Here is a 57256-nt window from a genome sequence, read left to right as displayed (position 1 = left end):
GATCGGTCCCGGTCGGAATTTCTCCCGTGTGTCCCCGGGCTTTCGGCAATTGCCAAAAGTAAGCTGCGAGGCCGTCCCGTGGACCCGTCCCCTGCGCGAGGAGAGTCGTTCTGGAGCACAGCGCGGCGGTTGCCGATACGTGTCCCGCGCCGGGCGCGCGGGTGCGTCGACGCGCCGTACTCGGTGCGGCGCTCGCGCTGCCACTGCTCTCGGCGGGGTGCGCGGGCGACGACGACGCGCTGACCTTCTTCTTCCAAGCCCGCCCCGAGGAGGCCCGGGTCCGCCGGACGATCATCGAGGAGTTCCGGAAACGGCGCCCGGAGATCAGGATTCGCACGATCGTGTCCGGGCCGGACCCGTTGCAGCAGATGCTCACCTACTGCGCGGGCGGGCGCTGTCCCGATGTGCTGATGGCCTGGGAGTTGCTGTACGCGGGCTTGGCCGAACGCGGCGTGCTGCTGGATCTGCGCACCCTGCTCGACCGCGATCCGGGCCATGCCGAGGCCCTGCGTGGCGACGGATTCCCGGTCCTGTACGACACCTTCACCTATCAGGGCGGCCAGTACGCGCTGCCCGAGCAGTGGTCGGGGGTGTTCCTCTACTACAACCGGGAACTGTGCGCGCGAGCCGGCGTGCGCCCGCCCGGCCGGTGGGACGCCCCGTGGACATTCGACGAATTCCTCGACGCGACAGAGGCGCTCACCCACCGTGACGAGCGGTGGGGTTTCGTGGACGCCTGGGTTCCGTACTTCTCGGCGGCCTGTTTCGGCATGAACAACGGCGCGCCCTGGTTCGTCCCGCCGGTGAGCCCCACCCGCGCCAACCTCGCCGACCCGCGCTTCGCGGCGGGCTTCCAGTTCTACGCCGACCTGGCGGTGCGCCACCGCGTCGCCCCGCGCCCCGTCGATCAGCAGTCGATGTCGGCCCCCGACCTGTTCCGCAACGGCCGGGCCGCGATGGCGCTGGGCGGGCACTGGCTCTACTCCGAATTCGCCGGCGACGATCGCGACATCGACCTGACGGTGCTGCCCGTGGGACCGCACGGCGGCCCCGGCGCGATCACCGATGTCGGTTGCACCGGCTTGGCCATCGCGGCCGACAGCCCCCGTATCGAACAGGCGTGGGAATTCGTGAAATTCGCCACCGGACCGGAAGGGCAGGCGATCGTGGCGCGCTCGGGGCTGTTCGTGCCGGTCCTGCGTTCGGCGATGGCCTCGCCGGGTTTCGCCGAAGCGCACCGCGACGTCGAGAACCTGTCTGTCCTGACCGAGGGGCCGAATCATTCACGGCCGCTGCCGATCACGCCCGCCTGGGGCAAGGTGTCGGCGCTGCTGGAACGCGGCGGCAACCGGGTGCTGCGCGGCGCGGCGCGGGCGTCCTCGCTCGATCCGGCTGAAATCGACGAGATCCTGGGACAACAGTGACCTCGCGCCGAGCGGCCCCGCCCCGCGAAACAAGTCACATCACGGCGGATTCCGCTGTCGGTCCGCCGCGCGACCGAGCGACGAACGTGGAACCCGACTCGCCCGCAGACCGCCGCGACCAGGCGCTCCGACCGCCCACGGCACGCTCCGAGGAATCCGGCAGGCATCGCGCCGCCCGCAACGCGCTGGCCCGCCGCCGCGCCCGCGACGGGTGGCTGTTCGTCACGCCGAACCTGCTCGCCGTCGCGGTGTTCCTGCTGTTCCCCCTGGTCGCCTCGCTGTATCTGAGCTTCCAGTCCTGGGACCTGTTCAGCCCCCCGCGTTTCGTCGGCCTCGACAACTATCGTCGCCTGTTCGGCGCGGACCCGCTGTTCCTCATCGCATTACGGAACACCGCCGTGTTCACCCTGCTCACCTTGGTACCGACCGTGGTGATCGGGCTCGCGGCGGCGGCCTCGCTGACCAGTCGCGTCCGCGGGATCGGACTCTTCCGCACCGCCGCGTTCCTGCCGTTGGTGGCCTCCACGGTGGCGATGGCGGTGGTGTGGCGCTTCATGTTCACCACCGAGGACGGCCTGCTCGATCTGGCGCTGGCCCGGATCGGCCTCGGCCCGACGCCGTGGCTCACCGAACCGAGTTGGGCGCTGGTCTCGTTGAGCATCGTCACGGTATGGAAGAGCGTCCCGTTCGCGACCGTCGTGCTGCTCGCCGCCCTGCAAGGGGTTCCGGAAACCCTTTACGAGGCCGCCCGCATCGACGGCGCCGGAGCGCTGCGCCGCTTCTTCTCGATCACGCTGCCGCTGATCCGGGGCCCGCTGTCGTTCGTCTTCGTGATCACGGTGATCGGCTCGGTCCAAGCCTTCGACCAGGCATACGCGCTCACCGGCTCCGACGGCGGACCCGAGACCGGCACCTACCTGCTCGGCATCATGCTGTTCCAGCACGCGTTCGGCTTCTACGAGGTCGGCTACGCGTGCGCGCTGGCTTGGGTGATCTTCGCGATCCTGTTCGCGCTGACCCTGCTGCAACTGCGCTACGCCCGCCGCGAGGAGACGCCGCTGTGAACCGGGCCGACCGGGGCACGGTGCGTCGCCTGACCCGCGGCGCGGCCCTCTACGCGGTGCTCACCGTCATCGCCTGGTGCGCGCTGGCCCCGATCCTGTGGGCGGTGTCGGGTTCGCTGAAACGCGACGGCGAGATCAGCGAACCGACGCTGCTGCCGCGGAGCCCGCGCTGGTCCAACTACGGGCGCGTCTTCGAGGTGCTGCCCCTGGAACGGATGCTGCTCAACACCGTCGTCTACGCGGTCTGCGTCACCGCCGGGCAGGTGTTCTTCTGCTCACTGGCCGGCTACGCCTTCGCCCGCCTGCGCTTTCGCGGCCGCGACCTGCTGTTCCTGGCCTACCTGGGCACGCTGATGGTGCCGCTGACCGTCACCGTCATCCCGCAGTTCTTGATCATGCGGGCCTTCGGATGGGTGGACACGCCGTGGTCGATGATCGTGCCCGGCCTGTTCGGCAGCGCCTTCGGCACCTATCTGATGCGCCAGTTCTTCCGCACCCTGCCCGCCGAACTCGAGGAGGCCGCCATCCTCGACGGCTGCACCACCTGGCAGATCTACTGGCGCGTGCTGCTCCCGCACACCCGTCCGGCGCTGACGGTGCTGGCCGTGCTCACCTGGATCTCGGTGTGGAACGACTTCCTGTGGCCGCTGATCATGCTGCAACGCGACGAATACGCCACGGCCACACTGGGTCTGGTCCGGCTGCAAGGCCAGTACCACACCCAGTGGCCGCTGCTCATGGCGACGTCGGTGGTGATCCTGCTGCCGCTGCTCGCGCTCTACGCGGTGGCGCAGCGGGCCTTCGTGCGCGGGATCGCGCTGACCGGGGGCCGGTGAGGCTCACTCGCCCGCGTAGGTTCCGAAACTCCACAGGTTGCCCTCCGGATCGCGCACGGTGAACCCGCGCGACCCGTAGTCCTCCTCGCGCATCTCGCGCACGACCTCCGCCCCGGCGGCGCGGGCGCGCTCGAACAGCGCGTCGGGATCCGCGCACACCACATACAGCAGTTCGCCGCCGGGTTCGCGCCGCCCGAACGGACCGTCGTCCTTGCCCGCGCTGCCGAACATGACGCCGCCGCCCAGTGGCCAGCGCAGTTCGCCGTGTTCGACGATCGCCGGGTCGTCGTCGCGGGCGTAGAGCGCGGTCAGCCGGAAGCCGAAGGCGTCCACCAGGAATTGCGCCGTCGCGCGGGCGTCGCGTAGTGCCAGGCACGGCCATACGGCCGCCGCGTGGGTGGTCCCGAGGGTGTCGGTTTCGTTCGTCATGCCTTCAGCCTCCGCGTTCGACCCCGTCCGGGTCTTGGACGGATGTAACCTCCTGCGCCAGCCACAGCGTCGGACTGCACCCGGCCAATTCGGCGAAATCCCGGTTCAGATGCGCCTGGTCGTAGTACCCGCAGGTCGCCGCGACCTGGGCCAGCGTGACGTGCGGTGGCGTCCGCTCGATCATCCGCCGAGCCCGCTCGAACCGCGTGATCCGCCCCGCCAACTTCGGCCCGACCCCGAACTCCGCGCCGAACCGACGCGCCAGATGCTGACGGCTCCACCCGACCCGTTCGGCGAGTCGACCGACCGGCGCGACGCCCCCGCTGTCCACCAGCGCCCGCCACGCCCAAGCCAATTCGGGTGCCACCACCCGATTCGGGTCGGCGAGTCCGCCCAGCACCTCGTCGCAGATCGCGAACCGCCGCGACCACGGCGCGGGCCCCTGCAACCGCTCCCACAGTTCGTCGCCCGCGGGACCGGCGACCTGCGCGCACTCCAGTGAGATATTCCACAACTCCCCGGCGGGCAGTCCGAACAGGGTGCGGCACCCCATCGGCGTCAACGCGATCGCGACGCCCTCTTGGTCGCCGGTGTGCGCGATCGAGGCCGAACTGGCCTGCAACCCGCTCAGCACGCACCGGTAGTCCTGCGGCGACTGCCGCGGATCGGTCTGCTCGACCACGTCGATGACCGGGCCGATGGCGACGATGAACGTCAGATGCCGCGACGGCAGCCCCCGGTGCAGACCGGGCGCGTACCCCATCATCCGGTAGCCGAGATAGTGATCGATGAATCCGGCGAGCGCGGGGGCGGGCCGCGCCGTCACCACCTCCGTGGCGGGCTCCATACCCGTCACGCTACGCCCCGCGACAGCGGTGAGAAACCGCACAACCGAGCGGATCGATGGGTGAGATCGCACCGTCCTGCGGTTACGGTTACGCCTCCCAGCTATCAATGGAGGTGTCATGCGTCGGGTCGGGTACGCGTACGGCGGCGGATTCGAACAGCTCGAGATGACATCGAGCGAGGTCCCGACGCCGGGGCAGGGCCAACTGCTCGTCCGCGTCGACGCGATCGGCGTGACCCGCGCGGCCGTGTTCGGGACGCTCACCGCCGACATCGCGGGCGAGGTCGTCGCCGTCGGCGAATGCCTGGACGACTGGATGCCCGGCTACCGGGTCGTCGGCCGGTCCGCCGAACCCGGCTACGCCGAATACGCCCTGCTCGACGCCGACTCGGCGTCCACCATCCCCGACGGCGCCTCCGCCGTCGACGCCGTCGCCCTCGTGCGCTCGGGAATCGTCGCTCTCGGCGCGATCGACGCCGCCCGGCCGCGGTCGGGTGAATCGGCGCTGATCACCGCCGCCGCGGGCGGAGTCGGCCACCTCGCGGTGCAAGCGGCGCGGGTGCGCGGCGCGAAACGCGTCGTCGCCGCGGTGTCGGACCGATCCAAAACCGCCTTCCTCGACGGATTCGGCGTGGACGAGGTCCGCACCTACGACGAACTGTCCACCGTGGAACCGGTCGACATCGTCCTCGACGCCCTCGGCGGTGACCTGCTCGCGCCGCTGCTCACCACCCTCGCCCCGGGCGGTCGCCTGGTCGCCTACGGGTCCGACACCGGCGCGATCGCCCTCGCCGACCTGCTCGACGGCCCCCGCGCGGTGCTCGGCTTCGACGCCGCCCACCTCGCCCGCGACACCCCCGACGTGCACGAACACCTCCGCCAGGAACTGTGGCAGTACTTCGCCTCCGGCCAGGTCGTCCCCACCGTGCACGCCGAATACCCCCTCGCCGACGCCGCCCGCGCCCACGAAGTCCTCGCGGCCCGCGCCAACTTCGGCAAGATCGTGCTCATCCCCTGACCCGGTGCCGGTGGGCGCGGACAGACCCCGCGCCCGCGACGCGTAGACTCCCTACCTCGTGAGTCTCACCCTCGGAATCGTCGGCCTGCCCAACGTCGGAAAGTCGACGCTGTTCAACGCGCTGACCAAGAACGACGTGCTGGCCGCGAACTACCCGTTCGCGACCATCGAGCCGAACGTCGGGGTGGTGCCGCTGCCCGATCCGCGCCTGGACAAGCTGGCCGAGATCTTCGGATCCGAACGCATCGTCCCCGCCGTCGTGTCCTTCGTCGACATCGCGGGCATCGTCAAAGGCGCTTCCGAAGGCGCCGGACTCGGCAACAAATTCCTCGCCAACATCCGCGAAGCCGACGCGATCTGCCAGGTCGTGCGCGTCTTCGCCGACGACGACGTCATCCACGTCGACGGCAAGGTCGACCCGGCCTCCGACATCGAGGTCATCGAAACCGAACTGATCCTCGCCGACCTGCAAACCCTCGAAAAAGCGGTCCCGCGCTTCGAGAAGGAAGCCAAGATCAAGAAGGACCGCAAACCGATCGCCGACGCCGCGAAAGCCGCCCAGGAGATCCTCAACGCGGGCACCACCCTGTTCGCCGCCGGGAACAAGGTCGACACCGAACTGCTCCGGGAACTGTCGCTGCTGACCACCAAACCGTTCCTCTACGTGTTCAACGCCGACGAATCCGTCCTCACCGACGAAGCCAAACTCGCCGAACTGCGCGCCACCGTCGCCCCCGCCGACGCCGTCTTCCTCGACGCCAAAGTCGAAGCCGAACTCCTCGAACTCGACGACGAATCCGCCCTCGAACTCCTCGAATCCATCGGCCAGACCGAACCCGGCCTGCACGCCCTCGCCCGCGCCGGCTTCCACACCCTCGGTCTCCAGACCTACCTCACCGCGGGCCCCAAAGAAGCCCGCGCCTGGACCATCCACCAAGGCGACACCGCCCCCAAAGCCGCGGGCGTCATCCACACCGACTTCGAACGCGGCTTCATCAAAGCCGAAATCGTCGCCTACACCGACCTCCTCGAAGCCGGCTCCATGTCCGCCGCCAAAGCCGCCGGCAAGGTCCGCATGGAAGGCAAGGACTACATCATGTCCGACGGCGACGTAGTCGAATTCCGCTTCAACGTCTGAGCGCGGCGAAGTGCGGTTCTCCGCATCGGCCGAGACGGGAGGTTTGAGCCGCTGCGGATGTCCACCGGCGGGGATGGTTCCATGATGGCGCTTGTTATATAATTGCTCATATAACGAGAGGGGTTCATCATGGCAGTCACCAGCGTCGACCTGGATCCGCAGTTGATCGAGCGCGCCAGGGCGCTCACGGGCGAGCGGTCGAACCGGGCCGTTCTCGATCTCGCGTTGCGTCGTCTCATCGCCTCGAAGCAGAAGGGGGCGATGATCGACGGTATCGCCGGGCTGACCGATCTCGAGAACGAGCTCGGTGCGCCGGTGGTCTCTCCGGGAGAGTTTCCTTCTGCATGACCGACTACCTGGTCGACAACTCGGTGTGGGCCAGGCTGGCCACGGGGGATCCGGCTATCACCGCGCGCCTCCGGCGCATCGAGCGGGCACCGTCCGACTTGTTCGTCACCTGTCCGCCGCAGGTTCTCGAGTTCTGCGACAGCGCGCGGACACCCGAGGAGTACGCGCATTACCGAGAACAGATCTCGCTCGGGTTCCCACTCGAGAACGCACCCGATGAATCGCTCGTGCTCGACATCCAGGAGGCGCTGTGGAGCGTGGGGCTTGTCCGTGCGGCCGGCTCGCTCGATATCCTCATCGCCGGCTACGCCATCGTGAACGACGCCACCGTGCTCGCTACGGACCGCGACTACGAGCACATCGCCAAGGTTTCCGACCTGCGGTGTGAGTACGTCGCGCCTTCGTCGTGACATTGCCTCGTACCGCGAACGCGGTCGAATTCCGCTTGAATGTCTGAGAATTCGTTCGTCGGCGCTCTCGGTTGCTCAGTCGGTGGTGCCGTGGCGGGCTACGTCTTCGCAGAGGATGCGGGGCCAGCGGGCGAGGTCGGCGGGGGTGGCGGCGATTTCGAGGGTGGCGTGGGGGAGGAGGGAGACGAGGGTTTCGGCGGTGGAGACGGGGTGGGCGGGGTCGTCGATCCAGGCCAGGACGGTGGTCGGGACCTGGAGGGCGGTGATCGCCTCGGGGGCGGGGAGGTCGCTGAGGGCGGCTCCGCGGAAGAGGGAGGGGAGGAGGTGTTCGGTGACGTCGGGCACGGTTTCCGGGGTGCCCGCGGTGGCGGGTGGTCGGGGTGCGGTGAGGTCGGCGGCGAGGAAGGCCGCGAGTCCCTGTTCTTCGATCAGGCGGGCGTTCTTGCGGTAGAGCTCGGCTTTGGCGGCGCGGGTGTGCCAGGCGGTCGCCGGCACTAGGAGGGTGAGGCCGGCGAAGCGGTCGGGGTCGCGGACGGCGGCGTGCAGCAGGGTGCCGGTGCCCATGGACGGGCCGACGCCGTGCACTTTCTCACCGGGGAACCAGTGGTCGAGCAACAGCAGTAGATCCTCGGCCAGAACCGACCACCGGTAGTCTTCGGGGACGGCGCGGCCGGTGGAGTGGCCGTGACCTCGGGCGTCGTAGCGCAGCAGCCGTGTGCCGCTGAGTCCTCGGCCGAGGTCGAGGTCCATCAGCCGGTCGCGGTGGCGGCTGGAGGTGAGGCCGTGGAGTTGGACGACGGGGTGTCCGCCCTCGTCGCTCAATTCCACGTCGAGGTCGGCGCCGGGAACGTGGAAGGTCGGCACGTGTGGCTCCAGGGTGCTGAGAAGTCGCTCGGGAAGGAGCCTAGGATACCGTCATGCGGCTGACCAACGTCGCGCACTTGCGCCTCCCGTTCGGCCGACTTCTCGGCTTCGACGTCACCGTCGGTCGGGTGGGCCGTTCGCTTCCCGTGTCCTTCGATCAGCGTCGCCATGTCGGTGCGGGTGATCGGGCCGGATCCTGGATGGCGTTGTCCTTCAGGCTTTCCGAGCCCGTGTCGCCCGAGGATCTGGCGGCCGCGTGGCTCGCGGTGATCCGGCGGCACGGCACGCTGCGGTCGGTCTTCGTGCCGGGCGAGGACGGTGAGCCGCTGCTGCACGAGGTCGAGATCGAGCCCGGCGGGTGGGTCGAGCATGTGATCGCGCCGGGGCAGGCGGTCAACGACGCGCTGCGCGATGTCCTGGACAGCGCGTGCACGCCGTATGGGCGTCCGTCGCATCGGTTGTGCGTGCTGGAGACGGCGGTGGGGCCGACGGTGGTCGTCGCCGCTGACCATTCGCACGTCGACATGTGGTCGATGCTGGTGATCGTGCGCGATCTGCTCGCCGCGCTGGCCGCGGTGCAGAAGGGCGGGTCGCCGTCGCTGCCGTCCGCGCCCGCGTTCGCCGAGCACACCCGCGCGCTGCGGGAGCGTCCGCCCGCGCCCGCCGAGGTGCGTCGCCGCTGGGCGGAGGTCCTGGCGAACAGCGGGGACGTGATGCCGCGGTTCCCGCTGTCACTCGGTGAGGCGACGTTGCAGAAGGAGCGCGTGGAGGTGCGCGACGTCCTCGATGTCGACGACAGCGCCGCGTTCTCCGCGCAGGCCCGCGACGACGGCGTCTCCACGTTGGCGCTGGTCGTCGGCGCGATGACCGAGGTGACCCGCGAATTGGCGGGCACCGCGCTGCGCGCCGTGTTCCCGGTGCACAGCCGATACGAGACCACTTGGCACGATTCGGTCGGCTGGTTCATCACCAATTCGGTGCTCGAGTCGAGCGACGCCGATCCCCGCGCCAGCGCGGAGGCCGTGAAGGAGGCCGTCCGGATGGGGTCGTGGCCGCTCGAGGACATCCTGCGCCCCTGGGGCGGAATGCCAGAAGCCCCGGGCATGTTCGCGATTTCGTGGCTGGATCTGCGTCGGCTGCCGGTGCGGGTCGACGCGACCGGGTTGGAGGCCCAGTACGTCGGCGCGACGATCAGGACCGACGGGGTGATGCTCTGGTTCGTCCTCGACGAGGCCGGCCTGCACCTGCGCTGCCGATATCCCGACACTCCGGAAGCGCGAAAGCATGTCGGCTCCTGGCTGGACACGTTGATCGCCCGGTTGCAGGCCCGGGCGCGGGCGTCGGTCGGCGGTCGACTCCGGCTGGGTGAGCGCACCTATCGCGTGCAGCGCGCGGCGCGCACCGATGTGCCCGCGCTGGTCGCGCTGCTCTCCGACGACGAGATCAGCCGCGCGCGTGAGGTTTCCGAGATCGCCCGCTACGAGGAAGCGTTCGACGCCGTCAGTCGGGATGCCGCCCACTACCTCGCCGTGGTGCGGGACGAGGATGATCGGATCGTCGGCACCATGCAGCTCACCATCATCCCGGGACTGTCCCGGGGCGGCACGACTCGCCTCCAGATCGAGGGGGTTCGGGTCGCCGCCTCGGAACGTTCCCGCGGCATCGGCACCGCGATGCTCGAGTGGGCACACGAGCACGGCAGGCATCGTGGTGCGACATTGGCGCAGGTCACCACCGATCGGGTGCGCGAGCGCGCGCATGCCTTCTACGCGCGGCTCGGATATGACAACGGTCACGTCGGGTTGAAGCGGGCGCTCTGAGGATTCCCGGCCCTCAACGTCCGGCCAGTTCGGCGACGACGGGCGCGAACCGTTCGGCGAAATCCGCGCTCAGGACGAAATAGGAGAAGCCGATCTCCTCGCGCAACCGCTGGATCTCCTGCGCGGCGGCCGCCGGGTCGTCCGGGAGGACGGTCACCGCGTCCGCCGCACGCAGGGCGGCCGGATCGGTGTCCGGCGGCGCCATGTACGGCGCGACGGCGTCGCCGATGACCGGGACGGCGAGTGCGAGTTCGACGTTTCCGTCGGCGCGGAAGTCGCGGGTCAGTCGCTCGACCTCGCCGCGAGGTTGCGCACCCAACGCGAGAGTGACCGTGTCCGCGACCTCGGCCGCCAGCGCCCGCGCCTTGGGACCGGACACCGCCATCGCGACCGGCGTGTGACGGTCGGGGCCGTCGAGATCACGCAAACGGGCGATGGTCTCGCGGATCTCGGCCAACCGTCGATGCGGCGGCGGCACGTTCGACTGTCCCTTCTCCCGGAGTTCGTCCTCGATACCGGGCCTGCCGGTGCCGATACCCATCTCGAAGCGACCGTCCGTCACCAGCGACAGCGAATGCGCCTCCCACGCCGTCAGCCAGGCCGGGCGCAGCGGAGACGCGTACACCCACGTGCCCACCCGCAGATCGGTGCGGGCCGCCACGGTCGCCAACATCGGGGCCGGCGCCGGTTGCGTCAACGGGAAGTCGGGGACCAGCAACGTCGAATAGCCGGTGTCCGCGATACGACGCGCGCGGTCCAGCCAAGTCGGCACATCACTGTCGAGCGGGGCCACGACCCCGAAGCGGAACGGTCTCGTCATATCCGGACTCCTGTCGTTGGAAGCGTTCAGCGGTACCGACGCCGTGATCCGTAGGAACTCATCGTGGCAGCCGGAGTCGCCCGACGAACGTCCGAGACCGCTCATTTCCGGCAATCAGCGGGGCGAACGAACCGACAACACATCCGCTCACCCGTTTCCGGCGAATACGCCTCCTGTTCAGGCGAAGACCGCGACCGGGACGGGACACCGGAAATCGAGGGGCCGACCGGCGTAACATCCGCGAATCACGAGCGATCTTCCAGACAACATCGATCGGAGGTTCGACATGCTTTCCACGAAGCGACTCGTCGCCGGCGCCGCCGTCGCCACCGCAACCGCCGCCACCGGACTGCTCGGCACCGGCGTAGCCCACGCCGACGTCCCCGTCTGGCAGGCCAACTGCCACGTCTACAACATCTTCAACACCGGCGGAATGGCCAACTGCGAACTGCCCACCTGGCATCAGGTGAAACTCACCTGCGTCGCCTGGCCCGTCCCCTTCACCTACTGGAAATACGGCCCGGTCCAATACGGCCAGAACCAATCCTGGGCCGGCTGCGACTCTTTCAACGCCCTGGTGAACGTCGAGGTCGTCCAGGCGTAGTGTTTGCCCGATCAGCTGTTCTGTCCTTCATCTAGGGTGCAATCTGTCGAAACGGCTCTGCGCCCGAGTGGTCGAGTGCCGAGGATCCCATCGATCTCACTGCGGATCGGTGGGACCCGAAGTCGGGAGTGTCGGGGCAGCGAACGCTGGCTCTTACGTTGCGCTGTATGCGCTTTCGGGGCAGTACCAGCAGGCCGATCTACGCGACAACCGCTGGTAGGGACGCCGTGAACCCGAGTGGGCAGCCGGGTCCGAAGTCGTGACGGGGGCGAAGTTCTAGGCTGCCGCACACGGAAGTCATTCGGCTTCGCTCGGTCGAGCCAGAAAATCTGTCAGGGCGGTGATTGCTCTGTGTGCGGCTATCGGGTCAGGGCGTGCTCGCGAGCGTTCCCGGGCGAAGTACTCGGCCAAGATTCCGCGATCCGTGTGAGCCCAAGCCCTCGCGAGTTCGGCTGTTCGGTCCTTGCCGAGGACGTTCGAAATGGCCTGCCCCAGAAGGAACAGCGTGGCGGTGTCGACATCCATGCCCGCGCGAATCAGCAGGTCGGTACGGTCGGGTTCGCTCTCGAAGAGCGAGGCCCGAATATCGGTATCCCGCTGATACCAGTCACACAGGGTGGCTATATCGGCTGCGTCCTTGTATTCGCCGTTCACGGACCGGTCGCACCATGCTTTCAGTTTGAGCGCGGCATACCCAGCGGGTGATGGCAGGCGTATGGGGGAGCCACTCGGCAGTGTGAGCGGGATCGATCGGTCGAAGACCTCCCGGAAACCGAAGACATCGATGGTCTCCGTTCGGTCGGGCAGCGAGGTGGTACCCGCGGGATCTTCGATCTCTCCGAACGGAATCAGGTCGACGGTGATCTCCGCGACGGTGTAGCGGATTCCCGTCGAGCCGGATCGCGGTAGGGCCGAGGTGATGCGTCGGTAGTCCGTGTGGCCGTGGACGGCGAGGGCTAGATCGACGTCGCTGGTGGAGCGGAGATGGTCGTTTCTACCGAATGCGAGGTGCAAGAGGTCGCGGCAGTGCGCTCCGATGAGCATTATCGAGGTGACGTCGACGTCGTCGTTGGTGACGAGGGCGGTGATCACGCGGTCGATCAGATCGACCTGCGCTCCGTCGATACGTCCGGGGTCAAACAAGTCGATCCTTTCGCAAGAGGGTCGCGATCTCGATCTGTCTGGGTTCGTTGGAGAGTTTGAGGTCCGCGTAGATCAGGGGTGGGGGGACTGTCGGTTGTCCGAAGGGGGCCTGTTGGCGGGAGTATTCGCCCGTCGGTTCTCGCCAGAATTTCTGACGGACTTCGATATTCGGTTCCTCGGAGGTCTGCCAGCCGCTCCGGACGGCTTGCCGCAGGTCGAAGTCCTCGGTGTAGATCGTGAGGGTGCGGGGATGGCGGATGGTGTCGACGGCGGATTCGCCGCTGAGGAGGTAACCCGGCGGTGGCGACCAGTCCGCGAATTCGCCACTGAATGTGTGGCGACGGATTTTGGGGAGGAGTGAACCCCGGAAGGCGGCCACCCAGAGATCGAGGAGTTCGTTGCGTCGGTGCAGGGACCTTCCAAGGAGATAGTCGGCTTCTTTGAGGATGTCGAGAGTCGACTGGACGATTCCGACCGAGCTTCGGGCCGCGGTCGCGATGGATCGGACGGGTTCGCGGGTGAGGTCCGGCCAGGCGAGCAGGACGAAGATGACCTGCATTCGTTTGGCGCTGAACAGATTGGCGTCCGAGGGGCGGCGAACAGGTTCGGTCGGCGGCGTGCGTCCTTGAATGTCGATCAGGACCGGGCCGAAACTCAGATGTGCGTTGCCCGCGTCATCGATGTAGTCGATTCCGGCCTCGCGGAAGGCTCTCGCGGTGCGACTGGTGATCCGAGGGCCGGAAACGAGCAGTCGTTCGGCCTCGTTGTGGGAGACCGATCGGGTGAGGGCGGACAGTGTCGGGTGGGGCGACCAAACCAGGCGGTAGGGGGTGTGATGTCCGTGGCGACCCACACTGACCTGCGCGTTGTCGTCGTTCAACCAGTGTCGAACCTCGAAGTCGACGCCAAGATCCGACAGCGCTCGGGACACCGAGCGTTCGATCGCCTCTTGTCGCGTTCGGTCATACACTCTGTTCAATATAATTGAACGGAGTGAAATATTGAACACGCATCGACCTGCTCGGGTCGAACGGATGGGGTGCTGGGGGGTGGGAGGTGAAGATGGGCGGTATGTCTGAGTATTCGGAGGCGGCCGAGTTCGTGGTGGGGCTGCATTGGGAGTTGGCGGAGTGGATCGGGACGGATGCGCCGCCGAAGGTGTTCGATCGGTTCTCCGAGGTGTTCCACGAGGAGTTCTCGGCGGTGACGACGGCAGGGATGGTGGTGGATCGGGATACGTTGTTGGGTGGGGTGTTCGCGGCGCGGAATCTGTTGCCGGGGTTGGAGATCGAGGTGTCGGAGTTCGTGGAGTTGGTGGGGGTGGGGGAGTTGGTGGTGGTGCGGTACGCGGCGGAGAACCGGGTGGGCGAGGTGCGCACGCCGCGGGTGGCGACGGCGTCGCTGGTGGTCTCGGAGCGCGGCTACCGGTTGCGGAGTCTGCACGAGACGGCGGTGGGCGAGGGGGAGCGGCCGACGATCGCGCGGGTGCGGGAGGGGGTGGGGTTGTCGCCGGGCGTCGCGGAGTGAGGTGAATGGTGGTGGTCGGCAGGAAATTTCGCGCCGCACTCTAGTGAAACGGGGATTGTTCGGACCGGCTGGTCGTTACCCTCGGGGCATGGTGGTACCTCCGTACATGCAGCCGTTCGTCCTGACTGTGAACGAAGTCGCCAGGGAGCGCGACGGGGTCCTCGACCTCTATTGTCCGGACGCCGCGGAAGGGCCCTTGCCCGCCGTCCTGTTCGTGCACGGCGGGCCGTTGCCGGCCGGGTTGGTCGCCACACCGCGGGACTGGCCGATCTTCCAGGGGTATGGGGCCTTGGCCGCGATGAGCGGACTGGTGGGGGCGGTGGTGGATCACGGACTCGATTCGCCCGCGGCGTACGGGAAGGCCGAGGCGGATGTGCGGGCGGCGGTGGAGCGGTTGCGGGCATTGCCGTCGGTGGATTCCGAGCGGGTCGCGCTGTGGTTCTTCTCCGGGGGCGGGCTGCTGTCCGCGCCGTGGCTACGCGAACCGCCCGCGTGGTTGCGGTGCGTCGCGCTCACCTATCCCGTATTGCGACCGCCGGTCGGGTGGGGTGTCGAGGCCGGATTCGACCCGGTGGACGCGCTGTCGGCGGCGGTCGATCGTCCTCCGGTGCTGCTCACCCGGGTCGGGCGGGAGAGCATCGCGGTGGCCGCGTCGGTCGCGGAGTTCACCGAAGTCGCCGAGCGGCACGAGGTCGGGGTGGATGTGATCGACGTGCCCGACGGTGTGCACGGTTTCGACACCGCCGATCACAACGAGGATTCCCGCGCTGCCGTCCGTCAGGCGATGACATGGGTGGCCGCGGCCCTGCGGCGGTGACACCCGGCGGCAGGCGTCTATGACGCCCGACTGGAGCGTGACCGCCCGGCGCTGCGGCGGTCCCATGTGCGGGCCCGTGTTGCTGACGTAGGGCTCAGGCGTTGCCGCCCGGCTTTGCGGCTGCGCCATGCGGCGGCCCCCGTTTCGGTGATCCAGGACTGGATTCGGTGACGCGGGACTGGATGTGGTGTCACCGTCGTGGCTTGGTTGTGGCACGGGGCAGGTAGGTCAAAGGCGCGGGCCGAAATCTCACTGATACGAATGGTGCGAGAAATCTCATCCCGAATCAGCCCCGGTGATCGCCCGGGCGGCTGTGTCCGCGACTTGTTCGTCGCTCAGCGCGCTCCCGGGCAGCAGCACGTGGGACAGCACGATCCGCACCACGACCTCGGCGGCTTGGCGCGCGGGCAGCGCCAGACCCGCGTCGCCCCGGGCCGCGACGACAGGTTCGGCGAAGGAGGCGACGGTCTCCACGAGGTTCAATCGGGACTCCCCTTCCGCGACGACAAGCGCGAGCAGGTGGCCGGGTTCGTGGGCGCGGACGTAGCCGAAGGCGGGGTGGTTCCGCAGGTAATCCAGGGCGAACAGGGTTGCGGTGCGGGCCAATTGGGGTATCGGGGCGAACAGGTCGACGGTGGTGTAGGCGGCGGCGACCATGCGGGCGACCTCGGTGCGCCCGACGGCGGAGATCAGTCCTTCCTTGTCGCCGAATTCGCGATAGGCGGTGGCGCGGGAGACGCCCGCGCGGGTGGCCACGGCGCTGAGGGTGAGGGCGTCCAGGCCGTTCTCGGCGATCGACGCGAGGGCCGCGTCGAGCAGCGCGTCGGCGGAGCGGGTGGTGGACGTCATGGGTGGTGCGCTCCCGGTGGGTGGTTGCCCTCGAACGTTTACTGAGACTAATCTAGCGGAAAATCTCAGCGTGGCGGTGCGTTCCGCGCGCGGAGATCCCGTGACGACGTGGTCGCGGGAGGATCGGAGGATTTCCATGACCGGAACCGTCCGCCGCGGACACGCGGTGGTGCTCGGGGCGAGTATGGCCGGATTGCTCACCGCGCGCGTGCTGAGCGAGCAGTTCGAGCTGGTGACGGTGGTCGAACGCGACGATCTGTCGGTGCCGGGCGACCGGCGCGGCGTCCCGCAGGGGCGGCACGTGCACGCGTTGCTCGCGCGGGGCAAGCAGATCTTCGAGGAACTGTTCCCCGGGATCACCGATCGACTGCTGGCCGACGGCGCGGTGGAGTGCCGGTCGCTGACCGAGATGCGGATGACCATCGCGGGCCACACCCTGGCGCGCTCCGACGGCGGGTATTCCCTGCTCCAGGCCAGTCGCCCGTTCCTGGAGGCGCGGGTGCGCGAGCGGGTGCGGGCGCTGGCGAATGTCACGATGCTCGATCGCTGCGCGGTCGCGGGGTTGTGCGCGGACCCGCGCGGAAACCGGGTCACCGGCGTGCGGTTGCATCCCGCCGACGGGCCCGCGCGGCGTCTGGACGCCGATCTGGTGGTGAGTTGTCTGGGCCGGCACGGCCCGGTGGAGGACTGGCTCGCCGAACTGGGCTACGAGCGTCCCGCCGAGGAGGGCGTGCGCATCGACATGATGTACGCGAGTCGCTACGTGCGATTACCGGCGGGGTCGGTCGGCGGGGACAAGGAGATCGTGGTCGCGAATCAGGACCCGGCGCGCGGACTGGCGCTGTTCGCGATCGAGGACGGCATGCACATCCTCACCCTCATCGGCTACGGCAAGGACCATCCGCCGACGGATTCGGACGGGTTCTGGCGTTTCGCCGCCTCGGTCGCGCCGCCGGATGTGCGCGAGGCGTTGGTGGACGCCGAACCGTTGAGCGAGGTCGGCACTTTCCGCTACCTGGCCAACAAGCGGCGTCGCTACGAACGGTTGCTGCGGTTCCCGCGCGGCCTGCTGGTCCTCGGTGACGCGGTGTGCAGTTTCAGTCCGGCCTTCGGGCAGGGGATGACGGTGTCGGCGTTGCAGGCGCTGTGCCTGCGCGCGGCCCTCGCCGAGGGTGATCGCGACTTGGCCCCGCGGTTCTTCCGGGCCACCGCGCGCGCGATCGACGACGCCTGGCGGATCACCAGACTGTTCGATCTGGCTATGCCGCACGTGGATTCGTCGGGGCAGCCGGGGTTGCGGGCGCTCGGGGCGCTGACCACGCTCGGGATGGCGGTGGGGGCGCGGGACGCGGTGGTCGGCGGTCGGATCGCCCGGATTGCCGGACTGCTCGACCGTCCCACGGCTGTGCTGCGGCCGATGCTGTTCGGTCGCGCCGCGGTGAATTTCGGGCTCGCGTGCCTCGATTACGCGCGCTCGCGCGGGTTTTCGGCCGAAGACGAGAGCGTGACCGATTTCGATCCGACGCCGCACGGCCCCGCCCGCGGCTTCCATCGACTACCGGTGCACCGCGTCGACCGCGACACAAGGGACAGCGTGATCGTGGAATTCGCTGTCCCGCAGCACCTCCGGGACGCCTTCCGCTATTCGGCCGGGCAGCACGTCGTCGTGCGCGGCACCCATCTGGGGAAACCGTTGCGGCGCAGCTATTCCCTGTGCGACCCGAGTTCGGCGGACCGCCTGCGCATCGCGGTCAAACGGCAGGACGGCGGGATCTTCTCCGCGTACGCGACGGGCACGCTCACCGCGGGCACCGTGCTCCACGTGGGCGAGCCCACCGGAACGTTCACCACGCCGGTCGGCCCGCACCACTACGCGGCGGTGGCGGCAGGCAGCGGAGTCACGCCGATCGCGGCCCTGGTCGGGGCCGTCCTGGGCGGTGATCCCGGCAGCACGGTCACCCTGCACCTCGGCAACCGCGACGCCGACCGGATCATGCTCGCCGCCCGGTTGGCCGAGTTCACCACGCGGTTCCCCGGCCGACTCCGTGTCGTGCACCACCTGTCCGGCGCGACGGCGACGCTGCCCGCCGACGGGCCCGGCGCCGAGTACCGCCGAGGCCGTATCGATCCCCGTGAGGTCGCGGGCGAACAGGCCGACCGGTGGCTGCTGTGCGGGCCGAAGGACCTGGTGGTCGACACCGTCGCCGCGCTGCGCGCGAACGGCGTCGACCGATCACGGATCGCGGTCGAACTGTTCGACACCCGGCGCACCGAGCCCGGGACCTCGCCCGGCGATCCGCGAGACGACACGCACCGCGCCCCCTCGACGGACGTCGAACGCTCGCAGGTCACGCTCACCGGCCACGGGCCTGACCTGCGCGTCGACGTGCCGCGCGGCGCGACCGTTCTGGACGCCGCGCTGGCGATCCGCGAGGATCTGCCCTACTCCTGCCTCGGCGGCTCCTGCGGAACCTGCCTGGCGACAGTCGAATCCGGCGTGGTCGACATGGACCCCGATCCGCTGCTGGCCATCACCGAGGAACAGATCGCGCGCGGTCGGGTCCTGGCCTGCCGGGCGCGGCCGACCTCGGGCGAGGTCACGCTGCGATTCGGGGAGTGACGCCCCGCGCGGCACTCGCGTCAGCGCGGATACATCGAGACGATCGAACCGTCCAGGTTCGCCGCCAGATACGCGCCGCCGTAGTCGTCGGTGAGGTAGATCAGCAGGGCCGGGCGGTCGTCGTTGAAGGTCCACGCGGGTTCCACGATCACGTAGCGCATGGTCGGCTTCGGGACGTTGAGCTTCTCGTTCGCGGTGGCGAACAGTCCCGGGATGAGATCCCAGTTGATCGAGTTGAGCTGGATGGTCTTGTCGTCGTCATCGATCTGGCCGCCCGCGCCTTTGCGCGTCGCGGACCCGTTGCGATAGGTGTACTCGTCGTAGAGCTTGGGCTGGCCGCTGACGGGCGCGGCCGCATTGGCGAAGTTCTCGTAGAAGGACGCCTCGGTGAACTGCGTACCGCCGGAGACCTTCTCGAGCGCCGTGATGGCCTGGCGGATGCCCGCGGGGGTCAACAGGTCGCCGATCTGCTGCGAACCCGTCGAGGGCGTGTCCACGATCCGCACGCCGGACGGCGAGATGACGACCCCGGACGGCGGGACGACGCCGGAAGCGAGCACGGAACCGGGCGTGGACCCCGGCGCCCCGGAGCCGCCGTCCGGGCGCAGCACGACCACCGCCGCCGCGACGGCCGCGACCGTGACCAGCGCCGCCGCGGCCAGCCCGACCTTCGCCCCCGCCGACATCCCCGACCGCTGCGGCGGATACGGGTAGACCCCCGGGTGACCTGCCCCGGCGTGACCGGCCTGGTTGTGACCGGCCTGGTTGTGGCCCGGCTGAAGGTAACCCGGCTGGGCGTGAGTCGGCTTGGCTACCGGCGCGGCCGGCGGCGTGTACTGCTGCCCGTAGACGGGCGTCGACGGACCGGTGCCGTGCTGAACGGGGTAGGCGGGAGTGGACGTGCCGTGCTGCACCGGGTACGACGGTGTGGACCCGTGCTGGGCGGGGTGCGCGTACGGGTTCGCCGCCACCGGATGCGAGCCGGAGGTGGTCAACTGGGCCAACTGGTGGTCGACCTGTTCCATCGACGCGCGATGCTTCGGGTCGGCGACAAGGATCGACTGGAGCACCGGGGTCAGCGGGCCGGCCCGCTGGGGAATCGGCACGGTGCCTTGCAGCACCGCCGCCAGCGTGGCCACGGTGGTCTCGCGGCGCATCGGGTGATAGCCCTCGACCGCCACGAACAGCAGCAGGCCCAGTGACCACAGATCCGAGGCGGGATTGCCCTCCTCGCCGGCCAACCGCTCCGGGGCCACGTAATCCAGCGACCCGACCAGGTTGCCGGTGCCGGTCAACCCGGTGGCGTCGGCGAGCGCGGCGATCCCGAAATCGGTGAGGACGGGCGAGCCGTCCTCGCGCAGCAGCACGTTGGCCGGTTTGATGTCGCGGTGCAGCACGCCGACCTGGTGAGCGGCCCGCAAACCGGCCAGGATGCCCCGACCGATCGCCGCGGCCTCGGCGGGACCCAGCGGCGCTTGCGCGAGCCGGTCCGACAGCGACTTCCCGCGCACCAGTTCCATGACGATCCACGGGTGCGGATGTTCCGGCGAATCCACGATGTGGTGCACGGCCACCACGTTCGGATGCCCGATCCGAGCCAGCGCGCGCGCCTCGCGCAGCACCCGCTCGCGCTGCACACCCGCCGCCCCCGCCGAACTCTCCGGATCGGCGGGCTTGACCTCCTTGAGCGCGACCTCGCGATGCAGGGCCAGATCGTAGGCCCGCCACACCGTCCCCATACCGCCGCTACCGAGCGGCTCGAGCAACTCGAAACGCCCGTCGACCACTGTCCGCCCGGAATTCACGGCGCAAGCCTATGTGCCGGGACCGACCGACGCGAGAGCGCGGTCCCCACACCGGTCCGGTACCCCCAGGCACACGCGAGGACCGCACGTCCGGTGTCGCCCGGTCGTGCGGTCCGCGTGCGATCCGGCTCAGCCCACCGGGGACAAGAGCTGGTCGAACAGCGCCCGGTAGTGGCGCAACGTCTGACGCAGCGCCTCGGTGTCCGCCTCACCCGGGGCCTTGTCGGCCAGCGCCTGCTTGCGCGCGGTGTAGGCCGCCGCGAGTTGCTGGATCAATTCGGCGACCAGATCGTCGGCGCGCGAGACCGCTTGGCGCGGGCTGTCGACGAACGACCCCTGCACCTCACGCCAGCGGGTGCGCAGCTGATCGACGGTCGGATCGTCGAACAGCGGCGGGATCGTCTCGTTCTCGCCAGGCGCTTGCTCGGCGGTCGCCGGACGTGCCGTGCCCTTCGCATCGGTGCTCTGCGCGGCGCGCGCACCCCCGAGCGCGGTGGCGGTGTGCGCGCCTTCGCCCTCGGCGGTCGCCGATGCGTGCGCGCCCTTGGTCTCGACAGCCGGATCGTCGGCGGTGTGGGCTGCGGTCGATGCGCCCTTGCCCGCCGCGCTGTCGACAGCCTGCGCGGTGTCGGTCTTCGACTCGCTCGCCCTGGCCGCCTCGGTTCTCCCGGTGGACGCGCCACGCGGATCACCTGTCGTGGCCACTGTTTCGCCCCTCGTCGCCGTCCCGGAATCACCGGACGTGCCGGTGGCGGCCTGCGAATCGCGGGTCGCGCCGGTATCGGCCCGCGTGGTGTGGGGTGCAGCGATACCGCCCTGCGTGGCGCGGGGTGCATCGGATTCGGCGTGCGCGGTGTGGGTTGCGCCGGACTCGGCTTGCGAGCCGTGCGGCGCGTCGGGGTCGTCGTGCGAGCGGTGGGTCGCCTTGTCGGTGGCGGACTCCTTGCCGTGGGTCGCCGTGTCGGAATCGGTGGCGACGCGGTCGATCGCGTCCGAGCCGGTCGAGGCGTGCGCACCCTCGGTGGTCGCGGGACGCTTGTCGCCGTCGGTGGTGTCCGCGTGGTCCGTTCCGTCGACGGTCCGCGCCTTGTCGGCAGCGGGTACGTCGGTGCGCGTGCGCTCCGGTTCGAGGCCGTCGGCGGCCGTCGCGGTGGTCGAGGTCGATGCTTCGGTCTTCACGGTCTCGCCTTTCGGGTCGGTGGGGGTGGCGGTCGAGTCGGCCTGCACACCATCGGAAGTCGTGTTGCGCGAGGCGGGATCGGCGGTGTCGGGATCGATCGCGCGGGCCCGGGCGGATTCGGTACTCATGCCACCGTGTCCTTCTTGCGCGCGTCGGCGTGTTCGGTCGCGCTCCGGTCGGTCGGAATCCCCTCCGCCGCGTCGTCTTTAGTCACAACGGCCTGTCGCGCCTCGTCTTTCGGTGCGGTCGCGTGTCGCGCATCGCCGTCCGCGCCGGGAGCCGGTTCGTGTGTGCGCGTCGCCTCGCCGGTGGCCCGGTGGCCGTCCCCGTTCTCCTTGTCCGGCACCGACACCTTCTCGTGCGCTACGGCGTCACGGGGATGTTCGCCGGTCTCCTTGGCGACCTTTCCCGGCTTGGCGGGCGCGTCGAGCAGTTCGCGGAACAGCGTGCGGTAGTGCACGACGGCGGTGCGCAGGTCCTCGGTGCTCGCGCGGCCTTCGGCCTGGGCGATGGCGATGTCGTGGGCCTCGCGGTAGTGGCCGAGGGTGGCCGCGTGCTCGACGGACAGGTCGGCCAGTTGCTGGTCGTAACTGCCGGTGGGATAACCCCGTTCGCCCATCAGGGTGCTGACCAGGCGGTCGGCATCGGTGACCGCTTCGGCGGGCTGATCGACGAACTGTTCCTGCACGTCGGCCCAGGCGCGGGCGAAGTAGTCCTTGCGCTCGGGGGTGAGGGCCTTCAGTTCGAGCAGCTTGTGCCTGCGGGTGCGTTCGGCGAGTTCACGTTCGGCGGTGCGCCGATCGTCGGATTCGGCCAGCACGCGGTCGTATTCGGGTCCGAATCGGGAGCGCAACTGCCTGCTGCGGACCGCGGGCCACAACAGCACCGCCGCGCCTATGAGCAGGATTATCGCGACTATCGCACCTACGAGGATTCCGGACGACACGGGGGTTCTCCTTCGACGAGCTTGTGTCCCCGTAGTGCCTCCAAACGCGACATCCAAACCCGGGTCGGCGTCGGAATTTCGCCGACCATGATCGAAATCGGCTGTTCGCAGCGGTTTTCGCGCGGGCTAGCGCCTGGTCGCGGTCCAGTGCTCGCGGGCGCGGCGGCGCAGTGCCGGGCTGATCAGCAGGGCGGGCAGGGTGAGGACGAAGGCCGCGAGTGTGCCGACCAGTAGCGCGATGCCGACGAGTTCGCCGACGGCTTGGACGAGAGCGGGGACGGCGAAGCCGAGCGCGACGACGGCGAGCAGGACGGCCGCGACGTGGTGGCCCGACAGCGCGACGGTGGCCGCCACGGTGCCGAGGGCGGCCGCAAGCACCAGTCCCACCACCCCGACCAGGAAGTCGTCCCAGGTGGTGTGCGAGCGGCCACGCGTCCGGTGTCCCACCTCGCGCAGCCTAGTCGCGCCGCGGACGCACGGGTGGCCGATCGGGCCGAATCCGTCTGGCGCGGTGTGATAGCCGGAGGCTAGCCATTCGCGGGTGGTCGGGGCCAGCGATTGTCCTCGAGGTGTTCGATCGAGGCGTTGAATCGCGCGATGAGCGATCCCAATCGGTCGATGTCCTCGGTGGACCAGTCGGCGACGACCGCGCCGATGCCCTCGCGGCTGCGGGCGCGGTCGGCGGTGAGGTAGCGCAGGCCGTCGACGCTGGCCCGGATCTTGCGCGCGATCCCGCCTTCCGGGTCGGGGACGCGCTCGACGAGATCCTGTCGCAGCATCGCGGCTATCTGACGATTGACGGTGGAGATGTCGAGTTGCAGGGCCTCGGCCAGTTCGCGCAGGCTCAACGGTGAGTCGATCTCGAGGCGCGTGAGGATGACGTAGGCGGAGCGGTCGAGCCGGAATCCCGGGCGGCGCAGCATGGTTGCCGGATAGTGGCGGGAGAGCAGGGTCAGCTCGAAGACGAGCCTGCCCAGCGCCGCGCGGTCGACGGGAGGGGTGTCCGACATGGCACACACTATGTCGTCAGGTGGCGGAAACCGGCAAATTGTGCACCATACACAAGCTGTGTACCGTACACATTCATGTCCCTGACTGCCGACGCGGCCGCCTCCGCCGCGAACGCCGACAACCGACCCTCGCCCGCACCCGCGGTACTCATCGCGACCCTCGGCACGGTCGGCATCGTCGTGTCGCTCATGCAGACGCTGGTCATCCCGATCATCCCGCTGCTGCCCTCGCTGCTGAACACCTCGGCCTCCAACGCCTCGTGGGTGATCACCGCGACGCTGCTCGCCGGCGCGGTCGCCACCCCCATCAGCGGCAGGCTCGGCGACATGTTCGGCAAGCGCCGGGTGCTGCTGGTCAACCTGCTGCTGCTGATCACGGGATCGGTGATCTGCGCGCTGTTCTCCACCCTGCTGCCCGAGATCGTCGGCCGCTCGCTGCAAGGCGCGGCGGTCGGCGCGATCCCGCTGGGCATCAGCATGATGCGCGACGAACTGCCCCCCGAGAAGGTCGGTTCGGCGATGGCCATCATGAGCGCGACCCTCGGCGTCGGCGGCGCGGTCGGCCTGCCCGCCGCGGCGCTGATCGCCCAGCACGCGGACTGGCACATGCTGTTCTGGACCGCGGCGGGCATGGGTGTGCTGTGCGCGGTGCTGGTCTACGTCTTCGTGCCGGAATCGCCGGTGCGCACGCCGTCGCGGTTCGACTTCGGCGGTGCCGTTGGCTTGTCCATCGCGCTGCTGACACTGCTGATCGGCATCACCAAGGGCGCGGACTGGGGGTGGGCCTCCCCGTCGATCCTGGGCCTGTTCGCGGTCTCGCTGGTGGTGTTCCTCGGCTGGGGCGCCTTCGAGTTGCGCCGCGAGGCCCCGCTGGTCGACCTGCGGGTTTCGGCGCGCCCGCGGGTGCTGTTCACCAACCTGGCCTCGATCGCCGTCGGCTTCGCCCTCTACGGCATGTCGCTGACCTTCCCGCAGTTGCTGATGGCCGCCGAGGGCACCGGTTACGGTTTCGGGCTGTCGATGGTGGGGGCGGGCCTGGTCCTCGCGCCGACGGGCGTGGTCATGATGCTGCTGTCGCCGGTGTCGGCCCGGTTGTCGGCCGCGCGCGGACCCAAAGTCACCCTGATGCTGGGCTCCGCGGTGATCGCGGTGGGCTACCTGAGCGCCGTCGTGCTCATGCACGAGGTGTGGCAGATCCTGCTGGCGGCCGTGGTGGTCGCGGGCGGCGTCGGCCTGTCCTTCGCCGCGATGCCCGCCTTGATCATGGGCGCGGTGCCGATCTCGGAGACGGCCGCCGCCAACGGCCTCAACTCGCTCATGCGCTCGATCGGCACCTCGACCTCGGCGGCGGTCATGAGCGTCGTGCTGGCGCACATGACGATCACCTACGCCGGTCACGCGGTGCCCTCCCGCGAGGGCTTCCACACCACGTTCTTCATCGCGATGGCCGCCGCCCTGCTGGCGATCGTGCTGACCGCGTGCATTCCGAAGCTCGCCCGGCCCGCTGCCCCTGCCGCCGCCTGAAACCGCGGCTATAGTGGCGGCCACCCCGTCGTGATCGGCGGGGCGGGGCGGACGAACTCGGGGGAGATCATGGTCGCTGGACAGGTGGGCGCGCGTCGTGCGCGCGGATGGCTCGTGGCGGGGGCGGCGCTGGCGCTCGTGCTCGCGCTGGGCGGGTTCCTAGGGTTGCGCTGGTGGCAGGAGCACGGCGAACCGGATGCCGTCACGGGCGTGGCGCTCACCGAGTTCCCGGCCCTCGACCGCGCGGAGCTCGATCCGAGCCAGCGCGCGCTGGTGGCGGTGCTGGAGCGCGAATTCGCCGACCCGCGCAGCGGCCCGAACTACGCCGAGGGCGTGCGCGAGGCGTGGTGCGCGGATTTCGTCAGCTGGGTGATGCGCGAGGCGGGCCTGCCGCTGTCGAACCCGAATTCCGGGTCCTGGCGAATTCCCGGCGTCTATACGTTGCAGGAGTACTACCAGGGCGCGGGCCGCTTCGTCCCGGGCGGCGGCGACTACCGCCCGCGCACCGGTGACGTGCTGCTCTACGCCGAGGGCAGCCCGTTCTCCCAGCACACCAACATCGTGCTCGAGGCCGACGGCGGTGAGGTCACCACCATCGGCGGCAACGAGTACGGGACCGTGCGAATCCACCGCTTCGACCTGACCGGGATGTCCGGCTTCGTCGGGTTCGGCAGGCTGTGAAGTTTCGGTTGTGAAAATCATTGCCGCTCAGCGGCAATCGGGGCGGTACGCGGTTCGGTTCGGCGCGCCCGAAGACTTACCATTGAGTAGACAGCGCCCGGCAGCGCTGTCACCCGGGCCCTGTCCTGCTACCCCCTCATCAGCAGGACAGGGCTCCCCGCGTGAACCCGAGCGCGTCGGGTAGTCACCGCCTGGGCGTAGCGTGTCCGATGTCCTGTCCACGGGTGAGGGGTCCGGAACAACCGATGCAGTCCACGACGCGGGCGAACGAGGTGGCCGGTGGCCAACCGGTCTGGATCGAGTACGCCGAATTCGGCGAACGGTTCGTCACCTACGCGGTGACCGAGGAGCGGATCGTGGCCGCGGTCGCGAGTATCGCGGGCCGCGGGCTCACCCTCGGCCCGTTCACGATCCTGCCCGGCGGGCTCGCGGGGTTCGTCGCCGAGGGCAAGGTGGGCACCCCGGTGGTGTCCCGGCACGACAGCCGACTCACGTTCCAGCTCACGGTGCCGGTGTCGCTGACGATGAAGGTGCTGCTCGGCGGGCGCCGCCTGCGAGTGTCCGCGGTGGTCGACATCGGGTTGAGTCTGCACGCGCGCACCGCCGACCCGCTGTTGGTGGTCATCGACATCCCGCCCGTGCGGCCCGAGGATGTCAGCCTGGCGTTGCGGGCCAAGGCCGTGGACGCCGAATGGGAATGGCTGCTCGATCCGATCGCGGGTCTGGTGCAGCGTGATGTCGCCAACCGGGTCAACGCCATGCTCGCCGAACCGCAGGCCCGGCGCGGTCGCGTCTTCGACATCCAGGCGATCATGGACCGCGCGCATTCGCCGCATCGCGAGCGCGCCGACTTGGAGTGGATCACCTACGGCGAACTCGGCCGCCGGTTCTTCGACCGCATCGTCACCCGCGAGCGGGTGAGCGAGGTGGTCGAGCGGATGGCGGGCCGCCCGATCGAGATCGGTCCGCTGCGCACCGGTCCGGGCAGGCGGGCGACGGTGACGGTCCGCGGCGCGATCCGACTGCCGCAGGTCTCCGAGCGATTACCGCGCGAGAACGTGGACGCGCCGGTGTCCTTCGAGTTGCTGGTGCCGGTGAGCCTGGACATCACCGTCGAGGTCCTCAAGGCCAACCGCTACCGCGCCGATGTGGAGATCCCGCTGGTGCTGACCGCGCGGGCCGCCGATCCGCTGCTGATCGTCATCGATGTGCCGCCGCCGGACGCGCGGGATCTGAAGTTGTCGTTCCAGGCGCACGGGATGCGCGCGGCCACCCTGGGCGCGGTCGCGGGCATCCGTAAGCAGGTGGTCGCGCAGGTCACCAGAGTCGTGCGCGATCAATTGGCGGCGGGCGCCGAACGCGTCATCGATGTCGCGGCCCGCCTCGATTCCCTGGTCTGAGGGCGGTCGCGGACCCGCTCATCGGGCCTGTCGCGCGCGGTTTCCGAGGGCTGGGCGCGAGCGCGTCGATCGACCGACCGTTCGGGCTTGTTCGTCGCGAGGGTGACCGGTGGGGCGAGTGGGGTGAGTGTGTTCGATGGGTCTGGCGGTTCCCCTGTGAATATGGTGAAATTAGTGCACGTTCGAGGCTCCCGGCGCGCGCGTGACCTTGGGGAAGGTGCGCCGGGCATGCTGCGCCCGGCCGTCCGTGCCCGCGCGTGATCCCCCATCTGTCGCCATCGACCCGGGGGGCCCGCCGAGGAGCATCCTGTGGATCTGTCCCGTCGTGACCTGTTCGCCTTCAGCGCCGCCGCGGCCGTCGTCGCCGCCGTTCCCTCGACCGCCGCGCCCGCCTCCGCCGCGGGCCGACTCGGCACCCTGCTCGACTACGCGGGCGGTGTGCCCGCCGCCGAGGCGATCCGGGACGCGGGCCACATCGGCGTCATCCGCTACGTCTCCGACCGCAGGCCCGGCGCGGAATGGATGGAGGGCAAACCGCTGCGCGCGGCCGAAGTGGAGGCCCTGCACGAGGCCGGGCTGACGATCGTCTCGAACTACCAGTACGGCAAAGCCGACACCGCCGACTGGCGCGGCGGACTCGAGGCGGGCAAGCGCCACGCGGACCGCGGCCTGGCATTGCATCGTGAGGCCGGCGGCCCCGACGACGTCCCCATCTACGCCTCCATCGACGACAACCCCACCCCGGTCGACTTCGCGACCATGATCGCGCCCTACATCGCGGGCTGGGAGTCGGTGCTGGGCAAGGGCAGGGTCGGTATCTACGCGAATTCGCCGACCATCGACCTGGCCCGACTAGCCGGGCTGGGATCGTGGTTCTGGCAGCACAATTGGGGCTCGCCGAAGGGCTACGTACACCCGGCCGCACACCTGCACCAATTCGAGATCGACAAGCGCGCCGTCGACGGCGTCGGCGTGGACCTCAACGCCGTCCTGCGCCCCGCCTACGGGCAGTGGTGAGCGCGCCCGGCCGCTAGGTCTGGGTGTGACAGCACGGGTCGGCACGCAGGTCCGGTTCGTCGGCGACCACGCGCAGATCCGGGCGTGAGTCGGGCGCGTCGTGGTCGCCCTGCCAGGACAGCAGCGACCAGCGCGAGAGCCCGGACAGCGCCGAGCCGAGACTGGCGAACGATCCGGAGGACAGCAGCGAGCCGAACGATCCGACCGAGCCGACCGACAGCACCGAGCCGACGCTGCCGATGGACAGGATCGAATAGGCCGAACCGATGGACAGGATCGAGCCTTCGGACCGGAAGGACAGCACGGAGCGGCGCGAGCGTTTGCTCCGGATCGAGCGGTGCACGCGGAGCGCGGAGGCGGGCGGTGCGGAGATCTCGACAGTCGCCATAGCTTCGGTCTACCACAGGCCACCGCGGCTCGCTTCCGAACCGGGTGAGCTCGCGCGCGTGTCGACGGGTTCGAACGCCGACTCGGCCGCCGCCCGGAAAGGCGACGGCCGAGGGGAGTCTCGAACTCAGACGGTGAAGAAGCCCAGCGTCGGCAGGAACGAGCAAGTGCGCGGGGCCGATTCGGGCGCCTGGGTGGTCAGCGAGCCGCCGACCACGGCGACGACGCGACCCGCGCCGGTGTCGACGATGGCCGAGAGGGTGGCCGGGCCGTCGGGGTTGATCTTGGCCTCGTCGGTGAGCGGGACAACGCCGCTGCGGCGCGTGTCCAGGTTCAGCCACTGCACCGTCATCGGCGGATTCTGCACGGCGGTGGGCGACTTGGTGCCCAGCGCGGTGAAGACGAAGCCGGTCTGGCCCGCGACCGGGCCGGGCGGGGGCAGTTGCGCGGGACCGGGGACGGCCAGCGCGGTGCCGATCGAGTCGGCCGAATCGCCGATGCAACCCTTGCCGATGGTCGGGTAGAGGAACTGCGCGATGGTCGGGCCGTCCTGGGGCGGTAGTTCCGGGCCGCCGCCGCCGCTGCCGTCGAGGAAGGTGATGATCCGCTCGAGGGTGGACTTGATCTGCGGGGGCAGGTTCAGCGTGTTCAGCAGAACACGGGCCTGGGCCAGGATGGCGGCCTGCGGTCCGTCGGCGATGTCGGCCGGACCCGCGATGGAACCCACGATGGCCGGGGTGAGTGCGGCCAGCGCATCCACCGGAACCCCTTCGGGGACCATGGGGATGCTGTTGCTCGGAACCGCGGCGGGCGCGGGTGCGGGCGCCGCGACTGCGGTCGGAGCGGCAAGCGAAGCACTCGCCGCCAGGGCGAGAGCGGATAACGCGATCCGCGATCCTCGGGTGCGAAGCACTGGTCTGGCCGTCCTTACCTTCGGGTACATCTGTCAGCGATGCGTGGAGCCATCGTTTCGGGGGTCACTCTAGGGACATCGCTACCGAGTTGTACAGCGGCGGTGTCCCCGACGGTTGCGTGGACGATCAGTGGTATCAGAACGCTAGCGTGCCGGGAGTGTTACTGGTGTTGAAGGTGATGCAAATGTTACCGGGTGGTACTCGGATCGTCCGAGTGCGCGCCCGTACCACTCCCTCGAATCGACACCGTGACACGACGGCCCCCGGGGTCGCCGGTGGCTGCGGTTAATGTAGTCCGAGCCACCGGATCGCGCCGCCGAACACACCGATCGATGTCCGGCGGATCGAGTCAGAGGCCCCGCACCGAGTCGAAAGTCAGCGATTTGAACCCAGACAGCGCTCGGACGCCATCCCGTCCGACCGCCGCCCCCCTGCGCCTGGCCGTGACCGCGCTCGCGCTGTCCGTACTGGCCCGGTTGCTGTGGATGCTGCTGTCGGACAACGGGATGAACCTCGTCGACCTGCACGTCTACGTAGGGGGTTCCGCGGATCTGCTGACCGATCGGCTCTACGACTACACCTATTCGGAGAAGACCCCCGACTTCCCGCTGCCGTTCACCTATCCGCCCTTCGCGGCGCTGGTCTTCTTCCCCTTGCACTTCCTCCCGTTCACCGTCGTCGCGATCGGGTGGCTACTGGCGACGGTGGCCGCGCTCTACGGTGTGGTGCGGATCAGCCTCGAACTGGTCCTCGGCGAGCGGAGTTTCGGCGAACCCCGTTGGCGGGTGGCGACCTTCGCCTGGACGGCGGTCGGGGTGTGGCTCGAACCGGTGCGGACGACGATCGACTACGGGCAGGTCAACGTCTTCCTGGTGCTCGGCGCGATGGTGGCGGTGCGCAGTTCGCGGTGGTGGCTGTCCGGCGGCCTCGTCGGCGTCATCGCGGGGATCAAACTGACGCCCGCGATCACGGGGCTGTATTTCCTCGCGCGCGGGCGCTGGGCCACCGCGCTCTGGTCGGCGGTGGTGTTCGGCGCCACGGTCGGCGTCAGCTACCTGATCAACAACCGCGAGGCGACCCGCTACTTCGGCACCCTGCTCGGTGACGCGGATCGCATCGGCCCGGTCGGGTCGGTGTGGAACCAGTCGTTGCGCGGCACGCTCAGTCGCCTGCTCGGCCACGACGTGGAATCGGGTCCGTGGTGGTTGGCGGGCGTGCTGATCGTCGCGGTGCTCGCGGTGTTCGCCTGGCGGGCACTGGACTCCGAGGACCGTCTCGGCACCTTGATCGTGGTGCAACTGTTCGGCCTGATGGTCTCGCCGATCTCGTGGTCGCACCACTGGGTGTGGCTGCTGCCGGCGGTGCTGTGGCTGCTCTACGGTCCGCTGCGAGCGGCAGCGGGCGCACGGATCCTGGCGGGGTACTGGCTGGTGACGATGCTCGTCGGCGTCCCGTGGGTGCTCTCGTTCTTCCAGCCGACGATCTGGGAGATCTCGCGCCCGGGCGTGCTGTCCTGGCTGGGCGCGGTCGACGTGCTCGGCGTCCTGGTGTTCTACGGATGGGTCATTCGTTCGGGACGTCGCCTCCGGCGAAACGCGGAGCCAGCCGATCGATCTCCCGAGCCAGCGCCAGGTCCAGTTCGGTGAGTCCGCCCGCGGAATGGGTGGACAGCGCGAAGGTGATCGTCCGCCAGCGGATATCGATATCGGGGTGATGGTCGGTCGCCTCGGCGACCTCGGCCACCGCGCGCACCAGTTCGATGCCCGCGAGGAACGAATCGGCGTCGACCGAGCGGGTCAGCGTATCGCCGGAACTGGCCCAGCCCGGCAGGGTGGCCAGGGCGTCGGCGAGTTCGGCTTCGGTCAGCAACGGAGTGCTCATAGTCCGGTTGTACCCGCAGCGAGCCGGATTTCTCGCCAAGCGGCGCGGAATTTCCCCGTTCAGGCCGCGCGGGCCTGCTTCAAAGCCTTCTTCAGATCCTTGCCGTGACAGCCGCTCGCCTCGGCCTTCTTCATCCGCATGACGACCACGGGGCATTTCACGCAGCGCGTCTTCTTGCGGCAGCACTTCTTCTTGGGCTTCAGGGACGAGACCTGCTTCGCTTTGACTTTGCCCATTCGGGTTAGCCTACCCTTGGTCAGCCGCCTGACGACTACGGACGACGCGGGTGCCGGTAGGGTGTGAACCGGCCGCGATGCCCGGTGAGTCTCGATTCTCCACCTGTTTGCAGGGGTCGGCCGGCACCTATACCCAACAGCAGGAGGATTCAGGCGTGTCGTCTGCACGCGATTTTCGCAATGTCGCCATCGTGGCCCACGTAGACCACGGTAAGACGACATTGGTCGACGCCATGCTCCGTCAATCCGGCGCGTTCGCGGAACGTGCCGAGTTGGTCGATCGGGTGATGGATTCCGGCGATCTCGAGCGCGAGAAGGGCATCACCATTCTCGCCAAGAACACCGCGGTGCACCGCCATCACCCCGATGGTTCGGTCACTGTGATCAATGTCATCGACACTCCCGGCCACGCCGATTTCGGCGGTGAGGTGGAGCGCGGCCTGTCCATGGTCGACGGTGTCGTCCTGCTGGTCGACGCCTCCGAGGGCCCGCTCCCGCAGACCCGGTTCGTGCTGCGCAAGGCGCTTGCCGCCTCGTTGCCGGTGATCCTGGTCGTCAACAAGACCGACCGTCCCGACGCGCGCATCGAGGAAGTCGTCGAGGAGAGCCACGATCTGCTGCTCGACCTGGCCTCCGACCTGGACGACGCCGCCGCCGAGGCCGCCGAACTGGCCCTGGACCTGCCGGTCCTCTACGCCTCCGGGCGTGAGGGCAAGGCGTCCAAGGAGCGCCCCGAGAACGGCAACGCGCCGTCCTCGGAGAACCTCGACGCGCTGTTCGACGTGCTCATGGAGTACATCCCCGCCCCCAAGGGCGACGCGACCGCGCCGTTGCAGGCCCACGTCACCAACCTCGACGCCTCGGCCTTCCTCGGCAGGCTCGCGCTGGTGCGCGTGCACAACGGCGAACTGCGCAAGGGGCAGAACGTCGCGTGGATGCACGCCGACGGCGTCAAGCAGGTCAAGATCACCGAACTGCTCCAGACGATCGGCGTGGAACGCCGGCCGGGCGAGGTCGCCGTCGCCGGTGACATCGTCGCCATCGCGGGCATCCCCGAGATCATGATCGGCGACACCCTCGCCGACGTCGACAACCCGGTCGCGCTGCCGCGCATCACCGTCGACGAGCCCGCCATCTCGGTCACCATCGGCACCAACACCTCGCCGCTGGTCGGCCGGGTGCAGGGCCACAAGCTGACCGCGCGCATGGTCAAGTCGCGGCTGGACCAGGAACTGGTCGGCAACGTCTCGCTGCGGGTGCTCGACATCGGCCGCCCCGACGCCTGGGAGGTGCAGGGCCGCGGTGAGCTGGCGCTGGCGATCCTGGTCGAGCAGATGCGCCGCGAAGGGTTCGAGCTGACCGTCGGCAAGCCCCAGGTGGTCACCCGGCAGGTCGACGGCAAGGTGCACGAGCCGTTCGAGGAGCTGACCATCGACTGCCCCGAGGAGTACCTCGGCGCGATCACCCAGTTGCTGGCCGCCCGCAAGGGCAAGATGGTGCAGATGAGCAACCACGCCGCTGGCTGGGTGCGCATGGAGTTCATCGTCCCCTCGCGCGGTCTGATCGGTTTCCGCACCGACTTCCTCACCGAGACCAGGGGCACCGGCATCGCCAACGCCGTCTCGCACGGCTACGCGCCGTGGGCCGGTGAGATCCGCGCCCGCCACACCGGCTCGCTGGTCTCCGACCGCGCGGGCTCGGTCACCCCGTTCGCGATGATCCAGCTCGCCGACCGCGGGCAGTTCTTCGTCGAACCGGGCGCGGACACCTACGAGGGCCACGTCGTCGGCCTCAACCCGCGCGCCGAGGATCTCGACATCAACGTCACCCGCGAGAAGAAGCTGACCAACATGCGCAGCTCGACCGCCGACGTGATGGAGACCCTGGCCAAGCCGTTGCAGCTCGACCTGGAAGGCGCGATGGAATTCTGCGCCGCCGACGAGTGCGTGGAGGTGACCCCGGAGGTCGTGCGCGTGCGCAAGGTCATCCTGGGCGCGACCGAACGCGGCCGGGAGCTGTCCCGGCGGAAGGCGCGGGACCGGGCCGCGCTGTAGTGCCCGCGTCCGACGAGGCGATCACCGCGCACCGGGTTACTTCGCGTGGCCCGGTGCGCGCCGCGCTGGGTAGAGTGCGCAGCGTGAGATCGGGGGCAAGACGACGCGCGAAGACGCGCGCGATACCGGCGCTGCTGGCGGTCGCGGTGACGGTGCTGCTCGCCGGGTGTACGGCCAATCCGCCGCCGCCGATCGAGAGCACCGACAGCCCGAAGACCACCCAGCCCACCAAACCGGGCAAGCACACGGTGGTCGTCGGCATCGACGACATCGGCATCGGCTTCAATCCGCATCTGCGCGCGGACCAGTCGCCCGCCACCGCGGCGGTGAGTTCGATGGTGCTGCCGAGTCCGTTCCGGCCGGTGCCGAACGCGGCGGTGCCGGGCGCGACGGACTGGGTGGCCGACACGGCGCTGGTGATCTCGGCGGACGTGACCTCGCAGGAACCGTTCACGATCACCTACACCCTGCGCAACCAGGCCAACTGGTCCGACGGCGCGCCGATCGCGGCCGAGGACTTCCGGTTCCTGTGGCAGCAGATGATCACCCAACCGGGCACCGTCGACTCGGCGGGCTACCGGATGATCACCGATGTCAGTTCCGCCGAGGGCGGCAAGCTCGTCACGGTGACGATGAACGCGCCGTATCCGGCGTGGCGCGGGCTGTTCTCGAATCTGCTTCCCTCGCATCTGATCAAGGATTCGCCGAGCGGATTCCAGCAGGGCTGGGGTTCGCAGATCCGGGTCTCCGGCGGGCAGTTCGCGATCAAGAACGTCGACCGGGGCCGCGAGGAGATCCAACTCGAGCGCAACGACCGGTACTGGGGCACGCCCGCCGCACCCGATCAGATCCTGTTGCGGCGCGGCGGAACTCCCGCGCAGTTGGCCGATTCGCTGCGCACCGCCGACGCGCAGATGGCGTTGACCCACGGCGGCATCGCCACCCAGGCGCAACTGGCCGCGATCCCGTCGGTGCGCACGGCGATCATGCCGCAGGCGCGGGAACTGCAATTCGTCCTCAACGGCCGTAGCGGCGACCTCGGCGACGCGCGGGTCCGGCGCGGGGTGATGGCCCTGCTCGATCCGGCGCTGCTGGCCACGGTGGGCGCGCAGACCGGCGGCTGGGTGGAACCGGTGCGCGCGCAGATCCTCGCGCCGTCCGATCCCGGGTACACCCCGACGCAGCCGCCGCGGCCGTCCGCGGAGGAGGCGTTCGCGCTGCTGGCCGAGGCCGGGTATCGGCGCGCGGGCGAACAGGCCCCGGTGGCCTCGCCGACCTCGCCCGCCCAGCAGCCGCGACCGGTGGTCAAGGACGGCAAGGCCCTGGTGCTGCGGATCGGCGCGGTGACCGGTGACGCCACCGCCCTCGCGGTCGCCAACACCGCGGTCGACCAGTTGCGCAGCGCCGGAATCGACGCGGGCGTGCGCAATCTCGCGCGCGACGAGTTGTACGGGACCGAACTGGTCGGCGGCGGCGTAGACGCGATCGTCGGCTGGGAGGTCGCGGGCGCCGATCCGGCCACCGTGCTCGCCTCGCGGTTCGGCTGTCCACCGGTGGCCGCGCCCGCGGGCGACGACGACGCCGTGGCGGCCGTGGAGATCGCCCGGCGCGCGCCGAGCAATCTGTCCGGGGTGTGCGAACCGGCCCTGCAACCGTCGATCGATGCCGCGATCCGCGGTGTCGACGTCGGCCGGGTGCTGGCCGAGGCCGAGCCGATGCTGTGGAACCTGTCGACGGTGTTGCCGATCGTGCAGGACAACGTGGTGGCCGCGGCCGGACCGCGAGTGGACGGCGCGTCGCTCAGCGGCGCGATCCAGGTCAGCATCTTCGGCGACGCCGCCATGTGGCAGCGGTTGCCGTAGGGTGCCCGGGGTGGTGCTGTGTGCGGTGGTGCGGTCGTGACCGGCGGAATCGTGCTGGTGCACGCCCATCCCGACGACGAGTCGATCACCACCGGCGGCACCATCGCGCTGTACCGGCAACGGGGCGTCCCCGTCACCGTGGTCACCTGCACCCTCGGTGAGGAGGGTGAGGTCATCGGGGAGCGGTGGTCGCTGCTGACCGCCGACAATGCCGATCAACTCGGCGGTTACCGCGTCGGTGAACTCGCCGCCGCCCTCGACGCGCTCGACGCCGGTCCGCCGCGTTTCCTCGGCGGTGCGGGACGCTGGCGCGATTCCGGGATGGCGGGCACGCCGTCGGCCGAGCATCCGCGCGCGTTCGTGCGGTCGGGGCCCGCCGCGGTCGCCGCGTTGACCGAGATCCTGGTGGAACTGCGGCCCGCGGTGGTGATCACCTACGACCCGAAGGGCGGCTACGGCCACCCCGACCACATCCGCGCGCACGAGGTGACCACGGCGGCCGTCGCCGAAGCCGCCGACCGGGGGTGGGATACCCCGAAGGTGTACTGGACGGTGACCGACGACGAGATGCTGCGCCTGCACACCGAGGCGCTGACCCGGCGCACCGTCGCGGGCCTGCCCGGCGCGTTGCCGCGCGGGTGGCGCTTGCCCGCGGCGGACGAATTGCCCAGTGTGCCCGCCCGTTCGGTGACCACCACGATCGACGTCTCCGAGGCGCTGCCCGCCAAACGCGCCGCGCTGCGCGCGCACGCGACCCAGGTCACCCTGGCGCCGTCCGGGCGCGAGTTCGCGCTGTCCAACGACATCGCCCAACCGGTGCTGCCCGAGGAGCACTACATCCTGGTGCGCGGCCACCGCGGACCCACCGGTCCGGACGGGCGTGAGCACGACCTGTTCGCGGGTCTCGGGGAAGTCACCGCGACCCCGCCGCAACCACGCGCGGAATAGACTCCCGAGCATGTACAACTGGCATCTCCAGGACGCCATCGTGGCCTTCGTGGACGGTATGAAGCCGTATTGGCCCGCGCAGCACGAGCTGTACATGTCGGCGCTGTACGCCTTCGTCGACATGCAGAGTCACCTGCTCACGCTGCTCGGCTACCCGCCCGTCCAGTGACCGCGACCGCCGATCACACCGCCGCCACCGCCGGGGCGGGCGCACAGCGCCTCACCGGTCCGGCCGCCGTCGCGGTGACGACCTTGCTCGTGTTCAGCGGCCTGTTCTCGTTGGCGTTCGAGGTCCTGTACCTGCCGTTGTACTTCGGTCGCGGGACGGTCCCGGCCGCGGACGCCGCCGTCCTCGCCGCCCCGCTGGCCGCCGGTCCCGCCGACGGCGCGATCCCCTTCCCCGTGACGGCCCTGCTGGCCGGGGTCCTCAACGTGGTGTTCGTGATCGCGATGCGCACCGTCACCGACCGTCCCGGCGTCGCCCTGCTGCCGCTGGCGGCGTGGACCTTCGGATTCCTGGTCGCGGCGAGCGGCGGACCGGGCGGCGACATCCTGCTGCTGAGCGCCTGGCCGACGTTGGCGCTGTTCGTCTGCGGACTCGCCGCGCCGCTGGGCTACACCTACCTGCGCTGGCTGGTGCCCTGAGTCAGTCGACCCGGACCGCCAGCGTGGCCACGACCGCGTCGGTCCGGTTGCGCAGCGCCGCCGTGAGGACCGGGCCGCGCGGATTGTGCAGCACGCGGTGCCACCAGTGCCTGGCCTCGACCTGGGCGACCAGCACGGTGACCGCCCGGCCGCGCGCGGTCTGTTTGCGCACGTAGCCGACCAGGGTCGCCACCAGGCTGCGGTGCGGACAGGGCAGCACCACCAGCGGAACGCCCGGACTCCAGCGTTCCCAGTGTTCGGAGAGCCGGTCGGTGGAGGCCGGATCGATGCGCGCGGCGACCGCGACGATCTCGCCGCGCATCCGCAGCGCGGCGATCAACGCCCGGTAGGTGACCTCGCTCATCGTCACCACCGGCACCACCACCAGTTCCCGCTCCGCACTGTCCACCCGCGGTTTCGGCGGCAACTCGCCCAAGCGGAGTTGACCGGCGACGTCGCGGTAGTAGTTCTCCACGTGCGCGAACTGCAGGACCAGCGTGGGGATGATGATCAGCAGCAGCCACGCGCCCTCGGTGAACTTCTCGACCAGCAGCACCAGGGCGGCGACCGAGGTCAGCAGCGCCCCGAAGCCGTTGAGCGCGGCGCGTGCCCGCCACCGCGCGCCGCGTTCGCGCCACCAGTGCCGCACCAACCCGGTCTGGCACAGCGTGAACCCGATGAACACCCCGACCGCGTAGACGGGTAGCAGCCGATGGGTCTCGGCGTCCACCGCGAGCAGCACCAGTGCCGCGACCACCGCCAGCGCGGTCACCCCTAGCCGGAACACCGGACGTTCCGAGCGCAGGGCGAACAGCGACGGCACACGGCGATCCTTGGCCAGCAGCGACAGCAGGATCGGCAGCCCGCCGAAACTGGTGTTGGCCGCCAGCACCAGCACCGCGGTCACCGCGAGATTGGTCAGGTAGAACAGCCAACCCGTGCCGAACGCCGCGGCCGCCAACTGCGCGAGGATGGTCACGTCCTCGCGCGGCACCACCTCGTGCACCCGGATCAGCCACGCCAGACCCAGCAGCAGACCGCCGAGCAGCAACCCGAGCGCCACCTCGGTGTGCTGGGCGCGGCGCACCCGGGGCGCGCGGAAGGACGGGACGGCGTTCGCGATCGCCTCCACGCCGGTCAGCGCGGAACAACCCGCCGCGAACGCCTTGAGCACCAGCACGACGCCGAGCGCGACGACCGGATCGAACGCGGTGTGCGCGGTACCGATCACCGCGACCGGATGGGGACGAGTCAGCCCGACGACGATGACCGCCACGATCAGCCCGACGAACAGGATCGCCGGACCCGCCAGCACCTTGGCCGATTCGGCGATGCCGATCAGGTTCACCGCCGTCAGCACCGCCAGGCCGAGCAGCGTCATCGGCAGCAGTTCGTCGGCCAACGCCGGAAACGCGCTGGCCAGACTCGCCGCGCCCGCCGAGAGACTCACCGCGACCGTCAGCACGTAGTCCACGACCAGACTCGCCGCCGCCAACAGCGCCGCGCCGCGGCCTAGTTGGCGTCCGGCCACCGCGTACGCGCCGCCGCCGTCCGGATGCACGGCGATGACCTGCCGATACGACAGCACCAGCACCAGCAGCAGCGCGGTGATCGCGCAGGCGATCGGGAACGTCAGCGTGACCGAGGCGACCCCTGCGGTGATCAGCACCAGCACGATCGCCTCGGGGCCGTAGGCGACACTCGACAGCGCGTCCAACGACAGTGCCGCCAGACCCCCGAAGGCGGTCAGGCGATAGCGGTCGCCCGCGTGCATCCGGCGCGCGCGACGATCGGCGATCGGCAGTTCCTTGGACGCGCTCGGGGTATCGCCCACGGCGACCATTCAACGTCGTCCGCCCGGGGTGACCAGTCCGCCACACCGGGGGTGCCGGAATCGGTGCGGCGAGCGGAGGTTCAGCTCTTCGCCGGTGTCACCCGCGACGGCGAGTTCCCGCCCACGCCGAGCAGGCCCGGGGTGACGGCGTCGATCACGCGGTAGGCGTCGGCCAGCGGCAGGTCGATCACCAAGTAGCGCTTCTTGCCCGCGGCGGTGGCGGCGACGAGCGTGGCCACCCCGGAGCGGCGTTGCCAATACGAGCGGCTGACGGTCCAGCCGATGATGCCGGGGCCTTGTAGACAGTCGCGGTCGCGGTCGAGCGACCCGGAGCGGGTGATCAGCCAGGCGGGGCTGTGCGCGGTGGCGGGAATGACGGCGTGGCCGAGCCCCCGGTAGCGGTCCTCGGCCAGTGCGGCGGCGAGGGCGGCGGTCACGGCGGGCAGGGTCCACCACCAGGGCGAGAACGACACGTCGATCAGGTTCAGCACCAACAGAAACGCCGCCGCGATACCGGGCAGGGTGAGCGCGCGGGTGTAGCGCCTGCGCCGCGCGACCGGCCCGTGCGCGAGCAACGGCGCTGTGCCCTGCGCGCTGACCGAACCCGTGGTCGAGGACTCCGACGTCCGGCCGCCCTTGTGCTCGTCGCCTGTCGCGGGATTCGCCGCGGGCCTCACACGGCCCGGCGATCCGGCTCCGGGATGCCCTGTGGATGAAACGATGCCGAGGGTTCCGGCCCCCTCCGTCGCGGGCGTGCCGTCGGTGCCGACGTGCCCTGTGTCGCCTCGCGTCCCGGATTCCACCGTTCCCCCGCGCGGGGCGAGCAATTCGGTGAGCGTGCGTTCGACGGCGGCGCGCGGGGCCTGCGGCAGCAGTTTCTGACGGGCGTTCTCGCCGACCATGATCGCTTCGAGTTCCGCGCCGCCCGCCCAGCGCAGCAGCAGCGGTTCGTTGACGGTCGCGCCGCGGAAACGCGCCAGGTCCAGAGTGATCTGGCGGGTGGTGAACAGGCCGTGGCGAATGTGCAGGGTGCGGTCGTCGTCCAGGACGCGCAGCCTGTGGTAGGTGGTGAGGTAGCGGGTGCACGCGGCCAGGCTGACCAGCGCGACGACGGCGGCGAGCAGGCCCAGCACGGCGGCGGCGATCAGCGCGGCCGTGCCCTCCTCGATGGTGTGCGCGGCGTCGGAGCTGAACACGATCTCGCCTAGCCCGTACTGGAAGCCGACGCCGACGATGGGCGCGATGACGGCGAATCCGGTGAGCGAGAGCGGCGCGTAGCGCACCCAGGCGGGCTGCCAGTGCCCGATCTCGCGACCGCGCGGGTGATCCTCGGCCGCACCGGGTTCGGGTGCTTCGCCCGGGTCCGGTGCGTTCAGGTGGTCGAGCAGGGTGGCGCGCAGCGCGGGGACCGACCGCTGGTCGAGCGAGTCGAGGCGGAACTTCTCGCCGGTGTCGGCCTGCTGGCCGGTGCCGAGCACCACCACCGCGAGCCCGAGCCCACGGTGCAGCAGGTCGGATTCGATGTCGACCGAGCGGATGCGCGAACGCGGCACCGACAGCGTGCGCCGCTGCACGAGTCCGGTGCGCAACTCGACGTGGGTCGGGCCGATCCGGTAGGTGGTGGTGAACCAGCGGGTCAGCGCGAAGCCGACGATCAGCAGCAGGGGGATCAGACTCCACCCGTGGTTGCCGCTGCTGGTGCCGAGGATCAGCATGCCGATCAGCACCGGGACGAATTTCACCACCTCGGTGACCGGGTGCACCAGCAGCATGCGCTTGTCCAACCGCAGCCAGGCGCTCGGCGCGGGTGCGCTCACGTGGCGTCACCGCGGTGCAGGGCCGCGATCTCGGTCAGTCGGGTCACCGTCCGCTCGGCGACGTCCAGATCGAGTGCCTCGATGCGCACCGCGCCCGCCGAGGAGGCGGTGGTGACCGTCACCGTGGCCAGTCCGAGCAGGCGTTCCAGCGGGCCGCGTTCGGTGTCGACGGTCTGCACCCGCGAGATCGGCGCGACCCGGTTCTCCTGGGTCAGCCAGCCGACCCGGGTGTAGACGGCCTCGTCGGTGACCTCCCAGCGGTGCACGGCGTAGCGCCACAGCGGCACCACCCCGATCGACCAGATCCCCAGGGCCAGCACCGCGAGCGCGGCCACGGCCTGCCAGCCCCGGCGGCCGTCGTCCAGTACCGCCCACACCACCAGGGCGGCGAGCGGGAACAGCCAGGACAGGCTCGAGCGCAACGCCCACAGCCCCTTGGCGCGTGGACTGGGACGCCAGGCCGGATCGGCCAGGAGGGTGCGCGGAGGCGACATGCTGCCATCGTGGCACGAACCTCCGCGCGCGTCCCGCGACGAATGCGGTCGTCACCGGCACGCGCGGCGCGGTGTTCGACGCGCGCGTCCGGCGCGAGGGTTCTGACGTGCGCGGCAGGCGCGGCGTCGCGCGTCGTGGAATAACCCCGCCGCGGCCCGGGGTTGTGCTGCTGACGCGCGTTCCGGCGCACCGGAGGGAGACAGCGAAGGATGGTTGGCGCATGATCGAGGGCGTGACCGAGCTAGCGACACCCAGTGTTCCCCCGGCGCCGCCGACACCGTCGGCCATGCGTCGAGCGCTGCGCCGCGCGCGAGACGGCGTGACGTTGAACGCGGACGAGGCGACGGTGCTGCTGCACGCCCGCGGCGAGGAGCTGGTCGATCTGTGCCGCAGCGCGGCCAGAGTGCGCGACGCCGGACTGGAATCGGCCGGTCGGCCGGGCACGATCAGCTACTCGCGCAACGTGTTCATCCCGTTGACCAGGCTGTGTCGCGATCGCTGCCACTACTGCACCTTCGTCACCGTGCCGGGCAAGTTGCGCGCCGAGGGCGCGGGCATGTTCCTCGAACCCGACGAGGTGCTCGAGATCGCCAGGCAGGGTGCGGCGTTGGGCTGCAAGGAAGCGCTGTTCACCCTCGGCGACCGGCCCGAGGACCGCTGGCCGGAGGCGGCGCAGTGGCTCGACGAGCGCGGTTACGACTCCACCCTGGACTATCTGCGCGCGGTCTCGATCCTGGTGCTGGAGGAGACGGGTCTGCTGCCGCATCTGAATCCGGGCGTGATGAGCTGGGCGGAGATCTCGCGACTCAAGCCGGTGGCGCAGTCGATGGGCATGATGCTCGAGACCACCTCGACAAGACTGTTCACCGAGAAGGGGCAGTGCCATCACGGCAGCCCCGACAAGGACCCGGCGGTGCGGTTGCGCGCGATCACCGACGCGGGCAGGCTCTCGGTGCCCTACACCACCGGCATCCTGGTCGGCATCGGCGAGACGCTCGCCGAGCGCGCCGATTCGATCATGGCTATCCGCAAGCAGCACAAGGCGTTCGGGCACATCCAGGAAGTCATCATCCAGAACTTCCGCGCCAAGGACGACACCGCGATGCGCGACGCGCCCGATGCCGGATTCGAGGAGTTCCGCGCCACCATCGCGGTGACCAGGCTGCTGCTCGGCCCGGACGTTCCGGTGCAGGCGCCGCCGAATCTGGTGTCGGAAGCGGAATGCCTGGCGCTGCTCGAGGCGGGCATCGACGACTGGGGCGGGGTGTCGCCGGTGACGCCGGACCATGTCAACCCGGAGCGTCCGTGGCCGAATCTGGACACGTTGCGCGCGATCACCGAGGCGGGCGGTTTCCGCCTGGTCGAGCGCACCTCCGCGCATCCGAAGTACGTGCGCGCGGGCAATCCGTGGATCGATCCGCGCATCGGCGCGCACGTCGCCGCGCTGACCGATCCGGCGACGGGTCTGGCCGATCCGGAGGCGATGCCGGTCGGGCTGCCCTGGCAGGAGCCCGACGAGTCCTGGGAATCGGTGGGCCGGGTCGATCTGAACACCGACATCGACGTCACCGGCCGCAACACCGAGAGCCGCAGCGATTCCGGTCTCGGACAGGACGTGCTCGGCGCGTTCGGCGACTGGGACACCATCCGCGAACAGGCCAAGGGCCTGACCTCGGCCGCGCCGGAGCGGCTCGACGCCGACGTGCTGGCCGCGCTGCGGGCCGCGGAGAAGGACCCGGCCGGCCTCTCGGACGCGGAGTATCTGGCGCTGGCCACCGCCGACGGCGCCGACCTGGACGCGGTGGCCGCGCTGGCCGACCGACTGCGCCGCGAGGTCTCCGGCGACGAGGTGACCTACGTGGTGAACCGGAACATCAACTTCACCAACATCTGCTACACCGGTTGCCGCTTCTGCGCGTTCGCCCAGCGCAAGGGCGACGCCGACGCGTTCACCCTGAGCACCGAGGAGGTCGCCGACCGCGCCTGGGAGGCGCACGTCGACGGGGCCACCGAGGTCTGCATGCAGGGCGGCATCGATCCGGATCTGCCGGTCACCGGGTACGCGGATCTGGTGCGCGCGGTCAAGCGCCGGGTGCCCTCGATGCACGTGCACGCGTTCTCGCCGATGGAGATCGTCAACGGCGCCTCGCGCGGCGGGCAGAGCATCCGGGATTGGCTGGTCGCGCTCAAGGAAGCCGGGCTGGACACCATTCCCGGCACGGCCGCGGAGATCCTCGACGACGAGGTCCGCTGGGTGCTGACCAAGGGCAAGCTGCCCGCCTCGGCCTGGATCGAGGTGGTCACCACGGCACACCAGGTGGGGCTGCGGTCCAGTTCGACCATGATGTACGGGCACGTCGACAGCCCGAAGCACTGGGTGGGTCACCTGCGGGTGCTGCGCGGAATCCAGGACGAGACAGGCGGATTCACCGAATTCGTACTGCTGCCCTTCGTGCACCAGAGCGCACCGCTGTATCTGGCGGGCGCGTCGCGGCCGGGGCCGACGATCCGCGACAACCGCGCCGCGCACGCGCTGGCGCGCATCATGTTGCACGGCCGCATCCACAACATCCAGACCAGCTGGGTGAAACTCGGAACCCCGGGTACCCGCGTCATGCTCCAAGGTGGAGCGAACGATCTGGGCGGAACCCTCATGGAGGAGACCATCTCCCGGATGGCGGGCTCTCAGCACGGCTCGGCCAAGACCGTCGCCGAGTTGCACGAGATCGCCGAGGGCATCGGGCGTCCGGTCCGCGAGCGGACCACCGTCTACGGCCGGGTCGAACGCAGCGCGCCGTTGCTGCCGTTGGCGACAGGCTGAGGCTATCGGCTGTTCCGCACTCGCCCGACCGCGGGCGGATCGGACGGCGCGGCACTACGATCATAGGTGTCGCGCCGACGTCGGCGGACCGATTCGGCGCCATCTACCGGGGGCGGAACGGGAAAAGTTAGGGCAGGCTGACCGGTGATCCCGCGGGGTGCCGGGATAGGGTTTCGCAGGCGGACCATTCCCGCAGGTGAGGACAGACTAGGAGAGCGGCAGTGCCGTACATCATCGCTGAACCGTGCGTTGACGTGAAGGACAAGGCATGCATCGAGGAATGCCCCGTGGACTGCATCTACGAGGGTGGCCGCATGCTCTACATCCATCCCGACGAGTGCGTTGACTGTGGTGCATGTGAACCCGTGTGCCCGGTGGAGGCGATCTTCTACGAGGACGACACGCCGGACCAGTGGAGCGGTTACGTGAACGCCAACGTCGATTTCTTCGACGAACTCGGTTCTCCCGGCGGCGCCACCAAGGTCGGCAAGGTGGAGCACGACCCGCCGTTCATCAAAGAGCTTCCCCCGATGGGCCAGTGAGCGCGCACGTGGCTCTACGCACACGTCGCGCCCGGGTCAGCGACCTGCTGCCCGACTTCCCTTGGGACACCCTCGCGGCGGCCAAGGCCGAGGCGGCGGCCCATCCCGGCGGCATCGTCGACTTGTCGGTCGGCACCCCGGTCGACCCGGTCGACCCGCTCATCCGGGCGGCGCTGGCCTCGGTCGCCGAGGTCCCCGGTTACCCCACCACGCACGGCACACCGGAACTGCGCGCCGCCGCCGTCGAGGCGTTGGCGCGGCGCTACGGGATCACCGGCGTCGATCCGGCCGCGGTGCTCCCGGTCATCGGCACCAAGGAACTGATCGCCGGACTGCCTCGTCTGCTCGGTCTGGGGCCCGCCGATCTGGTGGTCATCCCCGAGGTGGCCTACCCGACCTACGAAGTCGGCGGCCTGCTCGCCGGCACGCAGATCGTGCGCGCCGACGGTCTGACCCAGCTGGGTCCGCGTGATCCGGCGCTGATCTACGTCAACTCGCCGGCCAATCCGACCGGCAAGGTGCTCGGTGTCGACCATCTGCGCAAGGTAGTCGCCTTCGCCCGCGAACGCGGCGCGATCGTGGCCTCCGACGAGTGCTACCTGGGTCTGAGCTGGGAGGGCCGCGCGGTCTCGCTGCTCGATCCCGAGGTGTGCGACGGCGATCACACCGGCCTGCTGGCCGTGCACTCGCTGTCCAAGACGTCGAATCTGGCCAGCTACCGGGCCGGCTTCGTCGCGGGCGACCCGGAGTTGGTGGCCGAACTGCTCGAGGTGCGCAAGCACGCGGGCATGATCGTGCCGTTCCCGGTGCAGGCCGCGATGACGGCCGCGCTCGGCGACGACGCGCACGAGGCCGACCAGCGCGAACGCTATCGGGCCCGCCGGGAGACGCTGCGGGCGGCGCTGCTGTCGGCCGGGTTCCGCATCGATCATTCCGAGGCGGGCCTGTACCTGTGGGCGACGCTGGGCGAGAACTGCCGGGTCACCGTGGATCGGCTGGCTCGGCACGGCATCCTGGCCGCGCCCGGCGATTTCTACGGTCCGACGGGTGTGGAGCACGTGCGGATCGCGTTGACGGCGAGCGACGAACGAATCGCCGCCGCGGCCGAACGCCTGCGTGCCTTCGCCTGACCCGATCCCGACACCGACACTCCGTGTCGGTCCGCACGACGCGGTGCGCTCACGGCGCTAGCCTGGGGTATGGACGCTGTCACGGTTGTCCCCACCCCGACGAACGAGCCGGTGCACACCTACGCACCGGGCAGTCGGGAGCGTGATCTGCTGCTCGCCGAACTGGCCCGGATCTCCGCCGAATCCGTCGACGTCCCGTTGGTCGTCGGCGGGAAGCATCGGCCGGGGATCGGGGAACGGCACAGCATCGTCGCGCCCCACCGGCACTCCCACGTCCTGGGGACCTACACCGATACCACCCATTCCGAAGCGCGCGTCGCGATCGAGGCGGCCCAGGCCGCCGCTCCCGGTTGGCGCGCGCTGCCCTTCGACGAACGGGCGGCGATCCTGCTGCGCGCGGCCGATCTGCTGGCCGGGCCGTGGCGGGAGACGATCGCCGCCGCCACCATGCTCGGGCAGTCGAAATCGGCGATCCAGGCCGAGATCGACGCCCCGTGCGAACTGGTGGACTTCTGGCGGTTCAACGTCGCCTTCGCCCGCGACATCCTGGCCCAGCAGCCGCAGTCCTCGCCCGGGGTGTGGAATCGGCTGGAGTACCGGCCGCTGGAAGGGTTCGTCTACGCGATCACCCCGTTCAACTTCACCGCGATCGCGGGCAATCTGCCCACCGCGCCCGCGCTGATGGGCAACACGGTCCTGTGGAAGCCCTCGCCGACCCAGACCCTCGCGGCCTTCTACACCATGCGCCTGCTGGAGGCGGCGGGCCTGCCGCCCGGCGTGATCAACCTGGTGACCGGTGACGGTGTCGCGGTGTCGGAGGTGGCGCTGACCGATCCGCGCCTGGCGGGCATCCACTTCACCGGGTCGACCGCCACCTTCCAGTACCTGTGGCAGCAGGTGGGCGCGAATATCGGCCGCTACCACGGGTATCCGCGGTTGGTCGGGGAGACCGGCGGCAAGGATTTCATCGTCGCGCATCCCTCGGCCGATTCGGACGCGTTGCGCACCGCGCTGATTCGCGGCGCGTTCGAGTACCAGGGGCAGAAGTGTTCGGCGGCGTCGCGCGCCTACATCCCGCGCTCGGTGTGGCGGGTGATGGGCGACGATTTCCTGGACCTGACGGCGAACCTGCGCTACGGCGATATCGCCGACCTGTCGAATTTCGGTGGCGCGCTGATCGATCGGCGCGCCTACGACAAGAACACCGCCGCGATCGCCAGGGCTCGCGACGCCGGGCTGACCATCCCGGTCGGCGGCGAGGGTGACGACGGCGAGGGCTATTTCGTCCGACCGACGGTGCTGATCTCCGACGACCCGCGCGACCCTTCGTTCACCACCGAGTACTTCGGCCCGATCCTGTCGGTGTACGTCTACGACGACGCCGAACCCGGCTCCTACGCCGCGATCCTGGCCGAGGTGGAGTCGGCCGCGCCCTACGCGCTGACCGGCGCGATCTTCGCCCAGGACCGGTACGCGGTCCAGCAGGCGTCGGCGGCGCTGCGGTTCGCGGCGGGCAACTTCTACGTCAACGACAAGCCGACCGGCGCGGTGGTGGGGCAGCAGCCTTTCGGTGGCGCGCGCGCCTCGGGCACCGACGACAAGGCGGGCTCGCCGCTGAACCTGCTGCGCTGGGTGGCGCCGCGCACGATCAAGGAGACTTTCGCACCGCCGGTCGAGTACCGGTATCCGCACATGGACTGACGGGTGGGACGACACAGGAGGCGCCGATGCGAGTGACCGTGCTGAACCGATCCCCGCGGGCGCGACGGTGAATCCGCTGCGTCCGGTCATCCTGGCGGCGGCCGGTTCGCCGCGGATGAAACGCGTGCTGACCGGCACCTCGATTACCGCCGAGATCGTGCGGCGGTTCGTGGCGGGGGAGACCCGCGCCGAATTGCTGCCGGTGGTCGCCGGGTTGCTGGGCGAGGGCCGGATGATCAGCGTCGATTTCCTGGGGGAGAACACCACCGACCGGGGGCGGGCGGAGGCGACGGTCGCGGAGTACCTGTCGCTGATCGACCAGGTGGCGGCGCTCTCGCGTCCGGATTCGTCGGAGTTCGAGGCGGCGCCGGTGGAGGTCTCGGTGAAGCTCTCGGCGCTCGGTCAGGCGCTGCCGGGCGACGGTCCCGCGATCGCCACCGACAATCTGGCGACGCTGTGCCGCAAGGCCGCCGAGGCGGGGGTGTGGGTCAGTGTGGACGCCGAGGACCACACCACCACCGACGCCACCTTGGCCGCGGTGCGCGCGCTGCGTCCGGAGTTCCCGGAGTTGGGCGCGGTGCTCCAGGCGTATCTGCACCGCACCGAGGCCGACTGCGCCGAATTCGCCGGCCCCGGTTCGCGGATCCGGCTGTGCAAGGGGGCTTACCGCGAACCGGCGGGCGTGGCGTTCCAGAAGGCGACCGAGGTCACCGACGCCTATCTGGCCTGCCTGGAGGTGCTGATGTCCGGGTCGGGCTATCCGATGGTGGCCAGCCACGATCCGGTGGTGATCGTGGCGGCGGAGGCGATGGCCGCCGAATCCGGGCGGCCCGCCCACCGCTTCGAGCATCAGATGCTCTACGGCGTGCGCACCGCGGAACAGGCTCGGCTGACCGCTGCGGGCTACGGGATGCGGGTCTACATCCCGTACGGCGTCGAGTGGTACGGCTACCTGACCCGTCGGTTGGCCGAGCGGCCCGCCAATCTCGCGCTGTTCCTGCGCGCGCTGGTGGGCGACTGATCAGATGAGCGGCTTGCCCAGCAGGTAGCGCCTGCGCATGTCCCACAGGAACACGTTGAGCGGGAACAGTCGGGCGTGCTTGGGCATCTTGCGGTAGAACGACCCGGTGGTGCGCAGCATCGCGTTCATGACCTGGTCGTCCCACGGGCTCCAGCGCAGTCCCATCTCCTGGCGCACGTGTTCGGGGAGCAACCCGGTGACGAAGAAGCGCTGCATCGGCGCGAAGACGCGGATCGGCTTGGCGACCATCTTCAGATCGATCAGGTTGTTGAAGAACTGCCTGGTCGGCTCATCGATGGATTTGGTCGCCAGTTCGGCGTCCCAGTACTCCTGGAAGGCGGCGGTGTCGGCGGGCCACATGTCCCGGCGCATCTGCAAGGTGCTGCCGAGGCGGTGCGCGTACTGGTAGAAGACCTCGCGGGTGTCCGCGTCGAGCGGGCCGTGCAGGCGCTCCTCGAGGTCGACCACGCCCCAGTAGAGGCAGGCCGCGACCCAGAGTTGGAGTTTCGGGTCGAAGGCGTTGTATTCGACCGGGCTGTCGGCGTTGGAGCGCACGAATCGGTGCGCGCCGTTGACGGCTTCCTTGTAGACCTTCTTGTCGCGGTCGGTGCCCATCAGGGCCACGGCGAGGTAGGTGAGGGTGGTGCGCAGCCGCTTCCACGGGTGTACGGCGATGCTGCCCGATTCGACGGGGCTCTCCATGACGCCGTAGGCGACGGGGGTCAGGCTCAGCTGCATGACGACGTTGGCCGTGCCGCCCAGGAAGGCGGCGATGCCGGTCCAGAACTCCGGCATGTCGAAGTCCTCGGCGGTTCCGTAGCGGCAGGTGAGTGCCTGCTCCGGCTCGGGCGTCGGTGCGCGCAGGGGCAGCACGGTCATCGATGACCTCATCTCTCGTTTGTCGTCCGCGTTGACGGTAAGTGAGAAGGTTGTACCCCAACCTTCTCATCGTGTCGGTAGACTGTCAATCGGGATGGAACCCGCGAGCACCTGACGTCATGCGATGCTTGGTGCGTCATCGTTTCTCGGCACTAGACCATGGAGGGGTTGGACACCTATGGCCAGGCTGACCAAGTTGCTGCCGCTGGTACGCAGCGCGAACACCGACGACCAGCACCAGACCCACGTGCTGGACGCCGCGCTGCTGGCATTCCTGGACTTCGGCATCAAGCGCACCAGCATGGTCGAGGTCGCGCGGCGCTGCGGACTGTCACTGGCCACGCTCTACCGCCGCTTCGCCAGCAAATCCGATCTCATCCAGGCCGTCGCGCTGCGTCAGACCCGCGATTTCATCGACGAGGTGGACGCGGTACTGCAACGCCAGGTCGACCGCGACGCAGGCGCCGAGGAACAGATCGTCGAACTGTTCGCCGCGTTCATCAACGGACTGCGCGGCAACAAACTCGTGCACCGACTGCTGGCCACCGAACCCGAACTGGTGCTGCCGTTCCTCACCACCCGCGGTGCGCCGATCATCGAACTCGGCCGCGACTACCTCGCCGAATTCGTCACCCGACTCCAGGGTGAGGGCAAACTGCCCGCCTACGACCCGGAACCGATGGCCGAGATGATCGCGCGCACCGCGGTGTCGCTGGCGCTGACCCCGCAGACGGTCATGCCGTTGCACGACGAGCGGGCGATCCGCCAGTTCGCCCGCGACCACGTCGTGGTCTCCTTCCGCGCGGGGCAGTCCGGCTAGACCAGCGAGCGGCCCATCCGGCGGCGCAGGCGCAGATCCCACAGGAACGCCTGCACCGGCAAGGTCTTGAGCTGCTTGGGGATCCGGTCCTCGACCGCCCCGACGGCGGTGAGCAGGCGGGCCAGTCGGCGCTCGTCGCGGTCGGTCCACGGCATCCCCATCTGCTCGCGCAGCGGGGCGGGCAGCAAACCCGCCACCACCCAGCGGTGCAGGCGACCCATGCTCGCGTGCACGGGCCACGGGAACATCTTCAGATCCACGATGTCGTCGAGCATCGCGCGCACCGGCGGATCGATCCGGGCCTGGGCCAACTGGGCGTCCCAGTACCGCTGGAAGGCGGCCAGGTCCGGCGGCCACAGCCCGGTCGGCATCTGCAGGGTGCTGCCCAGTCGCTCGGAGAACCGGTACAGCGCCTCGGCGTCGGCGGGGTCGAGCGGGCCGTGCATGCGCTCGGACAGGTCGCGCGAACCCCAATACAGGCAGGCGGCGACCCACAGTTGCAGGCGCTGGTCGAAGGCGTTGTACTTCACCGGACTCGACGGACCGGAACGGACCATGCGGTGCACGCTGTTGACGGCCTCGCGGTAGGCGGCGCGCTCGTCGTCGTCGCCGAGCAGGGCCACCGCGAGGTAGGTGAGGGTGGTGCGGGTCCGCTTGATCGGATGCCGCATGAGATTGCCGGATTCGACCGGGCTCTCCAGCACGCCGTGTCCGACGGCGGGCGCACTCAACTGCATGATGACGTTGGCGGCCGCGCCGAACAGGGCGGCCGAGCCGTCCAGGTGGTCGCGGATGTCGAATTCGGCGGTGGGCGCGGGCCCGGCGGCGGGCAGTGGGCTGGTCATCTCGACCTCCCGATCTCGTCGTTGAGAAAGTTGTGCATAAACCGTCTCACCGTATCGGTGGAGTGTCAATGGTCATACCGGACAGCCGCACCCGCGACCGGTCGGCGGCCCGAAGCGCAGTAGCGTGAACGGATGTCGTTCGGTCCGCCGCCGTTGCTGCTCCGCTCCCTCGACCCGCGCGCCCTGGCCGCGGGCGCCGACATCCCCGACGCGCTCACCATCGACGGCGCGACGCTCTCGCGCGGCGACCTGCTCGGCGCGGCGACCTCGGTGGCCGAACGCGTCGCCCGCGCCGACCGCGTCGCGGTGCTGGCCGCGCCCACCGTCACCACCGTGCTCGCGGTCGTCGGTTGCCTGCTCGCCGGCGTGACCGTCGTTCCGGTGCCGCCGGATTCGGGCACCGCCGAACGCGAGCACATCCTCGCCGACTCCGGCGCGCAAGCGTGGCTGGGCCCCGCCCCGGAAGGCAGCGCGCTGCCCGTCATCCCGGTGCGCGTCCACGCCCGCTCCTGGCACACCTATCCCGAACCCGACCCGGCGGCAACCGCTTTCGTGCTCTACACCTCCGGAACCACCGGTCTGCCCAAGGGCGTCGTGCTCAGCCGCGCGGCCATCGCGGCGGGCCTGGACGCACTCGCCGACGCCTGGTCCTGGACGGCGAGAGACACCCTTGTGCACGGACTTCCGCTGTTCCACGTGCACGGGCTGATCCTGGGCGTGCTCGGCCCGCTGCGCGTCGGAAGCCCACTCGTGCACACCGGCAAACCCACCCCGAGCGCCTACGCCGACGCGCGCGGCACCCTCTACTTCGGCGTTCCTACGGTCTGGTCACGGATCGTCGAGGACCCCGACTCGGCGCGTCGCCTGTCCGGCGCGCGCCTGCTGGTCTCCGGCAGCGCGCCGCTGCCCGTCCCCGTCTTCGAGAAACTCCGGGCGCTGACCGGACACGCGCCGGTCGAGCGCTACGGCATGAGCGAAACCCTCATCACGCTGTCCACCCGCGCCGACGGCGAACGCCGCCCCGGCTGGGTCGGCACCCCGCTGGCGGGCGTGCGCACCCGACTGCGCGACGAATCCGGGGCCGAGGCGCCGCACGACGGCGAGAGCGTCGGCTCCCTCGAGGTCAGCGGCCCGATGCTCTTCGACGGCTACCTGGGCCTGCCCGAGGTGACCGCGGCGAGCTGGACCGGGGACGGTTGGTTCCGCACCGGCGACGTGGCCGTCATCGATGCCGAGGGCTTCCACCGCATCGTCGGCCGCGAATCGGTCGACCTCATCAAATCCGGCGGCTACCGCATCGGCGCGGGCGAGGTGGAGACCGTCCTGCTCGAACATCCGGCCGTGGCCGAGGCCGCCGTCGTCGGTCTGCCCGACGACGACCTCGGCCAGCGCGTGGTGGCCTTCGTGGTACCGCGCGCGGCGGCCGAGGACGGTCTGGACGCCACGCTCATCGCCCATGTGGGCGAACGCCTCTCCGCGCACAAGCGTCCCCGCGAGGTGCGGTTGGTCGCCGACCTGCCCCGCAACGCGATGGGCAAGGTGCAGAAGAAGCAGCTGAGCTGAGGCTCGGTCGTCGCCGGGGTCAGTCGTTGGCGTGCAGGTCGGCGTTGAGCTCGATGCCGGTGCCCTTGCGCGTCACGACCTCGACCGCGCCGGACTGCGAATTGCGGCGGAACAGCAGGTTGTCGCGGCCCGCGAGTTCGGCGGCCTTGACCACCGTGCCGTCGGCGAGCCGGACCTTGGTGCCCGCGGTGACGTAGAGACCGGCCTCGACCACGCAGTCGTCGCCCAGCGGGATGCCGACGCCCGCGTTCGCGCCCAGCAGCGACCGCTCGCCGATCGAGATGACGGTGGTGCCGCCGCCGGACAGGGTGCCCATGATCGACGCGCCGCCGCCGACGTCGGAGCCGTCGCCGACCACCACGCCCGCCGAGATGCGCCCTTCCACCATGGAATTGCCCAGGGTGCCCGCGTTGAAGTTGACGAAGCCCTCGTGCATGACGGTGGTGCCGGAGGCCAGGTGCGCGCCCAGGCGGACCCGGTCGGCGTCGCCGATGCGCACACCCGTGGGGATCACGTAGTCGACCATGCGCGGGAACTTGTCGACGCTGTAGACGGTGACGGGGCCGCGGGCGCGCAACTTGGCCCGGGTGACCTCGAAGCCCTCCACGGCGGCCGGGCCGTGGTTGGTCCACACCACGTTGCTGAGCAGACCGAACTGGCCGTCCAGGTTGACCTGGTGCGGGGCGACGAGCCGGTGCGAGAGCAGATGCAGGCGCAGGTAGACGTCGTGGGCGTCGATCGGGGCGGCCGACAGGTCGGCGACGACGGTGCGCACCGCGATCACCTCGACGTCGCGCGCCTCGTCACGGCCGAGCAGCGCCGCGTACTGCTCGGGAGCCTCGTCGAGCCGCTTGGTACCGGTGTCGCCGAACTCGCCCAGCTCGGGGCTCGGGTACCAGGTGTCCAGAACCGTGCCGTCCGCGGTCACGTTGGCGATACCGACCGCTGATGCTCCCTTGATGCTCACGTCGACAGAGGTTACCGACCTGCGGGCCGCCGTGGTGCAGGCACCTGCGCCGAACCGGCCACACCCCTCCGTAGGGTGGAGCGGTGAGCATCGACCTGCGCGCCGACCCCGTCGACCTGACCGCCGCCCTGGTGGACATCCCCAGCGTCTCGCTCGACGAGGCCGCCATCGCCGACGTGGTGGAGCGGGCCCTGCGCGAGCAGACCGCCGGATTCGAGGTGCTGCGGCACGGCAACACCGTGCTGGCCCGCACCGACCACGGGCTGCCGAACCGGGTCGTCCTTGCCGGTCACCTGGACACCGTGCCGATCGCCGACAACGTGCCCAGCGGGCGCGCCACCGATGCCGACGGCGCGCCGGTCATGTTCGGCTGCGGCACCGTCGACATGAAATCCGGCGACGCGGTCTTCCTGCACCTGGCCGCGACCGTGACCGACCCGGTGTGCGATCTCACGCTGATCTTCTACGACGCCGAGGAGATCGCCGCCGAGCACAACGGCCTGGGCCGCGTCGAACGCGAACTGCCGGAGTGGCTGGACGGCGATCTGGCGATCCTGGGCGAACCCTCCGGGGGGTGGATCGAAGCGGGCTGCCAGGGCACCGCGCGACTGCGGGTCCGCACCGCGGGCGTGCGCGCGCATTCGGCGCGATCGTGGCTGGGCGACAACGCCATCCACCGTCTCGCCCCGGTGCTGGGCCGACTCGCCGACTACCGGGGCAGGCAGGTCGACATCGACGGCTGCGTCTACCGGGAGGGCCTGTCGGCGGTGCGCGTGGCGGGCGGCGTCGCGGGAAACGTGGTGCCCGACGCCGCCGAGTTGGACGTCAATTTCCGGTTCGCGCCGGACCGTTCGGTGGACGAGGCCGTCGCTCACGTCCGGGAGGTGTTCGCGGGTCTGGATCTCGACATCGAGGTCACCGATTCCGCGCCGGGCGCGCTGCCGGGGCTGACCGCGCCCGCCGCCGCCGACCTGATCGCCTCGGTGCGGGCGCACGGGGGCGGCGGTGTGCGCGCCAAATACGGCTGGACCGACGTCTCGCGTTTCGCGGCCCGCGGCATCCCGGCCGTGAATTTCGGCCCCGGCGACCCGAACCTGGCGCACAAGCGCGACGAGCACGTGCCGCTGCGGCAGATCACCGACGTCACCGCGATGCTGCGCTCCTACCTGACCGGCGGGCACTGACCTGCCCGGGCACGGTCGGGGGCGTTGCCCCGAATACGCCCGGCGTTGGCCCGGTGGTTCGGTGCGGGCGATGTCGATCCCGGTAGCGTGGAGGTCATGTCTACCGACGCCGCAGACCCCGGGGTTGCCAGCTCGCGGAAGTCGACTCCCAAGTATCGCGGGCCGATAATGTTCCGCCGCGACCGCAAGGACGGCCTGGGCACCGCCGACCAGAACCTGCTCGACCGCCACGAACCCGGCGACTGGGTGCACACCGACCCGTGGCGGGTGCTGCGCATCCAGGCCGAATTCGTCGAGGGGTTCGGCGCGCTGGCCGAGGTGCCGCGCGCGGTAGCGGTGTTCGGGTCCGCGCGCACACCGGCCGACCACCCGGAATACGAGGCCGGGCGCGCCCTCGGAGCGGCGCTGGCCAGGTCCGGTTTCGCGGTGATCACCGGCGGCGGACCGGGCGCGATGGAGGCGGTCAACCGCGGCGCGTCCGAGGTGGGCGGCTACTCGATCGGGCTCGGCATCGAACTGCCCTTCGAGCAGAGCCTCAACGACTGGGTCGATCTGGGCATCAACTTCCGGTACTTCTTCGCCCGCAAGACCATGTTCGTGAAGTACTCGCAGGCTTTCGTCTGCCTGCCCGGCGGATTCGGCACCCTCGACGAACTGTTCGAGGCGCTGACGCTGGTGCAGACCCGCAAGATCACCCAGTTCCCGATCATCCTGTTCGGCACGAGATATTGGGCGGGCCTGGTGGATTGGCTGCGCGATTCGCTGGGCGGGTCGGGCAAGATCTCCCCGGGCGATCTGGACCTGCTGCACGTCACCGACAGTGTCGAGGAGGTCGTGTCGATCGTGTTGGCCGCCGCCGAGGCGGGCGGCGCCGCCGACGCGCTCGGCACGGAGGACCAGTGGTGAGCCCTTCCGGTTTCGCGCTGTGCGTGTACTGCTCGGCGGGCACCGTCGAACCCGACGCCATCGCGCTGGCCGCCCGCGTGGGCACCGAGATCGCCCGGCGCGGTTGGCGTCTGGTCTCCGGCGGCGGACACGTCTCGATGATGGGCGCGGTCGCCACCGCCGCGCGCGCGGGCGGCGCGAGCACCCTCGGCGTGATCCCGAAACACCTGGTGCACAAGGAAGAAGCCGATGTGCACTCCGACGAACTCGTGGTCACCGACACCATGCGCCAACGCAAGCAGATCATGGAACAGCGCGCCGACGCCTTCCTGACCCTGCCCGGCGGCATCGGCACCCTCGAGGAGTTCTTCGAGACCTGGACCGGCGGCTACCTGGGCGAACACGACAAACCCGTGGTCCTGCTGGACGCCGAGGGCTTCTACGGCGGATTGCTGAGCTGGATCGGGCAACTGCACGAGCGCGGTTTCGTCAGCCCGCACGCCCTCGGCAGGCTGATCGTCGCCCCCGATGTCCCCTCGGCCTTCGCCGCGCTGGAGACCGCCCTCACCCCGGCCCCCGATGAGGAGAACCCGCTCCGTTGAGTTCCGAGAAATCCGATACCGTCAGCCTTCTCGATCTCGCCGCGGCCCTGCCCGGGATGGCCTTGGACGCCCCCGGCATGCTGCGCAACGTCCTCGGGATGCTGGTGCGTCCCGGCGACCGGGCCTCGGTGGGGTTGTTCTTCCAACGCCGCGCGCACCGTCATCCGCAACGGGAGTTCCTGCGCTTCGAGGGCCGCGGCTATACCTATCAGCGCGCCAACGCCGAGGTGAACCGGTTCGCCCACGTTCTGGCCGATCGTGGCGTCGGCCGCGGCGACGTGGTCGGGGTGCTGTGCGGCAACCGCCCCGAGGCGCTGCTGATCGCGCTGGCCACGGTGAAACTCGGCGCGACCGTGGGTCTGCTCAACCACAATCAGCGCGGCGCGGTGCTCGCGCACAGTCTCGGCCTGCTCGACAGCGTGGTCACCGTCGTCGGCGAGGAATGCGCGGACGCGCTGGACTCGCTGGACGAACCGGTGCGCAACGCGATGTCGGTCGGCGAGCTGCTCGACGCCGCCGAACACGCCGACCCGGCCGATCCGCCGATCTGCGCGAAGATCACCGCCCGCGAACGCGCTTTCCTGATCTTCACCTCCGGCACCACCGGCATGCCCAAGGCCAGCGTCATGACCCACCTGCGCTGGACCAAGAGCATGTCGGGGCTCGGCGGGCTCGGCATCCGCCTGCGCGGCGACGACGTCCTGTACTGCCCGCTGCCGCTCTACCACAACAACGCGCTCACGGTCGCGCTGTCGGCGGTGCTGGCCAACGGGGCCACCTACGCCCTCGGCCGCAAGTTCTCGGCCTCCGGTTTCTGGGACGAGGTCATCCGCGAGAAGGCCACGGGCTTCGTCTACATCGGCGAACTGTGCCGCTACCTGCTCAACCAGCCGCCGAAGCCGACCGACCGCGAACACCGGATCCGCCTCGCGGTCGGCAACGGGTTGCGGCCGGAACTGTGGGACGAATTCAGCCAGCGCTTCGGGATCCGCCGCATCGTCGAGTTCTACGGGGCCAGCGAGGCCCCGCTGGCCTTCGTCAACGCGTTCGGCGTCGACCGCACCGCCGGTTTCGGCCCGCTG

General features: G+C 69.9%; 55 protein-coding genes and 1 pseudogene. 34 read left to right on the top strand and 22 right to left on the bottom strand.

Translation table 11 applies throughout. The annotated features are described in order from the left end of the window. Positions 1-161: 161 nt before the first annotated feature. The 3 genes from ON30_RS22125 (at position 162) to ON30_RS22115 (ending at position 3324) form a co-directional block, all read left to right on the top strand. Positions 162-1424, top strand: coding sequence for an ABC transporter substrate-binding protein (locus tag ON30_RS22125; protein WP_040709759.1), 1263 nt, complete (start codon positions 162-164; stop codon positions 1422-1424). Positions 1425-1609: 185 nt separating this feature from the next. After that, entirely contained in the window at positions 1610-2488 is an 879-nt protein-coding gene (locus ON30_RS22120; RefSeq protein ID WP_040709842.1) for a carbohydrate ABC transporter permease, read from the top strand. Further along, a complete protein-coding gene (locus ON30_RS22115) occupies positions 2485-3324 on the top strand; it encodes a carbohydrate ABC transporter permease (RefSeq protein WP_040709758.1) in 840 nt (279 codons plus the stop codon). Before ON30_RS22120 ends, ON30_RS22115 begins: the two co-directional genes overlap by 4 nt. A 3-nt stretch (positions 3325-3327) precedes the next feature. Here ON30_RS22115 and ON30_RS22110 read toward each other — a convergent pair whose 3' ends face one another. Both ON30_RS22110 and ON30_RS22105 read right to left on the bottom strand, forming a co-directional pair. Further along, positions 3328-3753, bottom strand: a complete 426-nt coding sequence (locus ON30_RS22110) for a VOC family protein (RefSeq protein ID WP_040709757.1) — start codon at positions 3751-3753, stop codon at positions 3328-3330. Between the two features lie 4 nt (positions 3754-3757). Further along, positions 3758-4600, bottom strand: a complete 843-nt coding sequence (locus tag ON30_RS22105; protein ID WP_040709756.1) for a helix-turn-helix domain-containing protein — start codon at positions 4598-4600, stop codon at positions 3758-3760. A 118-nt stretch (positions 4601-4718) separates the two neighbouring features. On the opposite strand from ON30_RS22105, the gene ON30_RS22100 reads away from it, so the two are divergent. The 4 genes from ON30_RS22100 to ON30_RS22085 all read left to right on the top strand — a co-directional run bounded on the left by ON30_RS22100 (position 4719) and on the right by ON30_RS22085 (position 7514). After that, entirely contained in the window at positions 4719-5618 is a 900-nt protein-coding gene (locus ON30_RS22100) for a quinone oxidoreductase family protein (RefSeq protein ID WP_040709755.1), read from the top strand. Between the two features lie 58 nt (positions 5619-5676). Further along, a complete protein-coding gene (ychF, locus tag ON30_RS22095; protein ID WP_040709754.1) occupies positions 5677-6756 on the top strand; it encodes a redox-regulated ATPase YchF in 1080 nt (359 codons plus the stop codon). Between the two features lie 129 nt (positions 6757-6885). Further along, a complete protein-coding gene (locus ON30_RS22090; RefSeq protein ID WP_040709753.1) occupies positions 6886-7104 on the top strand; it encodes a type II toxin-antitoxin system VapB family antitoxin in 219 nt (72 codons plus the stop codon). Then, complete coding sequence (locus tag ON30_RS22085) at positions 7101-7514, top strand: PIN domain-containing protein (protein ID WP_040709752.1); 414 nt, start codon at positions 7101-7103, stop codon at positions 7512-7514. The genes ON30_RS22090 and ON30_RS22085 overlap by 4 nt, the downstream gene beginning before the upstream one ends. 75 nt (positions 7515-7589) lie before the next feature. On the opposite strand, the gene ON30_RS22080 is transcribed toward ON30_RS22085, so the two are convergent. Continuing rightward, a complete protein-coding gene (locus ON30_RS22080) occupies positions 7590-8378 on the bottom strand; it encodes an alpha/beta fold hydrolase (protein WP_040709750.1) in 789 nt (262 codons plus the stop codon). A 53-nt stretch (positions 8379-8431) separates the two neighbouring features. Between ON30_RS22080 and ON30_RS42550 the strand changes: the two are divergent. Next, positions 8432-9394: pseudogene (locus tag ON30_RS42550) on the top strand (condensation domain-containing protein); the annotation flags it as partial. Between the two features lie 192 nt (positions 9395-9586). Beyond that, positions 9587-10198, top strand: coding sequence for a GNAT family N-acetyltransferase (locus ON30_RS42545; RefSeq protein ID WP_439928891.1), 612 nt, complete (start codon positions 9587-9589; stop codon positions 10196-10198). 13 nt (positions 10199-10211) lie between these two features. Here the strand turns inward: ON30_RS42545 and ON30_RS22070 are convergent, their stop codons facing one another. Beyond that, positions 10212-11018: an LLM class flavin-dependent oxidoreductase gene (locus tag ON30_RS22070; RefSeq protein ID WP_040709841.1), complete on the bottom strand. Its 807-nt coding sequence runs from the start codon at positions 11016-11018 to the stop codon at positions 10212-10214. Between the two features lie 286 nt (positions 11019-11304). Between ON30_RS22070 and ON30_RS22065 the strand changes: the two genes are divergently transcribed. Further along, on the top strand, positions 11305-11622 hold the full coding sequence (locus ON30_RS22065) for a hypothetical protein (protein ID WP_040709746.1): 318 nt from the start codon (positions 11305-11307) through the stop codon (positions 11620-11622). A 297-nt stretch (positions 11623-11919) separates the two neighbouring features. Here ON30_RS22065 and ON30_RS22060 read toward each other — a convergent pair whose 3' ends face one another. Beyond that, a complete protein-coding gene (locus tag ON30_RS22060; RefSeq protein WP_051029760.1) occupies positions 11920-12765 on the bottom strand; it encodes a hypothetical protein in 846 nt (281 codons plus the stop codon). After that, the gene (locus ON30_RS22055; RefSeq protein WP_157183807.1) at positions 12758-13774 is read right to left on the bottom strand and encodes a type IV toxin-antitoxin system AbiEi family antitoxin; all 1017 of its coding nucleotides are present in this window, start codon (positions 13772-13774) and stop codon (positions 12758-12760) included. Before ON30_RS22055 ends, ON30_RS22060 begins: the two co-directional genes overlap by 8 nt. Before the next feature lie 62 nt (positions 13775-13836). On the opposite strand from ON30_RS22055, the gene ON30_RS22050 reads away from it, so the two are divergent. Both ON30_RS22050 and ON30_RS22045 read left to right on the top strand, forming a co-directional pair. After that, positions 13837-14292, top strand: coding sequence for a hypothetical protein (locus ON30_RS22050; RefSeq protein ID WP_157183806.1), 456 nt, complete (start codon positions 13837-13839; stop codon positions 14290-14292). Positions 14293-14380: 88 nt separating this feature from the next. After that, positions 14381-15109 carry an alpha/beta hydrolase gene (locus ON30_RS22045; RefSeq protein WP_040709743.1) on the top strand — a complete coding sequence of 243 codons (729 nt, stop codon included), beginning with the start codon at positions 14381-14383 and terminating at the stop codon, positions 15107-15109. A 276-nt stretch (positions 15110-15385) separates the two neighbouring features. Here the strand turns inward: ON30_RS22045 and ON30_RS22040 are convergent, their stop codons facing one another. Beyond that, a complete protein-coding gene (locus ON30_RS22040; RefSeq protein WP_040709741.1) occupies positions 15386-15958 on the bottom strand; it encodes a TetR/AcrR family transcriptional regulator in 573 nt (190 codons plus the stop codon). Between the two features lie 136 nt (positions 15959-16094). Between ON30_RS22040 and ON30_RS36285 the strand changes: the two genes are divergently transcribed. Further along, positions 16095-18578, top strand: coding sequence for a 2Fe-2S iron-sulfur cluster-binding protein (locus ON30_RS36285; protein WP_051029756.1), 2484 nt, complete (start codon positions 16095-16097; stop codon positions 18576-18578). Positions 18579-18598: 20 nt separating this feature from the next. Here ON30_RS36285 and ON30_RS22030 read toward each other — a convergent pair whose 3' ends face one another. The 5 genes from ON30_RS22030 to ON30_RS22010 form a co-directional block, all read right to left on the bottom strand. Continuing rightward, positions 18599-20383, bottom strand: coding sequence for a serine/threonine-protein kinase (locus ON30_RS22030; RefSeq protein ID WP_218006292.1), 1785 nt, complete (start codon positions 20381-20383; stop codon positions 18599-18601). Between the two features lie 129 nt (positions 20384-20512). Further along, entirely contained in the window at positions 20513-21691 is a 1179-nt protein-coding gene (locus ON30_RS36280; RefSeq protein WP_051029754.1) for a hypothetical protein, read from the bottom strand. After that, a complete protein-coding gene (locus tag ON30_RS37705; protein ID WP_218006291.1) occupies positions 21688-22509 on the bottom strand; it encodes a hypothetical protein in 822 nt (273 codons plus the stop codon). The genes ON30_RS36280 and ON30_RS37705 overlap by 4 nt, the downstream gene beginning before the upstream one ends. A 126-nt stretch (positions 22510-22635) precedes the next feature. After that, complete coding sequence (locus ON30_RS22015; protein ID WP_040709739.1) at positions 22636-22956, bottom strand: hypothetical protein; 321 nt, start codon at positions 22954-22956, stop codon at positions 22636-22638. A gap of 80 nt (positions 22957-23036) precedes the next feature. Next, positions 23037-23519, bottom strand: coding sequence for a MarR family winged helix-turn-helix transcriptional regulator (locus tag ON30_RS22010; RefSeq protein WP_040709737.1), 483 nt, complete (start codon positions 23517-23519; stop codon positions 23037-23039). Between the two features lie 75 nt (positions 23520-23594). Here ON30_RS22010 and ON30_RS22005 point away from each other — a divergent pair, with 75 nt between their 5' ends. From ON30_RS22005 to ON30_RS21990, 4 genes are all read left to right on the top strand, one after another. Further along, positions 23595-25043: an MFS transporter gene (locus ON30_RS22005; RefSeq protein WP_040709735.1), complete on the top strand. Its 1449-nt coding sequence runs from the start codon at positions 23595-23597 to the stop codon at positions 25041-25043. Between the two features lie 69 nt (positions 25044-25112). Then, the gene (locus tag ON30_RS22000; protein WP_040709732.1) at positions 25113-25724 is read left to right on the top strand and encodes a CHAP domain-containing protein; all 612 of its coding nucleotides are present in this window, start codon (positions 25113-25115) and stop codon (positions 25722-25724) included. Positions 25725-25969: 245 nt separating this feature from the next. Next, complete coding sequence (locus tag ON30_RS21995; protein WP_040709730.1) at positions 25970-27124, top strand: hypothetical protein; 1155 nt, start codon at positions 25970-25972, stop codon at positions 27122-27124. A 315-nt stretch (positions 27125-27439) separates the two neighbouring features. Continuing rightward, positions 27440-28141 (top strand): DUF1906 domain-containing protein, encoded by a 702-nt coding sequence (locus ON30_RS21990; RefSeq protein ID WP_373282615.1) that lies wholly within the window; start codon positions 27440-27442, stop codon positions 28139-28141. Between the two features lie 13 nt (positions 28142-28154). On the opposite strand, the gene ON30_RS21985 is transcribed toward ON30_RS21990, so the two are convergent. Both ON30_RS21985 and ON30_RS21980 read right to left on the bottom strand, forming a co-directional pair. After that, the gene (locus tag ON30_RS21985; protein WP_051029752.1) at positions 28155-28529 is read right to left on the bottom strand and encodes a hypothetical protein; all 375 of its coding nucleotides are present in this window, start codon (positions 28527-28529) and stop codon (positions 28155-28157) included. Positions 28530-28655: 126 nt separating this feature from the next. Further along, complete coding sequence (locus ON30_RS21980; protein WP_040709726.1) at positions 28656-29441, bottom strand: Rv1157c family protein; 786 nt, start codon at positions 29439-29441, stop codon at positions 28656-28658. A 333-nt stretch (positions 29442-29774) separates the two neighbouring features. Here ON30_RS21980 and ON30_RS21975 point away from each other — a divergent pair, with 333 nt between their 5' ends. Beyond that, positions 29775-31088 (top strand): mannosyltransferase, encoded by a 1314-nt coding sequence (locus ON30_RS21975; protein ID WP_083911589.1) that lies wholly within the window; start codon positions 29775-29777, stop codon positions 31086-31088. Here the strand turns inward: ON30_RS21975 and ON30_RS21970 are convergent. After that, positions 31006-31323 (bottom strand): 4a-hydroxytetrahydrobiopterin dehydratase, encoded by a 318-nt coding sequence (locus ON30_RS21970; RefSeq protein ID WP_040709724.1) that lies wholly within the window; start codon positions 31321-31323, stop codon positions 31006-31008. The genes ON30_RS21975 and ON30_RS21970 overlap by 83 nt on opposite strands. Before the next feature lie 59 nt (positions 31324-31382). After that, positions 31383-31559 carry a hypothetical protein gene (locus ON30_RS40175; RefSeq protein WP_085999387.1) on the bottom strand — a complete coding sequence of 59 codons (177 nt, stop codon included), beginning with the start codon at positions 31557-31559 and terminating at the stop codon, positions 31383-31385. Positions 31560-31714: 155 nt separating this feature from the next. Between ON30_RS40175 and typA the strand changes: the two genes are divergently transcribed. The 5 genes from typA to ON30_RS36275 all read left to right on the top strand — a co-directional run bounded on the left by typA (position 31715) and on the right by ON30_RS36275 (position 37068). Then, a complete protein-coding gene (gene typA / locus ON30_RS21965; RefSeq protein ID WP_040709830.1) occupies positions 31715-33613 on the top strand; it encodes a translational GTPase TypA in 1899 nt (632 codons plus the stop codon). Positions 33614-33687: 74 nt separating this feature from the next. After that, positions 33688-35475, top strand: coding sequence for an ABC transporter family substrate-binding protein (locus tag ON30_RS21960; protein ID WP_085999389.1), 1788 nt, complete (start codon positions 33688-33690; stop codon positions 35473-35475). Positions 35476-35511: 36 nt separating this feature from the next. Beyond that, a complete protein-coding gene (mshB, locus tag ON30_RS21955) occupies positions 35512-36423 on the top strand; it encodes an N-acetyl-1-D-myo-inositol-2-amino-2-deoxy-alpha-D-glucopyranoside deacetylase (RefSeq protein ID WP_245554161.1) in 912 nt (303 codons plus the stop codon). A 10-nt stretch (positions 36424-36433) separates the two neighbouring features. Next, positions 36434-36592 (top strand): hypothetical protein, encoded by a 159-nt coding sequence (locus ON30_RS40170; RefSeq protein WP_169334938.1) that lies wholly within the window; start codon positions 36434-36436, stop codon positions 36590-36592. Then, complete coding sequence (locus ON30_RS36275; RefSeq protein WP_051029749.1) at positions 36589-37068, top strand: hypothetical protein; 480 nt, start codon at positions 36589-36591, stop codon at positions 37066-37068. The genes ON30_RS40170 and ON30_RS36275 overlap by 4 nt, the downstream gene beginning before the upstream one ends. A gap of 1 nt (position 37069) precedes the next feature. Here the strand turns inward: ON30_RS36275 and ON30_RS21945 are convergent, their stop codons facing one another. The 3 genes from ON30_RS21945 to ON30_RS21935 form a co-directional block, all read right to left on the bottom strand. Continuing rightward, positions 37070-38911, bottom strand: a complete 1842-nt coding sequence (locus tag ON30_RS21945; RefSeq protein ID WP_051029747.1) for an APC family permease — start codon at positions 38909-38911, stop codon at positions 37070-37072. Positions 38912-38982: 71 nt separating this feature from the next. Then, complete coding sequence (locus ON30_RS41200) at positions 38983-40719, bottom strand: PH domain-containing protein (protein WP_051029745.1); 1737 nt, start codon at positions 40717-40719, stop codon at positions 38983-38985. Next, positions 40716-41213 (bottom strand): PH domain-containing protein, encoded by a 498-nt coding sequence (locus ON30_RS21935; protein WP_040709720.1) that lies wholly within the window; start codon positions 41211-41213, stop codon positions 40716-40718. The genes ON30_RS41200 and ON30_RS21935 overlap by 4 nt, the downstream gene beginning before the upstream one ends. Positions 41214-41434: 221 nt before the next feature. Here ON30_RS21935 and ON30_RS21930 point away from each other — a divergent pair, with 221 nt between their 5' ends. The 5 genes from ON30_RS21930 (at position 41435) to ON30_RS21910 (ending at position 48429) form a co-directional block, all read left to right on the top strand. Beyond that, positions 41435-44035, top strand: a complete 2601-nt coding sequence (locus ON30_RS21930; RefSeq protein ID WP_040709718.1) for a bifunctional FO biosynthesis protein CofGH — start codon at positions 41435-41437, stop codon at positions 44033-44035. 221 nt (positions 44036-44256) lie between these two features. Next, positions 44257-44577, top strand: coding sequence for a ferredoxin (gene fdxA, locus ON30_RS40680; protein ID WP_040709716.1), 321 nt, complete (start codon positions 44257-44259; stop codon positions 44575-44577). Between the two features lie 8 nt (positions 44578-44585). Next, positions 44586-45707: a succinyldiaminopimelate transaminase gene (dapC, locus tag ON30_RS21920; RefSeq protein ID WP_040709820.1), complete on the top strand. Its 1122-nt coding sequence runs from the start codon at positions 44586-44588 to the stop codon at positions 45705-45707. A gap of 69 nt (positions 45708-45776) precedes the next feature. Continuing rightward, entirely contained in the window at positions 45777-47408 is a 1632-nt protein-coding gene (gene pruA / locus ON30_RS21915; protein WP_040709714.1) for an L-glutamate gamma-semialdehyde dehydrogenase, read from the top strand. Positions 47409-47523: 115 nt separating this feature from the next. Continuing rightward, complete coding sequence (locus tag ON30_RS21910; protein ID WP_051029773.1) at positions 47524-48429, top strand: proline dehydrogenase family protein; 906 nt, start codon at positions 47524-47526, stop codon at positions 48427-48429. Here ON30_RS21910 and ON30_RS21905 read toward each other — a convergent pair whose 3' ends face one another. Continuing rightward, entirely contained in the window at positions 48430-49308 is an 879-nt protein-coding gene (locus tag ON30_RS21905; RefSeq protein ID WP_040709711.1) for an oxygenase MpaB family protein, read from the bottom strand. Between the two features lie 178 nt (positions 49309-49486). On the opposite strand from ON30_RS21905, the gene ON30_RS21900 reads away from it, so the two are divergent. Continuing rightward, a complete protein-coding gene (locus tag ON30_RS21900) occupies positions 49487-50128 on the top strand; it encodes a TetR/AcrR family transcriptional regulator (RefSeq protein WP_040709710.1) in 642 nt (213 codons plus the stop codon). Here the strand turns inward: ON30_RS21900 and ON30_RS21895 are convergent. After that, positions 50125-50973 carry an oxygenase MpaB family protein gene (locus ON30_RS21895; RefSeq protein ID WP_040709708.1) on the bottom strand — a complete coding sequence of 283 codons (849 nt, stop codon included), beginning with the start codon at positions 50971-50973 and terminating at the stop codon, positions 50125-50127. The genes ON30_RS21900 and ON30_RS21895 overlap by 4 nt on opposite strands. A gap of 132 nt (positions 50974-51105) precedes the next feature. On the opposite strand from ON30_RS21895, the gene ON30_RS21890 reads away from it, so the two are divergent. Beyond that, positions 51106-52536 (top strand): acyl-CoA synthetase, encoded by a 1431-nt coding sequence (locus ON30_RS21890; protein ID WP_040709706.1) that lies wholly within the window; start codon positions 51106-51108, stop codon positions 52534-52536. A 19-nt stretch (positions 52537-52555) separates the two neighbouring features. On the opposite strand, the gene dapD is transcribed toward ON30_RS21890, so the two are convergent. Beyond that, positions 52556-53503, bottom strand: a complete 948-nt coding sequence (dapD, locus tag ON30_RS21885) for a 2,3,4,5-tetrahydropyridine-2,6-dicarboxylate N-succinyltransferase (RefSeq protein WP_040709704.1) — start codon at positions 53501-53503, stop codon at positions 52556-52558. An 83-nt stretch (positions 53504-53586) separates the two neighbouring features. Between dapD and dapE the strand changes: the two genes are divergently transcribed. From dapE to ON30_RS21865, 4 genes are all read left to right on the top strand, one after another. After that, a complete protein-coding gene (gene dapE, locus ON30_RS21880; protein ID WP_040709702.1) occupies positions 53587-54687 on the top strand; it encodes a succinyl-diaminopimelate desuccinylase in 1101 nt (366 codons plus the stop codon). Positions 54688-54783: 96 nt separating this feature from the next. Then, entirely contained in the window at positions 54784-55593 is an 810-nt protein-coding gene (locus tag ON30_RS21875; protein WP_040709818.1) for an LOG family protein, read from the top strand. Further along, a complete protein-coding gene (locus ON30_RS21870) occupies positions 55590-56174 on the top strand; it encodes an LOG family protein (RefSeq protein ID WP_083911597.1) in 585 nt (194 codons plus the stop codon). The genes ON30_RS21875 and ON30_RS21870 overlap by 4 nt, the downstream gene beginning before the upstream one ends. Positions 56175-56230: 56 nt before the next feature. Further along, positions 56231-57256: AMP-binding protein (locus ON30_RS21865; RefSeq protein ID WP_157183808.1), on the top strand; the 1026-nt coding region annotated here is incomplete at its 3' end.

This window comes from Nocardia takedensis NBRC 100417 (assembly GCF_000308695.1).
Lineage (GTDB): Bacteria > Actinomycetota > Actinomycetes > Mycobacteriales > Mycobacteriaceae > Nocardia > Nocardia takedensis.
Note: the sequence above shows the minus strand (reverse complement) of the source record. Positions and strands in the feature narration are given on the sequence as shown.

Coding starts and splice junctions, on each gene's coding strand:
- ON30_RS22110 (WP_040709757.1), bottom strand. CDS start 3,753: ATGACGAACGAAACCGACACCCTCGGGACCACCCACGCGGCGGCCGTA.
- ON30_RS22105 (WP_040709756.1), bottom strand. CDS start 4,600: ATGGAGCCCGCCACGGAGGTGGTGACGGCGCGGCCCGCCCCCGCGCTC.
- ON30_RS22100 (WP_040709755.1), top strand. CDS start 4,719: ATGCGTCGGGTCGGGTACGCGTACGGCGGCGGATTCGAACAGCTCGAG.
- ON30_RS22090 (WP_040709753.1), top strand. CDS start 6,886: ATGGCAGTCACCAGCGTCGACCTGGATCCGCAGTTGATCGAGCGCGCC.
- ON30_RS22085 (WP_040709752.1), top strand. CDS start 7,101: ATGACCGACTACCTGGTCGACAACTCGGTGTGGGCCAGGCTGGCCACG.
- ON30_RS42545 (WP_439928891.1), top strand. CDS start 9,587: ATGCTCTGGTTCGTCCTCGACGAGGCCGGCCTGCACCTGCGCTGCCGA.
- ON30_RS22070 (WP_040709841.1), bottom strand. CDS start 11,018: ATGACGAGACCGTTCCGCTTCGGGGTCGTGGCCCCGCTCGACAGTGAT.
- ON30_RS22065 (WP_040709746.1), top strand. CDS start 11,305: ATGCTTTCCACGAAGCGACTCGTCGCCGGCGCCGCCGTCGCCACCGCA.
- ON30_RS22050 (WP_157183806.1), top strand. CDS start 13,837: ATGTCTGAGTATTCGGAGGCGGCCGAGTTCGTGGTGGGGCTGCATTGG.
- ON30_RS22045 (WP_040709743.1), top strand. CDS start 14,381: ATGGTGGTACCTCCGTACATGCAGCCGTTCGTCCTGACTGTGAACGAA.
- ON30_RS22040 (WP_040709741.1), bottom strand. CDS start 15,958: ATGACGTCCACCACCCGCTCCGCCGACGCGCTGCTCGACGCGGCCCTC.
- ON30_RS36285 (WP_051029756.1), top strand. CDS start 16,095: ATGACCGGAACCGTCCGCCGCGGACACGCGGTGGTGCTCGGGGCGAGT.
- ON30_RS36280 (WP_051029754.1), bottom strand. CDS start 21,691: ATGAGTACCGAATCCGCCCGGGCCCGCGCGATCGATCCCGACACCGCC.
- ON30_RS22010 (WP_040709737.1), bottom strand. CDS start 23,519: ATGTCGGACACCCCTCCCGTCGACCGCGCGGCGCTGGGCAGGCTCGTC.
- ON30_RS22005 (WP_040709735.1), top strand. CDS start 23,595: ATGTCCCTGACTGCCGACGCGGCCGCCTCCGCCGCGAACGCCGACAAC.
- ON30_RS22000 (WP_040709732.1), top strand. CDS start 25,113: ATGGTCGCTGGACAGGTGGGCGCGCGTCGTGCGCGCGGATGGCTCGTG.
- ON30_RS21995 (WP_040709730.1), top strand. CDS start 25,970: ATGCAGTCCACGACGCGGGCGAACGAGGTGGCCGGTGGCCAACCGGTC.
- ON30_RS21985 (WP_051029752.1), bottom strand. CDS start 28,529: ATGGCGACTGTCGAGATCTCCGCACCGCCCGCCTCCGCGCTCCGCGTG.
- ON30_RS21975 (WP_083911589.1), top strand. CDS start 29,775: ATGTCCGGCGGATCGAGTCAGAGGCCCCGCACCGAGTCGAAAGTCAGC.
- ON30_RS21970 (WP_040709724.1), bottom strand. CDS start 31,323: ATGAGCACTCCGTTGCTGACCGAAGCCGAACTCGCCGACGCCCTGGCC.
- ON30_RS40175 (WP_085999387.1), bottom strand. CDS start 31,559: ATGGGCAAAGTCAAAGCGAAGCAGGTCTCGTCCCTGAAGCCCAAGAAG.
- ON30_RS40170 (WP_169334938.1), top strand. CDS start 36,434: ATGTACAACTGGCATCTCCAGGACGCCATCGTGGCCTTCGTGGACGGT.
- ON30_RS21945 (WP_051029747.1), bottom strand. CDS start 38,911: ATGGTCGCCGTGGGCGATACCCCGAGCGCGTCCAAGGAACTGCCGATC.
- ON30_RS21935 (WP_040709720.1), bottom strand. CDS start 41,213: ATGTCGCCTCCGCGCACCCTCCTGGCCGATCCGGCCTGGCGTCCCAGT.
- ON30_RS21930 (WP_040709718.1), top strand. CDS start 41,435: ATGATCGAGGGCGTGACCGAGCTAGCGACACCCAGTGTTCCCCCGGCG.
- pruA (WP_040709714.1), top strand. CDS start 45,777: ATGGACGCTGTCACGGTTGTCCCCACCCCGACGAACGAGCCGGTGCAC.
- ON30_RS21910 (WP_051029773.1), top strand. CDS start 47,524: ATGAAACGCGTGCTGACCGGCACCTCGATTACCGCCGAGATCGTGCGG.
- ON30_RS21905 (WP_040709711.1), bottom strand. CDS start 49,308: ATGACCGTGCTGCCCCTGCGCGCACCGACGCCCGAGCCGGAGCAGGCA.
- ON30_RS21900 (WP_040709710.1), top strand. CDS start 49,487: ATGGCCAGGCTGACCAAGTTGCTGCCGCTGGTACGCAGCGCGAACACC.
- ON30_RS21895 (WP_040709708.1), bottom strand. CDS start 50,973: ATGACCAGCCCACTGCCCGCCGCCGGGCCCGCGCCCACCGCCGAATTC.
- ON30_RS21890 (WP_040709706.1), top strand. CDS start 51,106: ATGTCGTTCGGTCCGCCGCCGTTGCTGCTCCGCTCCCTCGACCCGCGC.
- ON30_RS21875 (WP_040709818.1), top strand. CDS start 54,784: ATGTCTACCGACGCCGCAGACCCCGGGGTTGCCAGCTCGCGGAAGTCG.